A 55,624-nucleotide genomic window follows, 5' to 3' on the forward strand; every position below is an offset into this window, starting at 1 on the left:
TCTGGTCGATGCCGTCGCGGATCACCAACGACTCGCCCGCCTTGAACGGCGGCTCCAGCGTGTTGAAGCGGAACATCGCGTACTCGCCGGACCATTTCTCGATGGTCGCGTCCTCGTAGTACGGCGGGTACTGGAAGGCGATCTCGTTGCGCGTGGCCAGGGTGTGCGAACCGTCGGCGTTGCCGACGATGTTCTTGAAGCGGTATTCGATCGACGGCGCCTCGACGCGCAGCAGGAAGTTCCACATCACCTCGACGCCTTCCTTCGGGATCGGGAAGGGGATGCCGCCGATGCAGCCTTCGAGCGAGTAGCCGCCATCCCTGGTGCTGCAGCGCGTCGCGTTCAGCGCGGTGTTGTCATAGACGCGCTGCGGCGCCGCCGCTGTGCGGTGCGTGGGGTAAACGTCCAGCCGGAAGCTGTCGGGGTACTTCTGCAGCAGCGCCTTCGTCCCTTCCGACAGCAGGGCGTCGTACTGCCCCATGTTCTGGGCCGTGACCTGGTGCAGGGGCTTTTCGCCGGCGAAGATCTCACCCGGAATGTCGCCCACCTTCCGGCCTTGCAGCGGCTTGGTGATGCCGCCGTCCCAGGCCGGGATGCTGCCGTCGGCGTTGCCCGCCTTTTCGGCGCCCAGCGGGGTCAGCGCGCTCTTCAGCCTGGCGGCCTCGTCGGCCGTGACCGCCGCGTCGGCGGCCTGCGCCATCAGCGCGGCGGCGATCGCGGCCAGCGGCAGAATCTTGTGCTTCATCATTGTCGTCTCCTGAAATTGTCGTGCCCGAGGGATCAGAACGTGCGCTGGATCGACAGCGAGACGAAATCCCGGTCGCGGTGGAAGTTGTCGTACGAAAGCTCGGGCACCGCAGTGTCGTAGCGGATCACGGAGCCGCCCGAACCGAAATAGCGCGTGTAGTTCAGGCCCGCCTGCCAGGTCCGCTGGTAGTCGGCCTTGACGCCGATGCTGAAGTTGCCGCCGCCTTCGGACGGGAACAGCACGCCATTCACCGAGGAGCGGCCGCTGAGGCCGTAGCTGAGGCCGATCGGCACCTGCAGGTCGAGCCCGGGCGCCACCTGGAAGTACTCGGGCGTGAACACGAACTGGATCGCACTCGCGCTGCGCGTGGCGAGGCGGTCGAGCTGGTGCGCGTTGTCGGTGACCTTCAGCCGCCGGTTGTAGGCGAACTCGCCGACGAAGGTCGCGCCGTCCCACAGCGCGCTGCCGCCCAGCACGCTGATGGCCGAGAGGTTGAGGTGCATCGTCCGGCCCTTGGGGAAGGCCGCGTCGTCGCCGCCATCGGCGGCGGTGTCGCCCGGCAGGATCATGGTGATGCCGCTGCCAACCAGGGGCATGTTGTCGCGGAAGGACAATTCGCCGGCGACGTTGGTCTCGCCCACCAGGGTACTGAAGCTGGCACCCACTGTGCGGATGTCTTCCGCATAGACCATGACGTAGTCGCCGATGCTGCCGGGCTGGACGTTGACGCCCGGCCGCACGTAGAACTGCGGCATCTTGTCGTGGAACCGGGCGGCATAGAGGCCGTACTCGGAATCCCCGGCCTTGAAGCGGATCTGCACCCCGCCCTGGCCGGAGTCCTTCGCCTCGATGTCCTTGCCCCGGAACACCTCCTGCCCCGGCCCGAGGATGAGGCGCTCGCCGCCCGCATCGACGAAGTCGGCGAAGCTGAAATAGCTGCCCGCCGCCGGCAGGCGCGACTTGCGCCACTCGGCCTGGTAATAGGCGCCGAGCGTCACCTCGGGGTTGATCTGCAGCGTCACCGACACCTGCCCGACCGGACGCGCGACCTCCTTGAACTGCGAGTTGGGCACCGACAGCGCGCGCGCGAGGTCGAGCGGCGTCTGCGCCCCCGCGATGCCGTTCGAGCCGAAGAACAGGCTCTCGCCGTAAAGCTGGGTGAAGCGCCCCGCCTTGAGGTTGAGGTTCATGCCGGCCGGCTCGAAGCTGCCATAGACGAAGGCATCCAGGAACTCGGCCTTGCGCCCGTGCAGCTTCTTGGTCGCGCGGGTGAATTCGTTGTAGCGCGCCGAGCGCTGGTTCAGCAGCGCGCCGCCGAGGGCGCCCGGATTGTCGTTCGACTCGTTGTAGACCTGGTCGTACCAGGCCGCCCCGCTGACGCGGAAGCCGTACTTGCGCATGTAGCGGAAATCGAGCTCGGACAGCAGGTCGAGCCGGTTCGAGACCAGCCCCCTGCCGAAGTTCTGGTCGCCGTCGTTGGTGTTCGCCTGCGGTCCGATGGAGTCGTCCGCCACCTTCCGGTCCACGCCGCTCACGCGCCAGCTCGCGCTGTACTTGACGGTGTTGTCCCAGCTCATCCTGATGTCCGGGTTGCCGGTATCGATCTGAAAAGCGAGCGCGGCGCCGGAGGCCGCAAGCCCTGCAAACGCACCGGCAACGGCACGACAGACGGATCTGATGCGAAAACGGCTGCGGCCGTGCGGATGTGCCCTCTTGTCCATGCCTTCCTCCTCCAATCGTTATCTGGATCCCGGATCCGTATCCGACCTACCGGGATGGCACGAACCTTATAGAGCGGGCGAAATGCCGTCCAATACCGATTTATGGACTCATCAATACCTTTAAAGTATGATCACCCCGGATCGATACCGGAGAAAGCGCATGGACCTGCGCCACCTGAGATATTTCATCGCCGTCGCCGAGGAACAGAACATCGGCCGCGCCGCCACCCGGCTCCACATCTCGCAACCGCCGCTCACCCGGCAGATCCAGCAGCTCGAAGAAGAACTGGGCGTCCGCCTGCTGAAGCGCACGCCGCGCGGCGTCGAGCTGACCCAGGCCGGGGCGCTCTTCCTCGACGAAGCGCGCAACATCCGCGCCGTCGTCGAGCAGGCCACCGAGCGCACCCAGCGCGCGGGGCAAGGCAAGCTCGGGCGGCTGGACGTCGGCATCTTCGGCACCGCGATCCTCGACGCGATCCCCAAGCTGCTGCTGGCCTTCCGCCGCTCCTACCCGGAGGTGAAGATCGTCCTCCACACCATGAACAAGGGCGAACAGATCGAAGCCCTGCGCCAGCGCCGCATCACGGTCGGCTTCAACCGCATGCTCGCGCCGCTGCCCGACATCACCACCCGGCTGGTGGCCAACGAGAGGCTGCTGCTGGCCATGAGCCACACCAGCCCGCTGGCCGCGCAAGAATCGGTGGCATTCCCGGCGCTGCGCGATCACCCGCTCGTGCTCTTCCCCACCGGCGCGCGCCCGAACTTCATCGACAAGGTGATGACGCTGTGCCACGAAGCGGGCTTCGAACCCATCGTCTCGCAGGAAGTGAGCGACGCCATCACCGGCGTAGCACTGGCTGCCGGCGGCTTCGGCGTCTGCCTGGTCCCGGAATCGACCACCTCGCTGGCCCTGCCCGGCGTGATCTACAAGCCCCTCACCGACCTACCCCACCATGCCCAGGTCGATCTGAGCTGCATCTATCGCAGCGACGACCAGTCGCCGATCCTCGAAGCCTTTCTCGGCACCATCGAGCAAATGCGTTCCACGCTTCCGTCAGGAGCGGCCTTGACGGAATGAGCCTGGCAATCAGCATACGGGAGCACAAAACGAAAACCCCAGCCGGGGCGGGCTGGGGTTGGATTCTGGTGGGCGGTACTGGGATCGAACCAGTGACCCCTGCCGTGTGAAGGCAGTGCTCTACCGCTGAGCTAACCGCCCGATCCGGCGAAAGATTCGCGCGGTCGGCTTGCGAAAGGAGGCATTCGAGGCCTGGTGGGCGGTACTGGGATCGAACCAGTGACCCCTGCCGTGTGAAGGCAGTGCTCTACCGCTGAGCTAACCGCCCTTCCGCAAAGAGGCCGCATTGTAGAAGCGGCACCCTGGCCCGTCAAGCCGGCTTTTTGTCGGTCGCTTGACTGCCGGGCAAATCCTGTCTTGACAGCGGCTCCACTTGCCGCCGGCACCGCCCTTCATCCGCGCCTTCTCCACATCAGTTCGGCGACCATCCACCAGCCCAGGGCCCAGGCCGCACCGGCCGCCCAGCCGGCCAGTACATCGGTCGGCCAGTGGACACCGAGATAGACCCGGCTCAAGCCCACGATACCCGACAGAAAAAGCGCAGCCCCCATGATATAGAGCTTCTGCGCCTGTGCATTCACCAGGCGGGCGAGCAGGACACCGAGCGTCAGATATACGACGGCCGACATCATCGCGTGCCCGCTCGGAAAGCTCGCACTCGTCACGAAGTCGCCGTGCGGGATCACGTCCGGCCGCGGCCGGGAAAAGGCGCCTTTGAGCAGCGTGCTGAGCAGGGTCCCGCCCAGGGTCGACGCCAGCACGAACAGCGCCATGCCCCTTCGGCCGGACAGCAGCAGGAACAGCACGGCCATGCACACCAGCAGGCTGAGCACCGTGGTGCTGCCCAGCGCGGTGGCGTCGCGCGCCGCCGACTGCAGCCACATCGGCCCGCCGGTGTCGGGCCGAGGATGCAGCGCCAGCATGATGGCGCGATCCAGGGTCACGGTATCGCCATCCGCCACTTCGTCCGCAACCGCGATGAAAATCCAGGCCGCCGAAGCCAGCAACAGCACCACCGCGAGAATGCGCGGTTCAAGCCATGTGCGCAGAAACTTCATCTCGCCTCCCTCGTTTCGCGTTTCTCTCGTCGCTGTGGCGATCCGTTTCCCCATATGGCAGCAGTCTGCCGCTGTGCCGCTAAAATGGTCAATCGCCGGACGGCAGCTCCGGGCAGCACCACGCCACAGGCCACACCATGCACGATCCGAATGCCGGCTTCATCCGCTGCGCCCGACTCATCGCCCAGGCCGACGGGCTTCTCATCACGGCCGGCGCCGGACTGGGCGTCGATTCCGGCCTGCCGGATTTCCGTGGCGACGAGGGCATGTGGCAGGCTTATCCTGCCCTCGGCAAGGCCCGCATGCACTTCCAGGAAATCGCCAATCCGGCCGCATTTCGTGCCCGCCCCCGGCTGGCCTGGGGTTTCTATGGCCACCGGCTGGCACTGTACCGGCAGACTCGCCCCGGCCCCGCGTTCGGCATGCTGCGGGACATTGCGCGGCATCTGCGGCGAGGCGCGTTCGTGTTCACCAGCAACGTGGACGGGCAGTTCCAGAAGGCAGGTTTCGACGCGGACCGCATCGTCGAATGCCACGGCTCGATTCATCACCTGCAATGCATGGAGCCTTGCAGCGCCGCGATCTGGCCTGCCGGGGACTTCAGCCCGGAGATCGACGCCGACGCCTGCGAACTGCTCAACGCCCCGCCCCTGTGCCCCCGCTGCAGCGCGCTGGCGCGCCCGAACATCCTGATGTTCGGCGACTGGGGCTGGCTCGAAGACCGCTCGGAGGCGCAGCAGGCGCGGCTGGATGCATGGCGGCACACGGTCGAACGCCTGGTCGTGATCGAGATCGGCGCAGGCACGGCCATTCCTTCCGTCCGCCTGTTCGGCGAACACCAAGGCGCGCCGATCATCCGCATCAATCTGCGCGAAGCCGGCACCACGTCGGGGAAGGGGGTTTGCCTGCCGCTCAGGGCTGGCGAGGCCATGAACGGCATCGTGGACGCCTTGCGCGAAGAAGGATTTCCCGGCGCCTGAAAGAACCCGCGCCTGCCGCACCGTGCAATGACTTCCTGCCAGATCTTCGATCTCCCACTTCACACAGACATCCCCATGCCATCAGCACCTTAGACGATCGAGTTCGAAGGCCTTGAAAGGGATGGGTCTTACGGGGTGGCCATGATCTAGAATTTGGATTGTGCAATCCATTGAATGATGTCATTTTAATTAATATGATGTCACCGTCTATCTGAGCTTGGAGAGTTCGATGCCAACCTTGAACCTGCGAAACATCTCGATGGAGACTCATCGTGCCTTGAAGGCCTTGGCCGCGCAGCATGGCCGCAGTGTCGAGGCCGAAGTTCGGAAGATCGTGGAAGATGCTGTTCAACCCCCCTTGCGCATTGGTTCTGAATTGGCTGATTTCTGGAAGAAGCACGGCACCGATGAGGACTTGGTGGTCACGCGCTCGGATGAACCTGTCAGGAAGGTGAGTTTCGAGTGATCATCCTGGACACCAACGTCATCTCGGAGCCGTTCAAGAAGCAGCCCAATCCGGACGTGCTTGGCTGGATTGACCGGCAAAACCCACTCACGCTCTACTTGGCTACCGTCAGCCTTGCTGAGGTTCTGACTGGAATCGCCAGGATGCCGGAGGGCAAGAACAAGCATGGGCTGCAGGACGGGGTACGCCAGTTGTTCCATCGCCTGTTTCAGGGGCGAGTTCTGCCCTTCGACGAAGCTGCCGCGCATGCTTTCGCCAACATCCAAGGTCAAGCGCATAGCACGGGGCGGCACATTGGCGTCGCTGACGGGCAAATCGCTGCTATCGCCCTGAACCGAGGATTCATGGTTGTGACGCGAGACACCAAACCGTACTTGGTAGCCGGCCTTGAGGTGCTTAATCCGTGGGATGCGGCGTCGTGACTTCACTATCCAAATAGGCGGCCACGTCGTTCAGTGGCATGTCAGCACCCCGTAAAACGGCCGCGAAAGCGGTATACCGTTAAGGGTACCGTGTACCGTCAGGTGTACCGCCATTTTTGACGGTATGAGGTGCTACGGAGTAGCACTGCATGACACAACAAAAAACCCGCAAAGCCTTGAGCCATGCGGGTTTCTGGTACTTCTTGCCACCGTGTGACAGTTGTTCTTGGTGGGTGCTGACGGGGTCGAACCGCCGACATTCGCCTTGTAAGGGCGACGCTCTACCAACTGAGCTAAGCACCCGCGCTGAAACCACCTTTGGCAGGCGGCCCAGTAAAGCCCGTTAGTTTACTGCATCTTTCAGGCCTTTGCCAGCACGGAATTTCGGGACTTTCGCTGCCTGGATCTTGATGTTCTTCCCTGTACGCGGATTGCGGCCGGTGCGTGCCGCCCGCTCGCCGACATAAAACGATCCGAAGCCCACCAGCGTGACACTGTCGCCACTCTTGAGGGCATCCACGACCCCTGCGACGACTGCATCCAGGGCGCGGCCTGCCGTGGCCTTGGAGATTTCGGCCTGTGTTGCGATGACGTCGATCAGCTCTGATTTATTCACTTGAATCCCTCCGAAAGTGCACTGCGATGGGATGACACTCACTGCCTGTCCGCTTTGGCGCGGATGTCGGGTACTGCCTGCTGTTTTGCAGATTTCCGGTTTTTATAGCGCGCGCACTTCGGCGGGTCAACGCGTGATACACCACATGACAAAGCCGCAGCGTGCATAACACACGCTGCGGCTTTGTCGGGGTGGATGCCAGGAATTGCGCCCGGCGGATCCGCCCGAACTCAGTGCGGCCGCTGAGCCGCGCCGACCGCGTCCGGATCCGCAGGCGCCACCGGCGCCGCCACCTCTTCGGGCGAGGGCTCCGGGCGACGCTCCAACGCGCGTTCGAGCACCTGGTCGATCCACTTGACGGGCACGATCTCCAGCGCGTTCTTGATGTTCTCCGGAATTTCCGCCAGATCCTTGACGTTCTCTTCCGGAATCAACGCCGTGCGGATGCCGCCGCGCACCGCTGCCAGCAGCTTCTCCTTGAGGCCGCCGATCGGCAGCACTTCGCCGCGCAGGGTGATCTCGCCGGTCATCGCCACATCGCAGCGCACCGGGATGCCGGTCAATACAGACACCAGCGCGGTGCTGATCGCGATGCCAGCGGACGGACCGTCTTTCGGGATCGCGCCTTCCGGCAGGTGGATGTGCATGTCGCTCTTCTGGTGGAAGTCCTCCTCGATGCCGAGCGAGCGGGCGCGCTTGCGCACCACCGACAGCGCGGCCTGGATGGATTCCTGCATCACTTCGCCGAGCTTGCCGGTAGTCAGCACCTTGCCCTTGCCGGGCAGTTGCACCGCCTCGACGGTCAGCAGTTCGCCGCCAACCTCGGTCCACGCCAGGCCGGTGACCTGGCCGATCTGGTTCTGCTTCTCGGCGATGCCGAAGCTGTACTTGCGCACGCCGAGGAACTTGTCGAGATTCTTGGCGTTGACGACGATCTTGCTGCTGCGGCTCTTGAGCACGAGCTGCTTGACCACCTTGCGGCAGATCTTGGAGATTTCGCGCTCCAGGCTGCGCACGCCGGCTTCGCGGGTGTAGTAGCGCACGACGTCGCGCAAAGCGTCCTCGGTGAGCGAGATTTCTTCCTGCTTGAGGCCGTTGTTCTTGATCTGCTTGGGCAGCAGGTAACGTTGGGCGATGTTGACCTTCTCGTCCTCGGTGTAGCCGGACAGGCGGATCACTTCCATGCGGTCGAGCAGTGCCGGCGGCAGGTTCAGCGTATTGGCGGTGGCCACGAACATCACGTCGGAGAGGTCGAAATCGACTTCGATGTAATGATCCTGGAAAGTGTGGTTCTGCTCCGGGTCGAGCACTTCGAGCAATGCCGAACTCGGGTCGCCGCGGAAGTCCATGCCGAGCTTGTCGACTTCGTCGAGCAGGAACAGCGGGTTCTTGACGCCGACCTTGCTCATGTTCTGCAGGATCTTGCCCGGCATCGAGCCGATGTAGGTGCGGCGATGGCCGCGGATCTCGGCTTCGTCGCGCACGCCGCCGAGCGCCATGCGGATGAACTTGCGGTTGGTGGCTTTGGCGATCGACTGGCCGAGCGAGGTCTTGCCCACGCCCGGGGGGCCGACCAGGCACAGGATCGGCGCCTTGACCTTGTCCACGCGCTGCTGCACGGCGAGATATTCGAGGATGCGTTCCTTGACCCGCTCCAGGCCGTAGTGGTCCTTGTCGAGCACCTTCTCGGCCTCGGCCAGATCCTTGCTGACGCGCGACTTCTTTTTCCACGGCAGGCCGATCAGGGTGTCGATGTAGTTGCGCACGACCGTGGCTTCGGCCGACATCGGCGACATCAGGCGCAGCTTCTTGAATTCGGACTGGGCCTTGGCGAGTGCCTCCTTGGGCATGCCGGCGGCCTTGATCTTCTTGTCCATCTCCTCGAGGTCGGCGCCATCCTCGCCTTCGCCGAGTTCCTTCTGGATGGCCTTGACCTGCTCGTTCAGATAGTACTCGCGCTGGCTCTTCTCCATCTGGCGCTTGACGCGGCCGCGGATGCGCTTTTCGACCTGCAGGATGTCGAGTTCGGCTTCGAGCTGGTTCAGCAGCTTTTCGAGGCGCTCGCCGGTGTCGAACATCTCGAGCACTTCCTGCTTCTGTTCGAGCTTGAGCGGCAGATGCGCGGCGATGGTGTCGGCCAGGCGGCCTGCTTCCTCGATGCCGGCCAGCGAGGTCAGGATCTCGGGCGGGATCTTCTTGTTCAGTTTGACGTACTGGTCGAACTGGGCAACGATCGCGCGGCGCATGGCCTCGACTTCGTTGGTGTCGACCTCGGTCACCTTCACCGGCGTCACCTTGGCGACGAACAGGTGGCGCAGATCCTCGACCGAATCCACCCGCGCGCGGCGCACGCCCTCGACCAGCACCTTGATGGTGCCGTCGGGCAGCTTCAGCATCTGCAGGATGTTGGCGATGCAGCCGATGGAATAGAGGTCTTCGATCGAGGGCTCGTCCTTGGCCGCCGATTTCTGCGCGACGAGCAGGATGCTCTTGCCGGCTTCCATCGCGCTTTCGAGCGCCTTGATCGACTTGGGCCGTCCGACGAACAGCGGAATGACCATGTGCGGAAACACCACCACGTCGCGCAGCGGCAACAGCGGCATTTCCAGTTGTCCGTTGGGGAGTTCAGCGGAACCCGACATTTTAATTTTCCCTGTGAGAAAGGTCATACCCATGTATGGGCATGACCTGGAAATTCAAGCGACGGGTACGACCCACGGCTGGACGACGATCACACGAGTCCGCTTCGCCGGTCTCAGTTGGCACCCGACACTTTCGGCTGCTCGGCGTAGATCAGCAGCGGCTTGCCGCCTTCCTCGATGGTCGCCTCATCGACGACGACCTTCTCGACGCCGTTCAGCGTCGGCAGGTCGTACATGATGTCGAGCAAGGACGCTTCGAGGATGGAGCGCAGGCCACGTGCCCCCGTCTTGCGCTTGATCGCCTTGCGGGCCACCGCATGCAGCGCCGCAGGACGAATCTCGAGTTCGACGCCTTCCATCGAAAACAGTTTCTGGTACTGCTTGACCAGCGCGTTCTTGGGCTCGACCAGAATCTGGATCAGCGCGGCCTCGTCGAGTTCCTGCAGCGTGGCGACGACCGGCAGGCGGCCGATCAGCTCGGGGATCAGGCCGAACTTGATCAGATCCTCGGGTTCGACCTGGCGGAAGGTGTCGGTGAGGTTCTTGCCTTCCTTGCTCTTGACCTCGGCGCCGAAGCCGATGCCGACCTTCTCGGTACGGTTGCGGATGACCTTTTCCAGGCCGTCGAAGGCGCCGCCGCAGATGAACAGCACGTTGGTGGTGTCGATCTGGATGAAGTCCTGGTTCGGATGCTTGCGCCCGCCCTGCGGCGGAATCGAGGCCACCGTGCCTTCGACCAGCTTCAGCAGCGCCTGCTGCACGCCCTCGCCCGAGACGTCGCGGGTGATCGAGGGGTTGTCGGCCTTGCGCGAGATCTTGTCGATCTCGTCGATGTAGATGATGCCCTGCTGCGCCTTGTCGACGTCGTAGTCGCACTTCTGCAGCAGCTTCTGGATGATGTTCTCGACGTCTTCGCCGACGTAGCCGGCTTCGGTCAGCGTCGTCGCGTCGGCCATCACGAAGGGCACGTCGAGCAGGCGCGCCAGCGTCTGCGCCAGCAGCGTCTTGCCCGAGCCGGTGGGCCCGATCAGCAGGATGTTGCTCTTGGCCAGTTCGACGTCGTCTTCCCGTGCCTCGACGTGGCGCAGGCGCTTGTAGTGGTTATACACCGCCACCGCGAGATTGCGCTTGGCCCGTGCCTGGCCGATCACGTACTGGTCGAGGATCTCGCAGATTTCGCGCGGCGTGGGCAGCGCACCCTTGGTGCCTTCCGGGTCTGCGGCGCCGACGACCTCGTCACGGATGATGTCGTTGCACAGTTCGATGCATTCGTCGCAGATGAAGACCGAAGGGCCGGCGATCAGCTTGCGCACCTCGTGCTGGCTCTTGCCGCAGAAGGAGCAGTACAGCAGCTTGTCGCCGCCAGCCTTCTTGTCCGTCATGTCGGGGGTTCTCCTGGATCAGGTGTCGTCGCGGCTGGTCAGGATCTTGTCGACCAGGCCGTACTCGACCGCCGCCGCGGCTGACATGAAGTTGTCGCGGTCGGTGTCCTTCTCGATGCGCTCGAGCGGCTGGCCGGTGTGCTTGGACAGCATCTCGTTCAGGCGCGAACGCAGGTAGAGGATTTCGCGGGCGTGGATCTCGATGTCCGAGGCCTGGCCCTGGAAGCCGCCCAGCGGCTGGTGGATCATGACGCGCGAGTTGGGCAGGATGAAGCGCTTGCCCTTCTCGCCCGCCGCCAGCAGAAAGGCGCCCATGCTTGCCGCCTGGCCGATGCACAGCGTGCTGACGTTCGGCTTGATGAACTGCATGGTGTCGTAGATCGCCATGCCGGCAGTGACCGAACCGCCGGGCGAGTTGATGTAGAACGAGATGTCCTTGTCCGGATTCTCGGATTCGAGGAATAGCAACTGCGCGACGATCAGGTTGGCGGTCACGTCATTGACGGGCCCGACCAGGAACACCACCCGCTCCTTCAGAAGGCGCGAATAGATGTCGTAGGCGCGCTCGCCGCGACCGCTCTGTTCGACCACCATCGGAACCAGGCCGAGACCGACCGGATTCCAGTCGCTGCTGTGCTGGGGTGTTCCTTGCATCATTGGTCAGACCCTTTGCGGACTCAGGCCGCGTTGCCCATCAGTTCGTCGAAAGTCACGTCCTTGTCGGTGGTCTGGGCCTTCTCGCTGACCCAGGCGACGACATTGTCCTCGATCACCACGGCCTCGGCCTGGGCCAGGCGCTCGGGTTGGGCGTAGTACCAGCGTACCAGCTCGGACGGATCCTCGTAGCTCTGCGCCATTTCCTCGACCAGCGCGCGGACCTGCTCGGGCTTGGCGTGCAGTTCGTTGGCCTTGACCAGTTCGGCCATGATCAGGCCCAGGCGGACGCGGCGCTCGGCCTGCTCGGTGAACCACGACGGATCGACCGGGATGTCCTTGGTCTTCATGCCGCGCATTTCCAGGTCGCGGCGGGCATTCTCGGCCAGTTGCTGCGACTCGCCCTGCACCAGCGCCTTCGGCACTTCGATCGGGGTCACGGCGATCAGCGCGTTCATCACCTGTTCCTTGACCTTGGCCTGGATGCGGCGCTTGACCTCGCGCTCCAGATTGCCCTTGACCTCTTCGCGCAGCTTGGCGACGTCACCGTCGGCCACGCCCAGCGAGCGGGCGAAGTCGGCATCGATCTCCGGCAGCACCGGGCCTTCGACCTGCTTGACCTTGATCTCGAACTGGACGGTCTTGCCGGCCAGTTCGGCAGCATGGTAGTCGTCCGGGAAGCTCATGTCGAAAGTCTTGCTCTCGCCCGCCTTCAGACCGGTCACGGCGGTCTCGAAGTCCTTCAGCATCGCACCGGCGCCGATCACGAAGGGGAAGTCCTCGGCCTGGCCGCCCTGGAACACTTCGCCGTCCTTGCGGCCGGTGAAGTCGATCACGACGCGGTCGCCCTCGGCGGCGGCACGATCGGCCGCGGTGAAGGAGGTACGCTGCTTGCGCAGCACGTCGAGCGTCTTGTCGACCTCGGCATCGCCGACCACCAGGGCCGGACGTTCGATCTGCTGGCTGGCGAGATCACCGATGGCGACTTCCGGGTAGATCTCGAACACGGCACTGAATTCCAGCGTGCCGTCGGCGGCACCGTTCTTGGGCTCGATGTTCGGATACCCTGCCACGCGCAGGTTCTGCTCGCGCACCTTCTCGCCGAAAGCCTTCTCGACCGCCGCGCCGACCGCTTCGCCGCGGGCCTGGCCGCCGTGCGTCTGGGCGACGATCTTCATCGGCACCTTGCCCGGGCGGAACCCCGGCATCTTCACCGTACGCGCCATGCGCTTGAGGCGGGCATCCACCTCTTTTTCGATGTCTGCCAGCGAAACGGCGATGTCGATACGGCGCTCGAGTGCGCTCGGGGTTACCTGGTTCTGCTCCATTGGGTCGATCCTGAGAAGTCAAAAAAACCGTTCTCGCCGGCGTCGGCATGCGTCTTCGACAAGGACGCACGCACACGCCGCCAGCGCAAACGCGTTGAACGAAGAGCGGGATTCTAGCACAGCGCCCGCGTCACGCTTGAGGACTGGATGAGACCGTGACGCCATGCACGAAAAGCGCGCACGAACGCCGCAGACAGGTGCTCCGGGCGCGGAACTCGCACCCGCGCGGGGCCTCTGATGCTACAGAGCCGGCATCCGCGCGAGCGCGCACCCGTGCTCGCCGTCATACGACTGGATGCAGGTGTCAGGACACAGGGCGCGTATCATCGTCAGGCACGCCCCCCCTCGCATCGATCGTCAGGGAGATTGCCATGTCCATCTTCAATGCTTACCAGGCCCGCTTCGAGGCATCGCGCGAAGAGGAAATGTCGCTGCAGGAGTACCTCGAACTCTGCCGCAGCGACCGCATGGCCTACGCCTCGGCCGCGGAGCGCATGCTGGCCGCGATCGGCGAGCCCGAACTGGTCGACACCCGCCTCGACCCGCGCCGCTCGCGCATCTTCTCCAACAAGCTCATCCGCCTCTATCCGGCCTTCCGCGACTTCTACGGCATGGAAGAGGCGATCGAGCAGATCGTCTCCTACTTCCGCCACGCCGCGCAGGGGCTGGAGGAAAAGAAGCAGATCCTCTACCTGCTCGGCCCGGTCGGCGGCGGCAAGTCCTCGCTGGCGGAAAAGCTGAAGTCGCTGATCGAGAAGATCCCCTTCTACGCGGTCAAGGGTTCGCCGGTGCACGAGTCGCCGCTCGGCCTGTTCGATGCCCAGGAAGACGGCCGCATCCTCGAGGACGACTTCCACATTCCGCGCCGCTATCTCGACACCATCATGAGCCCGTGGGCGGTCAAGCGCCTGCACGAGTTCGGCGGCGACATCACCAAGTTCCGCGTCGTCAAGCTGATGCCTTCGGTGCTGCGCCAGACGGCGGTCGCCAAGACCGAGCCGGGCGACGAGAACAACCAGGACATCTCCTCGCTGGTCGGCAAGGTCGACATCCGCAAGCTCGAGCAGTACTCGCAGGACGACCCCGACGCCTACAGCTACTCCGGCGGCCTGTGCCTGGCCAACCGCGGCCTGCTCGAATTCGTCGAGATGTTCAAGGCGCCGATCAAGGTCCTGCACCCGCTGCTCACCGCGACCCAGGAAAGCAACTACAAGGGCACCGAAGGTTTCGGCGCGATCCCGTTCGACGGCATCGTGATGGCGCACTCGAACGAGTCCGAATGGGTCGCGTTCAAGAACAACCGCAACAACGAGGCCTTCCTCGACCGCATCTACACGGTCAAGGTGCCCTACTGCCTGCGGGTGTCGGACGAAATCCGCATCTACGAGAAGCTGCTGGCCCACAGCTCGCTGTCCGAAGCGCCCTGCGCGCCCGACACGCTGAAGATGATGGCCCAGTTCTCGGTGCTGTCGCGGCTGAAGGAGCCTGAAAACTCCAGCATCTTCTCCAAGATGCGCGTCTACGACGGCGAGAACCTCAAGGACACCGACCCCAAGGCCAAGAGCTATCCCGAATACCGCGACTATGCCGGCGTCGACGAAGGCATGACCGGGCTCTCCACCCGCTTCGCCTTCAAGGCCCTGTCCAAGGTGTTCAACTTCGACCACCGCGAAGTTGCCGCCAACCCGGTGCACCTGATGTACGTGCTCGAGCAGCAGATCGAGGCCGAGCAGTTCCCGCCCGAGACCGAAGCGCGCTACATGGGCTACATCAAGGAATACCTGGCGCCGCGCTACGCCGAATTCATCGGCAAGGAAATCCAGACCGCCTATCTCGAAAGCTATTCCGAGTACGGCCAGAACATCTTCGACCGCTACGTGACCTATGCCGACTTCTGGATCCAGGACCAGGAGTTCCGCGATCCGAACACCGGCGAGATCCTCGACCGCTCCGCGCTCAACGACGAACTGGAAAAGATCGAGAAGCCGGCCGGCATCAGCAACCCGAAGGACTTCCGCAACGAAGTGGTGAACTTCGTGCTGCGCGCCCGCGCCAAGAACGACGGCCGCAACCCGAGCTGGACCTCCTACGAGAAGCTGCGCGCGGTGATCGAGAAGAAGATGTTCTCCAACACCGAGGACCTGCTGCCGGTGATCAGCTTCAACACCAAGGCCAGCGCCGACGAGCAGAAGAAGCACCAGGACTTCGTCGACCGCATGATCGAGAAGGGCTACACCGAGAAGCAGGTACGCCTGCTGTGCGAATGGTATCTGCGCGTACGCAAGTCTTCGTGAATCCGTGCGGATGAGGTGCGCGCCCGACATGGCGCGCACCGTTGCCGGCTTCGGCCCGAGGAGGAGGCATGGTCCGCATCATCGATCGACGCTTCGACAGCAAGAACAAGAGCGCGGTCAACCGCCAGCGCTTCATGCGTCGCTTCAAGCAGCAGATCCGCAAGGCGGTGTCCGGCGCGATCGAGGGCCGCTCGATCCGCGACCTGGAGAACGGCGAGGAAGTCGCCATTCCCGCGCGCGATCTGTCCGAACCTTCGCTGCATCACGGCCGGGGCGGCACCTGGGAACAGGTCTTCTCCGGCAACGACCAGTTCAGCGCCGGCGACCTCATCAACCGTCCGCTCGGCGGCGGCGCGGGCGGCTCCGGCCAGGGCAAGGCGAGCAACGAAGGCGAGCACGAGGACGATTTCGTCTTCCAGCTCTCGCGCGAGGAATTCCTCGATCTGTTCTTCGAGGATCTCGAACTGCCGCGCCTGGTCCGCACCCAGCTGGCCAAGGTCACCGAATACAAGACCCAGCGCGCCGGCTTCACCGCCGACGGCGTGCCGGCGAACATCAACATCATCCGCTCGATGCGCAGCGCGCTCGGCCGCCGGCTCGCGCTCGGCTCGCCCTACGCCGGCAAGCTGCGCGAACTCCAGCAGCAGCTCGACGAACTCCTCGCCCACTGCAACGGCGACCAAGCCTGCGAGGACAGCGAGGAAGCCCGTGCGCTGCGCGAGGAAATCGAGCGGCTGCGCGAGAAGATCGAGCAGATCCCCTTCATCGAGCGCTTCGACCTGCGCTACAACAACCGCATCCGCGTGCCCTGCCCCACCACGCGGGCGGTGATGTTCTGCCTGATGGACGTCTCCGGCTCGATGAGCGAGGAACGCAAATCCACCGCCAAGCGCTTCTTCATGCTGCTCTACCTGTTCCTGACGCGCAGCTACGAACACATCGAAGTCGTCTTCATCCGCCATCACACCGTGGCCAAGGAAGTCGACGAAGACGAATTCTTCCACTCGCGCGAGTCCGGCGGCACCGTGGTGTCCAGCGCGCTGCTGCTGATGCGCGACATCCTGCGCCAGCGCTACGCCAACGGCCAGTGGAACATCTACGGCGCGCAGGCTTCGGACGGCGACAACTGGGACAACGATTCGCCGCTGTGCAGCCAGCTGCTCGGCCGCGACATCCTGCCCAGCTGCCAATACTTCGCCTACATCGAGATCACCGCCGGCGAGCCGCAGAACCTGTGGCGCGAATACGCCCGCATCGCCGACGAACAGCCCCACTTCGCCATGCAGCGAATCGAATCGCCGGCCGACATCTACCCGGTGTTCCGCGAACTGTTCAAGAAGACGATCCTATGACGACCGCCGCCACCCGCAAGCTCGACCCCCTGCCGCGCGGCTCGGAATGGTCGATCGAAAGCATCGACCGCTACCACACCGAGATCGCCCGCGTCGCCGCCCACTACCGGCTCGACACCTATCCGGTGCAGATCGAGATCATCACCGCCGAACAGATGATGGACGCCTACGCCTCGGTCGGCATGCCGGTGAACTACCACCACTGGTCTTTCGGCAAGCACTTCCTCGCCACCGAGAAAGGCTACCGCCGCGGCCAGATGGGGCTGGCCTACGAAATCGTCATCAACTCCAACCCCTGCATCGCCTACCTGATGGAGGAAAACACCCTGACGATGCAGGGCCTGGTGATCGCCCACGCCGCCTACGGCCACAACAGCTTCTTCAAGGGCAACTACCTGTTCCGCACCTGGACCAATGCCGACGCGATCATCGACTACCTGATCTTCGCGCGGAATTACATCACCGAATGCGAAGAGCGCCATGGCGAGGAAGAGGTCGAGAACCTGCTCGACGCCTGCCATGCGCTGATGAACCTCGGCGTGGACCGCTACAAGCGCCCACCCAAACTCTCGCTCGCCAAGGAAAAGCTCCGCCAGCAGGAACGCGAGAGCTACCTGCAGAGCCAGGTCAATGAACTCTGGCGCACGCTGCCGGCACACGACATCCATGCCCGCCCGGAATCGCCAGGCCGCTTCCCGCCCGAACCCGAGGAGAACCTGCTCTACTTCATCGAGAAGAACGCCCCGCTGCTCGAATCCTGGCAGCGCGAAATCGTGCGCATCGTGCGCAAGATCGCGCAGTACTTCTTCCCCCAGCGCCAGACCCAGGTCATGAACGAAGGCTGGGCCACCTTCTGGCACTACACCCTGCTCAACCACCTGTACGACGAGGGCCTGCTCGCCGACAGCTTCATGCTCGAATTCCTGCAGTCGCACACCAACGTGGTGTATCAGCCGCCGTACAACGCTGCCTGGTACAACGGCATCAACCCCTATGCGCTGGGTTTTGCGATGTGGCAGGACATCCGCCGCATCTGCGAAAACCCTGACGACGAGGACCGCCACTGGTTTCCGGAGATCGCCGGCAGCGACTGGCTCGAAACCTTCGACTTCGCGATGCGCAACTTCAAGGACGAGAGCTTCATCGCGCAATACCTGTCGCCCAAGATCATGCGCAACTTCCGCATGTTCGCAGTGCTCGACGACGATCGCGAGAACAAGCTGAAGGTATCGGCCATCCATGACGACGAAGGCTTCCGCCGTGTGCGCGACGTCCTCTCCGACCACTACAACCTCGGCGCGCGGGAACCCAACATCCAGGTCTGGAGCGTCGATCTGCGCGGCGACCGCTCGCTGACGCTGCGCCACCAGCAGCACAGCCGCCGCCCGCTGGGCGACTCCACCGGCGAAGTCATGAAGCATCTGGCCCGCCTGTGGGGCTTCACCGTCCGCCTGGAGACGGTCGGGGCAGACGGCCAGGTCGAACTGCATACCGAGATACGCAGAGACAAACGCCGCGTCGGCGACACCGGCTGAAGCGCGCCCGCTTGCGACTTTTCGCCACCGGGCTTGTCTATCTCGGCCTCATTGACAATAATGATTCTCATTAATTTGAAATGATCGCGCGACAGCCACATGCCCCCTCACCTCGACCGCAAACAGCGCTGGCTCTGGGCCGCGATCCGCATCCGCTGCGCACTGCAGCCGGACGAGCCGCGCCTGATTCCGCACTACCTCACCGAAGCCGACGCCCTGGTACGCCGCATGCGGCTGTCGCCCTGGGAAGCCGCATGGCGCGCGGCCGAACTGCTGGCCGGTGCCGCCGCGGACCGCGCCCTGCCCGGCCACTGGCGCCACCTGTGCCTGGATCATCTGCACCAACCGCTGGCTCGACTGGCCTGCTGCGCCCTCACCCCGCAGCAACAGGCGCGGCTGGCCGCGCTGCGCTGGCGCGTCGCCAACCTGGACCTGTCCCCGTCCATGCAGCTCGACGGCCCGGATTCGCCTTTTGCCTGAAAAGCCTTTCTCCAGCTCATCCACTCGAGGCGCCGCCGGCACGCGCCCGCCTTCCACCTCACCAACAGGAGCCCCCTCCATGAGCACACGCCAGGAATACGACACTTTCGGCCCGATCGACGTCCCCGCCGACCGCCTGTGGGGCGCGCAGACCCAGCGTTCGCTGATCAACTTCGCCATCTCTACCGAGCGCCAGCCCACCGAACTCATCCACGCCCTCGCGCTGGTCAAGCGCGCCGCCGCGCGGGTCAACCATGGCCTGGGCCTGCTGCCCGCCGAAAAAGCCGACGCCATCATCGCCGCCGCCGACGAAGTGCTCGCCGGCAAGCACCCGGACGAGTTCCCGCTCGCCGTCTGGCAGACCGGCTCGGGCACGCAGACCAACATGAACGTCAACGAAGTGCTCGCCAACCGCGCCAGCGAACTGCTGGGCGGCGAACGCGGCGAGAAGCGCCTCGTCCACCCCAATGACGACGTCAACCGCAGCCAGTCGAGCAACGACGTCTTTCCCACCGCGATGCACGTCGCCGCCACGCTGGCGGTGGTCCGGAAACTGCTGCCGGCGCTGGCCCGGCTGCGCGCCACGCTGGAAGAAAAATCCCGCGCCTTCGCCGACATCGTCAAGATCGGCCGCACCCACCTGCAGGACGCCACGCCGCTCACCCTGGGGCAGGAAATCTCCGGCTGGGCCGCACAACTGGCCCATGGCGAACGCCACCTGCGCGCCGCGCTGCCGCACCTGAGCGAACTGGCGCTGGGCGGCACCGCGGTCGGCACCGGGCTCAACGCCCCCAAGGGCTATGCCGAAGCCGTGGCCGCCGAAATCGCCCGCCTCAGCGGGCAGGAATTCGTCACCGCGCCCAGCAAGTTCGAGGCGCTGGCCAGCTGCGACGGGCTGGTGTACGCCCACGGTGCGCTCAAGACCCTGGCCGCCAGCCTGATGAAGATCGCCAACGACGTGCGCTGGCTCGCCAGCGGCCCGCGCAGCGGCCTGGGCGAAATCTCGATCCCGGAGAACGAACCCGGCTCCTCGATCATGCCGGGCAAGGTCAATCCGACCCAGAGCGAAGCGATGACCATGCTCGCCGCGCAGGTCATGGGCAACGACGTCGCCATCAACATCGGCGGCGCCTCGGGCAACTTCGAGCTCAACGTCTTCCGCCCGATGGTCATCCACAACTTCCTGCAGAGTGTGCGCCTGCTCGCCGACGGCATGAACAGCTTCAACGACCACTGCGCCGCCGGTATCGAGCCCAACCGCGCCCGCATCACCGAACTGGTCGAGCGTTCGCTGATGCTGGTCACCGCGCTGAATCCGCACATCGGCTACGACAAGGCCGCGCAGATCGCCAAGAAGGCGCACAAGGAAGGCAGCAGTCTGCGCGAAGCCGCGCTGGCGCTGGGCCATGTCTCGGCGGAAGACTTCGACCGCTGGATCGACCCGGCGAAGATGGTCGGCTGAGCCCGGAGACCCGCACGGCCGGCCGCAAATGCGCGCCGGCCGCCGACACCTTCGGACACCGACTACCGCTTCATCCGCGCCTGCCGCCCCAGCCCGGGAGCGACTTCGCAGCCAGCTCCAACCATCGTTTCTGGCCCGCTGCGGGGGCAAAACTGCAGCAAAGCCGGAAAAAGAAACCTGATGATGCGCGGCCGTGGCATCTACACAAAATCGATAATGATTCTTGTTTATAATCATCAGCTTCCCGCTTCCCCCCGGCCCAGACCATGAAACCCGCTCCCGCCGAGTTCGACTCGCCGTTCGAACAGCTCTATGCCGCGCACCATGGCTGGCTGAGGGCTTGGCTGCGCCGGCGGCTGGAATGCACGGACCAGGCATGCGATCTGGTGCAAGACGTTTTCATCCGCGTCCTCTCCCAGCGCCACGTCGAGGACCTGCGGGAACCGCGAGCCTACCTATCATCTGCACGGCGATTTCGGCGGTCCCATCGACCGCGACGGCCGCTTCGGCTACCGCGTCAATGCCGCCTGGCAGGACGGCGACACCGCCATCAAGGGCATGAAGCTGCGCACCCGATTCCTCAGCGCCGCCTTCGACTGGCGCATCACTGACGACCTGCTGTTGCAGGTCAATGTTACCGACCGCGACTACAAGAAACTTGGCAACCCATCTTCCTGGTCGTTTGCTCCCGGTGCTGTTCGGCCATCGGCCAAGGAGATCGACAACACCCGTATCTGGGGCCAGCACTGGGAACGGAACCATTATCAGAACACCCGCTATGGCGCCAACCTGCGCTGGGAGGCGGCGCCGTGGCTGACCCTGCGCGCCGGCTGGATGCAAAGTGACAGCGAAAGAGGCTATGCCGATGGAGTATCCAATACTTTCCAGGCGGATGGCAGCTTCACTCGGTCCGGCCGGTTTTTCGGGCCGGGCGTAGACACGATGAACCAGATCAGCAAGGACACCCGCGCCCAGTTGTTCGGTGACTTCCGCTTCGAGACCGGCACGATCTCCCACCAAGTCACCGCAGGAGTGCAGTATCACAAAGATTGGTCAGTGCGCTATAGCAATGGCTGGGCACCGTACGTTACCGTTTTTTCGGACGGACACCTGGAAGATGGCCCTCGTTACGTCGATCGTCCGGTGGTGGCACCGTTCGATCGCGGGGCGCGCAATGCCACCTGGACGGATACCCGTACCACCTTCACGGTCGGCGACGATATTCGGCTCGATGAGCGCTGGTCACTGCTCGCGGGGCTGTCCCACAGCACGATCGAGGTGCGCTCGCAAGGGTGGTCGACACCGCCCTACGAGGAGTCCGCGGTAACGCCGACCCTGTCACTGATCTACAAGCCGTTACCGGCGGTCACCACTTATGTCACCTACATGGAGTCACTGGAACAGGGCGGCACGGCGGCAGAGCAGTTCGGCGGCGCGCCGGTGGTCAATGCCGGCGAGTCCATGAAACCGATGGTCAGCGACCAGATCGAGATCGGCGCCAAATGGTCGGTTGGCGGCATGCTGCTGAGCACGGCACTGTTCCAGATCGACAAGTCCTTGCAGTACTACGACATCAGCGACCCCGCCGCGCCGGTCTACGTGCAGGACGGCCGGCAGGTGCATCGCGGCATCGAGTTCACCGCCTTCGGCCGCATGGCCGAGCGCTGGAGCCTGATCGGCGGCTTGACCCTGCCCGACGCCAAGGTCAAGAAGCAGGAGCAGAACCCCGCGCTGGAGGGCAAACACCCCACGGGAACGGCCGAACGGCTGGCGAAGCTGCGCGTCGAGTACGACACGCGCTGGCTGCCGGGGCTGACACTGGTGGGCGGCGTCCAGTACACACGCCACCGATACGCCGATCAAATGAACACCGACCGGCTGCCCGCCTTCACGCTGTTCGACGTCGGCGCACGCTACGCCACCACGCTGGCGGGCCGGCCGCTGACCGCACGCCTGGAAGTCCAGAACGCGGGCGACAGGCGCTACTGGAACAATGGCAGCGAGGTCGGCGAACCGCGCACCCTCACCTTCTCCCTGAGCACGGATTTCTGATGCGGGCTCGGGGCCGGGTTGCGCGCGCCCGGCCCCGTGGGATCAAACCGCTTCGCCACCGGGCGACTCGTCGCCGGGCATGGACGGAGCATCGGGCACCTTCGTGCAGGGAGTCGGGCAGGCGCAGTTGGAAATGCCGGGTATCCGCGAACCGATCATTCGGCGTGCCAGTTTTCCACCTGCAAGCCCGGCACACGGGCGAACTCCCGCTCATTGCGCGTCACCAGCCTCGCCCGATGGCGCAATGCCGTGGCCGCGATGAGCACGTCATGGGCGCCGATCGGCGTGCCTTGCCTCTCCAGCGCACAGCGGATGGCGGCGGCCTGTTCTGCGCAGACGGCATCGAAAGCCAGCACCTGCAATGGCAGCAGCAACTTGTCCAGTGCCTCGATGCGCGGCCGTGCAGCTTCGACGGGCAGGCGCATCAGGCCATAGCGCAGCTCGTAGACCACGATGGCGGGCACACCCACCTCGGATGGCGGTAACGCCTGCAGGCGCGGCACCACCTGAGCATCGCCCCGAAAGTAGTAACTGATGGTGTTGCTGTCCAGAACCAGCATCGGGTCAAAACCTGATTCGGGCCAGGTCTTCACCCGGTGGCGGCAATTCCTCGCGTAGCGGGAAATCGGGAAACGCCCCGGCCAGCGCAACGCATTCGGCCGGCCAGGTGTCGTGTGCGTGCTGGCGGATGAGTTCCGCCACCCAACGGCTCTTGGACATGCCGCTCGCCTGCGCGGCCTGGACGAGCAGCGCCTCCGTAGCGTCATCGATATATAGAGTGATCTGGGACATGGCGATCTCCACGGTCTGCATATATGTGGAATTGTATGTGCTCAAGCAGGGAAGGCAAGCCATTCAGCCGGCAAGGCTGCCGACAGGATCGAATCCCATATAATGATAGGAATTATCATTAACATGTCGCCTGTCCAGCGGCCCTCACGTGCCGTCCCCAGCCCCCTCCATTGCCGACGTCCTCACGCATTACCGCGAACTGCGCTGCTTTCTGGCTCGCAAGCTGGGCAATGGCGCAGACGCCGACGACATTGCCCAGAGCACCTACGAACAGCTCCTGCTCACCTTGCAGCGCAAGCTCGATGTCGCCATCGAGTCGCCCCGCGCCCTGCTTTTCCGCATCGCCCACAATCTGTGCATCGACCATCACCGCCGCCAGCAGACCGCCAGCAGCTGGGCTTTGCAGCACGGCGCGACGCATGCGCACCGGGCCGCACCCGCATCCGACCATCTGGTCGCCCAGCGCCAGATCATCGAGCGGGTCGTCGCCCAGTTGATGAGCCTGCCGCGCGCCCGGCGCGAGGTGTTCATCCTGTTCCGCGCCTACGGCATGAGCCGGGCCGAAATCGCCGCCCGGCTGGGTATCCAGGAAAGCACGGTGGCCAAGCACGTGGTCCGCGCCACGCTCGATTGCAGCCGTATCTTCGCGGAACTGCCCGAGTACGTCGAGCCGGCCGGCGGCTACGTAGACTTCGATCAGCTGAGCAGACCGTGCATTTCGCACGGCAGTACCACAACGACGGTTTCGACACCCTGCTTGCCGAATTGCCGGACGGCCCTGGCGGCGCCCCCGGCAGCCGCCTCCAGCTCGCTCCCGGCACCGTGCTCCAGGCCAGCCTCAGCCGCGCTGCGCGTCACGTCGAACTGGCTGGAGGCGAAGCGTATTTCGCCGTCGCCCGCGACATCGGCCGCCCCTTCCGCGTGGACACGCGCGCGGGGCGCATCGAAGTGCTCGGCACCGCCTTCAACATCGCCGACCGGAGCGGCGCGCTGGACATCGCCGTCGAGCACGGCCAGGTCCGCTTCACCCCGCGTGGCGAAGGCCTCGCCCGTCTGCCGGTGTTCGCCCCACCTGCCATCGACCTGCGCGGCGGCGAAGCGCTGAGCGTGCGCGATGCCCGCCCCGAAGCAGTCCGCCCCATCCCTCCCGGACAGGTCGCCGCCTGGCGCGACGGCTGGCTGCTCTTCGACGACACGCCGCTGGCCGACGCCTTGCCCGCCATCAACGCCTATCGTCGACAGCCCATCGTCCTCGCCGATGACCGCACCGGCGCGCTGCGGCTGACCGGCCGCTTCCGCGCCCAGGATCAGCGCAGCCTCGTCCAGGCTCTGCCCGCCATCCTGCCGTTGCGCGTGGAAGTGCTCGACGATGGCAGCATCCGCCTGGCAGCGCGGTGAGCCCGAAACCCGGCGGCGAATTGGAAACCACCTGTCTCCTGTCTCCGTTTTTCTCTCCCGAACGTCTCCTGCCCTGAAGCGTGCTTTTTGGTCGAAGCGCGCATGTCCATGAACAGGAGCCGACATGTCCCACCGCAAGCCGAGCAGCTTCCGCCTGCTGCCCATCATCGCCGCCCTGTGCGGCGCCTTCGCCCTGCTTGCCGGCCCACCCGCGCCGGCCCATGCGCAGACCAGCGCGCAACAGGCGGAACGCAGCTTCGAGATCGATCTGCCCGCCCAGCCGCTGGGCAGCGCGCTGAACGAACTGTCGCGCCAGACCGGCGCGCAGATCTTCGCCGCCGGCGCACAGATCGGCGGTCACCAGGCTCCCGCCGTGTCCGGCCGGATGAGCGTCGAACAGGCCCTGAGCCGCCTGCTCGCCGGCAGCGGCCTGAGCGCCCGGGCCAGCGGCGGCAACGGCTTCAGCATCGCGCCAAGCCCCGAAGCGCAGGCACCGGAAGCGATGCTGCCAGCCGTCACTGTTTCCGGCAAGGCGCCGGGCTCCATACACCACCTGGTCCACCAGCAGCTCCACACGCCTGAACCTGACGCCACAGGAGACGCCGCAGGCGGTCACGGTGATGACGCGCCAGCGCATGGAGGACCAAAGGCTCAACAGCCTGAGCGACGTGCTGGAGGCCGCCGTGGGCATCACCATCAAACCGTTCAACCATGGCGCGGATGGCCCGCAGCTTTGGTCACGCGGCTCCAGCATCACCAACTTCCAGATCGACGGCGTGCCCGTTTCCGCGTCGATGAGCAACTACCTGCAAAACACCGCGATGTACGACCGCGTGGAAATCGTCAAGGGCGCCACCGGCATCATGAGCGGTCTGGGCTATCCGTCGGCCACCATCAACATGATTCGCAAGCGCCCGACGAAGGCACCGCAGACCAGCATCAGCGCCGAAGCGGGCAACTGGTCGCGCTACGGCGTGGGGCTGGACGTTTCGCGCGCGCTCAACGAGGATGCCTCCGTGCGCGGCCGGCTGGTGGCCGATGTGCTCGGTGATCGGGATGTTGCCGGGCAGGAAGCGCCTCGTAGCCCAGGAGGTCGGCCCTGGCCAGATCCACTATCGGCTGGAAAACGAACTTCAGCTCGTGCCTTTCCAGCATCTGGCGCAGCCGAACCGTGAGCCGTGTGTCACCCAACATCAAGCAACCCCCGGGATTGCAAAAAATAAGATCGATGACCGTATCGCGCCCCACAAGGCGCCCCCGCAAAATGTACGTCCTGCAAGTGAAGCTTCGATGAACGTTCACGCTGCACCGCAGCGCGCCTTACAATTTCGCCTTTACCTGACGGCGCACCCATCATGTTCCTGTCCGCCCTACCCATCTACCCCGTTGCCGGCATCCGTGAAATCGAAGGCAAGCTCATCCCCAGCGCGCGGCCGCCGCTGATGGAACGCGCCGGCCGCGCCGCCGCCGAAGACGCGGTCCGCCTGGTCATGGACCGCCCGGGGCCGATCCTGATCGCCTGCGGGCCGGGCAACAACGGCGGCGACGGCTTCGTCATGGCCCGCCAGCTGGCCCAGGCCGGACGCGAAGTGCAGGTCGCCTTCGCCGCCGACGTCCAGAATCTGCCCGCCGAAGCCGCCAAGGCCTACACGGACTACCTCGCGGCGGGCGGCCAGACGATTTCCGACCTGCCGGCGGCGCCCGCACAGGGCTGGGCGCTGGTGGTGGATGCCATCTTCGGCATCGGCCTGAAGCGCCAGATCGAAGGCCGCTACGCGGGCTGGCTCCAGACCCTCAACGCCCAGCCTTCGCCACGCATGGCGCTCGACGTCCCCAGCGGCCTCGACGCCGACACCGGCCAGCCGCTCGGCACGACTTTCCGCGCCACCCACACGACCACCTTCATTTCGCTCAAGCCCGGCCTGCTGACCAACGACGGCCCGGACTACTGCGGCGACATCAGCGTGCAGCGGCTGGACATCGACGCGCCGGCTTGGCTGCCCGCTGTCGGCCATGCGATCACGCCCGCGCTGTTCCGCAACCAGCTGGTGCGCCGGCCGCGCAACAGCCACAAGGGTCTGTACGGCGATGCCGGCATCCTCGGCGGCAATGCCGGCATGGTCGGCGCGGCGCTGCTGGCCGGGCGTGCGGCGCAATGGCTGGGTACCGGCCGGGTCTATGTCGGCCTGCTCGACCCCAACGGCCCGGCGGTCGACTTCTCGCACCCCGAACTCATGCTGCGCCGCGCCGCACAACTGCCCGAGCGCTTGAGCGCACTGGCCGTCGGGCCGGGCCTGGGCACCGATGCAACTGCCGCCGCGCAGCTCGCCGCCGCCCTCGCCCGCGACATTCCGCTGGTGCTGGACGCCGACGCACTGAACCTGATCGGCACCGACGCCGCGCTGCAGAGCCAGCTTGCCGCACGCAGGATGCCGACCGTGCTGACGCCGCATCCGGCCGAAGCCGGCCGCATGCTGGGCATCGGCACTGCGGCCGTCCAGTCCGACCGCCTGCGGGCCGCGCTCGACATCGCCCGCCGCTACCACGCGCTGGCCGTGCTGAAAGGCTGCGGCTCGATCATCGCCGCGCCCGACGGGCGCTGGTTCATCAACACCAGCGGCCACCCCGGCATGGCCAGCGCCGGCATGGGCGACGTGCTCACCGGCCTCGTCGCCGGCCTGCTCGCCCAGGGCTGGCCCGCCGAATCGGCACTGATCACGGCCGTCCACCTGCATGGCGCCGCAGCGGATCGCCTGGCGCGCGAAGGCATCGGCCCGGCCGGCCTGAGCGCCAGCGAAACCATCGTCGCCGCCCGCGGCGTCTTCAACGGCTGGCTCGTCGAGGCCCAGCAGGATGCGAACCGCGACGTTCAACGCGACTCGCGCCCGCTGATCACGCTGGGCAAGCACTGATCCCGGGGCCGCCACCCCGACCTGTCCGCGCCGGGCGCGATGCTAGAATCGCGCCTCCTGCCACCTGCCCGCTCACCCGCCATGCTCTCTGAACAGCTTCGCGTCGAAATCCAGCGCAACATCGCCGCCTCCCTGGCCGAAGACATCGGTACCGGCGACCTGACGGCGCGCCTGATCGCCCCCGACACCGAGGCCCGCGGCCGCGTCATCACCCGCGAGGACGCGGTGATCTGCGGCACCGCCTGGTTCGACGCCGCCTTCGCCGCGCTCAGCCCGGCGGCGGTGGTCGACTGGCACGTCCGCGACGGCGACGTGGTCAAGGCCGGCGACGTGCTGTGCGACATCATCGCCCGCGCGCGGGTGCTGCTGACCGCGGAGCGCACGGCGCTGAATTTCCTGCAACTGCTGTCCGGCACGGCCACGGTGACGCGCCGCTTCGTCGATGCCGTCGCCGGCACCAAGGCCAGGATCGTCGACACCCGCAAGACGCTGCCCGGCCTGCGCCTGGCGCAGAAGTACGCGGTCGCGATCGGCGGCGGCACCAATCATCGCGTCGGCCTCTACGACGGCATCCTGATCAAGGAAAACCACATCATCGCTGCCGGCGGCATCCGTGAAGTGGTCGAGCAGGCGCGCCTCATCGCGCCGTCGAACGTCTTCATCGAAGTCGAGGTCGAGAGTCTCGACGAACTGGAGGAAGCGCTGGATGCGGGCGTGAAGATGGTGCTGCTCGACAACATGAGCCTGGACGACATGCGCGAAGCCGTGACGATCAACGCCGGCCGCGCCGAGCTCGAAGCGTCCGGCGGCGTCAGCCTGGAGCGGGTGCGCGCCATCGCCGAAACCGGCGTCGACCGCATCTCGATCGGCACCCTGACCAAGGACGTGCGCGCGCTCGACCTCTCGCTGCGCCACGTCGAGGCCCAGGCCTGAGCGCCGCCCGATGGCCGACGGCGCCAGCGCTTCCCTGCCGCCCTGGCCGATGGTGCCGGCCTGCTACGGCTGGCTGTCGCTCGACGCCCGCGGCCGCTGGCGGCTGAAAGGCGAAACGATCTCCCATCCCGGGCTGATCGCTTTCCTGAACGCCCATTACACCCATGACGCCGAAGGCCGCTGGCTGGTGAACAACGGCCCGCAGCGGGTGTACGTCGCACTGGAAAGCGCGCCCTGGGTGCTGCGCCTGCAGCCTGACGGCAGCTTCGTCACCCACACCGGGCGCAGCGTCACGGCGATCGGCCCGCTGCTGCTCGACGCCGAAGGACGGTTGTTCCTCGCCACCGACGCCGGCCCTGCTGCACTGGACGATCGCGATCTGGCGATGCTGCTGGCCGATTTGAGCGACCCTGCGGGCAAGGCCGCGGACGACGATACGCTGCTGGCGCTGGTGGCGGGTGAAAGCCGGGCGAAGCTGCAGTGGCACGGAATGCCGCTCCAGGCGCTGGACGGTGGCCGCAGCGGCGAAACAGCCGCCTCCCGGCTCGGCTTCACTTCAGACCCGCAGCCTGAAGCAGCCTGAAACCCGTCTCGCCTCCTTACGCCCCGGCAATGCTCTCCACCTCGAAACCCACCACGCGGCGCTGCTCGCGGCTGAATTCGACGCCGATCAGGTGAATGGGCTGGCCGGCCAGGCGATACTTGTCGGCGTAGCCCCTGTCCTTGATCTGCTCCAGCGCACGGCCTTCGGGTTCGATCTCGACGACCTTGAACTCGAACAGATACACCTGCCCGTTGAAGCGCACCGCCATGTCCAGTCGCCCGGCATGGCTGGCCTCTTCGGGCACCACATCCAGGCCGAGCGCGGCGAAATAGGCGTAGAACACGCTGGCACAGTAGCCCTCGTAGTTGGCGATGGGGTTCCTGCGGTGCCAGTCGGCCGGGATGCCGGCAAAGAAGGCAGTGAACAGGCTCTTGCCGAAACGGCGCGGGGGGAGAGAAAGTAGTGCTTGCCCTCGTCGATCAGGCGCAGCGCGAACGTGGTCTTGTCGACGTAATAATGGCCCTCCTCCCGGATTTCGCGGAAGGTCTGGAGCCGATCGGCAGTTTCTTGCGGTTCATGGGCTGCGCTCGCGGATTCCGTCTCGGCCGCCATTGTACGGCCTTGCCGGTCACACCCCATCCGGCAAGGCACGCCGCCTCAGACGCGCTCGGCGATGAAGCGCTTCACCGCATCCACGTCCGGCGCCATCACCTCGACGCGCTGCGGCAGCTTCTCGATGCCTTCGAGGTCGGACGGACACTCGGGCTCGCGGCCCAGCGCCTCTACGATGGTTTCGGCGAACTTGACCGGCAGCGCGGTTTCCAGCACCAGCACCGGCACGCCGGCCGGCACTTCGGCGGCGCGCGCCCAGGCCACCTTGACGGCGTCGGCGGTGTGGGTGTCGATCATCACGCCGTACTGCTCGAACACCTTGCGGATGGTCGCCAGCCGGTCGGCGTGGCTGCTGGCGCCCGACACGAAGCCGAAGCCGGCGATGCGGGCGAATTCCGGCGATGCGGACAGATCGAAAGCGCGGCCGACATCGACTTCCGCCCACAGCGCGGCGACCTTCTGCGGCTCGCGCCCGACCAGGTCGAAGACGAAGCGCTCGAAGTTGGACGCCTTGGAGATGTCCATCGACGGGCTGGAGGTGACGTGGGTCTCGGCGGCCTTGCGCGGACGGTAGACGCCGGTGCGGAAGAATTCGTCGAGCACGTCGTTCTCGTTGGTGGCGAGGATCAGCTTCGCCACCGGCAGGCCCATCTGGCGGGCGATGTGGCCGGCGCAGATGTTGCCGAAGTTGCCCGAGGGCACGCAGAACGCGACCTGCTCGTCATTGCTCCCGGTCGCGGCGAAATAGCCCTTGAAGTAATAGACGATCTGCGCCGCGACACGCGCCCAGTTGATCGAGTTGACCGCACCGATCTTGTGCTCGGCCTTGAAGGCATGGTCGTTCGACACCGCCTTCACGATGTCCTGGGCGTCGTCGAACATGCCGGTGACGGCGATGTTGAAGATGTTGTCGTCCTGCAGCGAATACATCTGCGCGCGCTGGAAGGCGCTCATCTTGCCGTGCGGCGACAGCATGAACACGCGCACGCCGCGCTTGCCGCGCATCGCGTATTCCGCCGCCGAGCCGGTGTCGCCCGAGGTGGCGCCGAGGATGTTGATCGTCTCGCCGCGCTTGGCCAGCACGTACTCGAACAGGTTGCCGAGCAGTTGCATCGCCATGTCCTTGAAGGCCAGCGTCGGGCCGTTGGACAGCTCCAGCAGGCCAAGCTTGCCTTCTTCCAGCCAGTGCACCGGCGTGATGTCACTCGCCTGGTCGCCCTCGCGCACGTGGCGGTACACCTCGGCGGTATAGGTCTTGTCGCAGATCGCCTTCAGGTCCGCCGGCGGAATGTCGGTGATGAATTTCGACAGGATGGCGAAGGCCAGCTCGGCGTAGGACAGGCTGCGCCAGGCATCGAGTTCGGCGCGCGTCACCTGAGGATAGGTTTCGGGCAGGTACAGCCCGCCATCGGGTGCGAGGCCGCCGAGCAGGATGTCGCAGAACTCGGGATTGGCGGGCTGGCCGGCATGGCCTCGGGTGGAGATGTATTTCACGGAGGAAGTCCTCGGAGACTGGGCTGGAATCGGGCCGGACGAAGTGTCCGGGTGCTAATGCGCGATTTTAACGAATGGCGCGGCAGCCGACATACCGTTCCAGGGCCGGCAGGCGGCTACAATTCCTCCGCCCCACGACAAAAACCGGAGAACACCATGAGTTTCGGCAACATCATCGGCCAGATCCTGCAGCAAGGCATGGCCAGCCAGAGCCGTTCGCGGCTGGATCACACGCTCGGCTCTTCGGGGCTGGGCGGCGTCGGCGGCCTGGGCGACCTGCTCGGCACGGTTCTGGGCGCGGGCGGCGGTGGCCGCGGCAGCGCAGGTGGCGGCCTGGCGGACGTACTGGGCAGCGTTCTCGGCGGCCAGGGCTCGGCCAGGAGCGGTGCCGGCAACTTGGGTGATCTGCTCGGCGGCCTGCTGGGCGGTGGCGCCAGCGGCCGCAGTGCGGGAGGCGGCCTCGGTGACGTGCTCGGCGGCATGCTGGGCGGCGGAAGCAGCGGCGCCAGCCGCGCCGGTTCGGGCAATCCGCTCGGCGGCACCGGCATGGCCATCCTCGCCACGCTGGCGATGGCGGCGCTGAAGAACTGGCAGGGTTCGCGCACTGCTGCGGCCGGCTTCAGCGGTGCCCAGGCGGCGATAGCGCCCGGCCAGATCGAGCCGGCCCAACTGGCGGCGATGACTTCGCCCGAGACCGAGCAGCTCGTGCTGCGCGCGATGATTGCGGCGGCCAAGGCCGATGGCGAGGTGGACGAAAGCGAAATCCAGCGCATCGTCGGCAAGATCGGCGAAGACGGCGTCACGGCGGAAGAAAAGCAGTTCGTCGTCGCCGAGCTGCGCCGCCCGCTGGATCTGGAGTCGCTGATCGCCGCCGTGCCCAGCCAGGCGGTCGCGGCACAGGTCTACGGTGCTTCGCTGCTGGCGATCGACCTCGACACCGAAGCCGAACTGGCCTACCTGCGCCAGCTCGCGCGCGGACTGGGACTGGATGCCGACACCGTCGCCCGCCTGCACCAGCTCACTGGCGTGGCCTGAGCAAGACGCCCGACGCCATCACGAGCGCGATGCCCTGCCGATGAGCGCACAAGGGCATCGCGCCCGGTTGTTCCTACCTTTTTGCCGGGACGACTCTCCATGTCCGCACTGATCGAAGCTCTCCGCCGCCGGCTGCCCGCCGAGCGCGTCATCACCGACGAACTGCGTCGCCTTGCCTACGGCACGGACGGCAGCTTCTACCGCCTGATTCCGGAGGTCGTCGCCGTCGTCGACAGCGAGGACGACGTCCGCGACGTGATCGCGCTCGCTCGCAGCCACCAGCGCCCGGTGACCTTCCGCGCGGCCGGCACCAGCCTGTGCGGCCAGGCGGTGACCGATGGCGTGCTGGTGCTGCTCGGCGAAGGGCTGGCGAGCTGCCGTATCGCCGCCGACGGCGCCACGGTGGAAGTGGGGCCGGCCATCATCGGTGCCGAGGTCAACCGCCGGCTGGCGCCGCTGGGGCTCAAGATCGGCCCCGACCCGGCATCGATCAACGCCGCCAAGATCGGCGGCATCGCCGCCAACAACAGCAGCGGCATGTGCTGCGGCACGGCGCAGAACAGCTACAACACGCTGGCGGCGATCCGCGTGCTGCTGGCCGACGGCAGCCTGCTCGACACCGCCGACGCCGCCAGCGTGGCCGCCTTCCGCGCCAGCCACGCCGCCCTGCTCGACCGCCTGGCCGGGCTGTCCGCCGGCATCAAGGCCGACGAGGCGCTGTACGCGCGCATCCGCAGCAAGTACAAGATCAAGAACACCACCGGCTACAGCCTCAACGCCCTGGTCGATTTCGACGACCCGGTGGACATCCTCGCCCACCTGATGATCGGCTCGGAAGGCACGCTCGGCTTCATCTCCCGCGTCACCTACCGCACCGTGCCGGAATACGCCAACAAGGCCAGCGCGCTGGTGTTCTTCCCCGACATGGAAAGCGCCTGCCGCGCGGTGGCCGGGCTGAAGTCCGCGCCGGTGGATGCGGTCGAACTGCTCGACCGCGCATCCTTGCGCTCGGTGGCCGACAAACCGGGCATGCCGCCGCTGCTGCGCGAACTGGCCGATGGCGCCACCGCGCTGCTGATCGAGACGCGCGCTCCGTCGGCCGCCGCGCTGTCCGAGCGGATGGCAGCGGTGCTCGCCGAGCTGGCCCGCCACCCGCTGCTCGAAGCGCCGGCCTTCACCACCGACGCCGCCGAGATCGAGCGCCTGTGGAACGTGCGCAAGGGCACTTTCCCGGCGGTGGGCGCGGTGCGCAAGCCGGGCACCACGGTCATCATCGAGGACGTCGCGGTGGCAGTACCCGACCTGGCCGCCTGTTGCCTCGACCTGCAGCATCTGTTCGCCAAGCATGGCTACCACGAGGCGATCATCTTCGGCCATGCGCTGGAAGGCAACGTCCATTTCGTGTTCACGCAGGATTTCGGCATCGAGTCGGAAGTCGCCCGCTACGCCGCCTTCATGGACGAACTGTGCACCGTGCTGGTGGAGAAGTACGATGCCTCGCTGAAGGCCGAGCACGGCACCGGGCGCAACATGGCGCCCTTCGTCGAGCTGGAATGGGGCGCACAGGCCTATGCGCTGATGAAGGAAATCAAGCGCCTGTTCGATCCGGAAGAACTACTCAACCCCGGCGTCATCATCAACGACGATGCCGAGGCCCACCTGAAGCACCTCAAGCCGATGCCCGCCGCCGGCGAGCTGTACGCGCCGGTGGACCGCTGCATCGAATGCGGCTTCTGCGAACCGCAATGCCCGTCGCACGGCCTCACGCTGTCGCCCCGCCAGCGCATCGTCGGCTGGCGCGAACTGTCGCGGCGCAAGGCGGCGGGCGAAGCGCCCGGCGAACTCGGCCACGACTATCTCTACATGGGTCTGGACACCTGTGCCACCTGCGGCCTGTGCGCCACCGCCTGTCCGGTCGGCATCGAAACCGGCGCGCTGACGCGCGCAGTGCGCGGCGAAAACCTGTCGTCGGTCGCACGCACGCTCGGCCGCGTCGCCGCCAACAACTTCGGCGCCACCCAGGCACTGGCCCGCAGCGCATTGAAAGCCGGCCACGTCGCCGAATCGGTGCTCGGCACGCCGCTGCTCGCCCGCCTCACCGGCGGCGCGTGGAAGGCCGGCATGCCGCGCCCCCAGCCGGCGGGCCGCGTCAACCCCGCCGCCAGCGGCGACAAGGTGGTCTATTTCCCGACCTGCGCCGGCCGCATGTTCGGTGCCGACACGCCCGAGAATGCGCTGTCGGCCACGGTCATCCGCGTGCTCGAACGCGCCGGCTACGCCCCCGTCGTGCCCGAAGGCGTCGATGCGCTGTGCTGCGGCCAGTCCTTCGCCAGCAAGGGCATGCCCGCTGATGCCGACCGCAAGTCCGCCGAACTCGAAGCCGTGCTGCGCCACGCCAGCGAAGACGGCCGCCACCCCATCGTGCTCGACGCCAGCGCCTGCTCGCTGCGCATGAAAACCTTCCTCGCCGAACGCCTGCCGATCTACGACCTGGTCGAATTCGCCCACGACGCCTTGCTGCCGCGCCTGATGCTGGCGAAGAAGGCCGAGCCGGTGCTGGTCCACCTGAACTGCAGCGCGCGCCGCATGGGTTTCGAACGCAAGCTCACCCAGCTCGCGCGCGCCTGTGCCGAACAGGTGACGCTGCCGGCGGAAGTCAAATGCTGCGGCTTCGGCGGCGACCGCGGCTTCGTCGTGCCCGAACTCAACGCCCACGCACTGCGCAAGCTGGCCGCCGACATCCCGGCCGGCTGCTGCGGCGGCTATTCCAGCAACCAGACCTGCGAAATCGGCCTCACCGCCGCCACCGGCCTGCCCTACCGCTCCATCGTCCATCTGCTGGACGAATGCAGCCGCGAGGCGATGCGGCAGGCATCTTGCTGAACGCCTCTCCCGCCATGCTGCGAACCATCGAATCCATCGTCCGCTTCGTACCGGACATCGAAGTCGCGATCGGTCATCTGGCGCACAAGGGCACCGTCCTGTACCACGGTCCCATCACCACGGGCGTTGCCCTGGTTCAGGCCAGAGCCTGCTGCACTTCTTCCCTGATCCATTCCGCAAACGCCTGGACTTCCGGGCGCTGCATGGCATCCGGCAGCGTGACCAGGTAATACGCGAAGCGCGCCGGCCAAGGCTTGTCCAGCACTTGTACCAGACGCCCGGCAGCGATTTCATCGCAGGCGTATTCCTGCGGCACCAGGGCGAGCCCTTGACCGGCCACGGCCGCCCGGATCAGCAGGTAGTCGTCCTCGAATGCCGTGCCGCGTTCGGCGCGCGGGTCGTCGGGCACGCCATGCGCCGCCAGCCACAGCGGCCAGTCCGCACGGTCAGCGTCCTGGAGCAACGGCCACCTCAGGCAATCGGCCGGTTCACGAATAACGGTGTTGTTTGCCTGCTGGGCCGGACCGGCAACCGGCGCATGAGGGAGGCCGATGCGATGAGCAGCACAGCCGATTGTTGCCGCTCCTGATGGCGGGCGCACCGCTCTTCATGAAACCTCATCGCTTTTCCATGCTGTCGGCAGCGCTTCTGCTCAGCGCCAATGCCCTGGCCAATCCCGCACTTTCCGCACAGGAGGAATCCGCCATGCCCTCCGCAAGCACCATGCTTCGGCCCGTCAATCCTGCGGGCGCCGTTATCCCCGGCATTTCCTCTGCCGTCGTCGTTGAGAGCGGCAGGATGATGTTCCTGTCCGGGCACGTGCCAATGGATGCGGGCGGCGCAGTTCTTCCGCCAGACCTTGAAAGCCAACTGGACCAGGTATTCAAGAACCTGAGCGCAACGCTGGAAGCGGCAGGCGCAACACCTCGCCAACTGGCGCGTATCACGATTTATGTGCGCGATTTCCAGGCGGATCAACTGCCCGCCATCCGCCGCGCACGAGACCGCTTCATCGACCAGGAACGGCCTCCCGCCAGTACATTGATCGGCGCGGCAGAGCTGTTCCATCCCAATGTACTGGTCGAGATGGATGCGATTGCTGTGCTGCCGCCGGATGCCTGATTTCCCTCGGTACACCGGAATCCATTGAAAGGAGATTCACCCATGGATCGACCCGCACGATGAGCCGATCCATGTGCAGCGCGATGGCCGCAGCGAAACCGTCACCCTGACCGGCATGAAAGTCAAAGCTCGCAATCTGGCCGACGGGCGCTGGTTCTGGGTCATCCTCGGCAGCGACGAAAAACCGATGGTGTTCGAGCGCGACATCGTATGGATCACCTTCCCAGGCCATCGCAAGACCGAGAAGTGGCTGCATGACGGCTGGCTCAGGGAGCAAGGCCGGTAGATCGGGACGATCCCCTGGCAGTGCGGTGCCAGACCCTTTCAGCCCGTCAGATTTCCGGGCCAGCATGGATACATGACTGACTCATGGATTCGCATCCAATGCGGCATGCCACTGGTGCAACTGCTGGGCGGTGGCGGTTACGCCGCCGCACACTACCACCAGCACATCAGCGGCATCGGCCAATGCGCCAGCCTGCCCGTAGGCCACCGCCAGGCTGGCACCGCAGGCGGGCTCCACCAGCATCCGATGGTCGTCGAGGAAGCGCTCGCACGCCTGCACGGCAGCCTGGTCGCTGACCACCGCGGGCCGTACCGGATGCTGCTGCGCCAGGGTGAATGCATGCTTGCATACCTGTCGCGCGCCCAGCGACGTGGCGATGCTGGTGATGGCATCCAGCGCGATGCGCTCGTTTGCCGCGAGCGAACGCGCCAGCGCATCGGCGCCAGCCGTTTCTGCGGCGACGATGGGCACGTCCTGCCAGCCATTGCGGCGCAAGCCTTCCACCACACCGCAGAACAGGCCGCCGCCGCCCACCGACAGCACGATGGCATCGGGCTTGGTGCCGGCCGCCGCCACCTCGTCGATCAGGGTGGCATGGCCTTGCCAAAGCAGCGGGTCATCGAACGGGTGAAGGAAGGCGTCTTCCTCGCCCAGCAGGGATTGCGCCAGCGCATGGGCTTCATGCCAAGCCGCTCCATGTACGACCAATTCCGCGCCTTGTGCGCGGATCAAGGCCCGGGCTCGCTCAGTGGTGGTTTCCGGCACCACCACGACGACCGGCACGGACAGGCAGCGGCCGGCATAGGCCACGGCGATACCGGCATTGCCGCCGGAAGAGGACACGAAACGGCGCTTGCCCGTTCGTGCGTGCGCTTTGCAGGCCGCGCCGATACCACGAATCTTGAAGGAGCCCGAAGGCTGCAAGTTGTCGAGCTTGAGCCTGATGCGCCGGCCTGCGGCCTGGCTCAGGGAATCGGATGCGATCAGCGGGGTTTCGATGTGCAAAGGCATGGGCAAGCAGAAAATCAGAAAAGCGGATAATAAATGACTCCGGGCCAGGCAAGATCCCGGCGGGAAAACGCTCAGCCCTCGGCCTCGCTTGCGTAGCGCGCGCGTAGCTCGCGCTTGAGCAGCTTGCCCGAAGCATTGCGCGGCATGTCCTCGACAAAGAACACGCGCTTGGGCACCTTGAACGAAGCGAGCCTGGTGGGCACGTAGGCAATCAAGTCCTCCGCCGCCCGCCCACAGACCTCAATCGGCTTCGAGCCGGAAGCCGATCTTCAGCGTGACCTGGAAGTGCGCCACCTTGCCATCGACGACGTGGCCGCGGGTTTCCACCACTTCGAACCAGTCGATGTGGCGGATGGACTGCGCCGCAGCCTCGATGGCGTTGCGAATGGCGGCATCGCTGCCCTCGTGGGACGAGCCGACGACCTCGACGAGCTTATAGACGTGATCGGACATGTGAGCCTCCTCTTGGTGGTGAGGCCGGGGAATCGGCCTTCTCAGTTCGAATCGCCATCGCAATGGCTGGAAGACACTTGCCGCACTTCGAAATTCCGCACCGAAGAACGGTAGGCACGTACGCCGAGCACTGCCACCGCGATGAGGATGCCGATGAAAACGATGAGTTTGAATGCCATGTCAGTCGGTCCCGTTCGCTCCTGAAACGCCCCTTTCGCCTCAGGCGCGGCCAATGCCTTCAGTGTAGCCGCACATCTCCGCTCGCGCCTGCCGCAGCGCGTCGCTCTCAGCCGGCATTCGCCTCCAGCCAGGCCGCCCTCTCCAGCCAGCGCCCGGCCTTGTCCGCCGCAAGTCCCGGTGCCGCTGCGATGCGGCGCAGCGCCGCAGGATCGGGCCGGTGCGCCGTCACCGTGTCCCAGTATTCGGCCAGCGTCAGCCAGGGATTCGGCCGTTCGAGCAGTTCGATGCCATCCCCGGCACACAGGCAGCCTTCCCGCAGTACCCGGTAATACCAACCGGTGACGCCCGCGGCCTCGACGAAGCGCGAGGCGTCCTTCACCTTCAGCCGCAGGTCGATCTTCCAGCATGGCGAGCGCGGCTGGCTGACCTGCACGTGCGCCTCGCCGATGCGCAGCACGTCGCCGATGCAGATGTCGTGCTCGCTCAGGCCGCGCGTGCTGATGTTTTCGCCCAATACCCCCGGCCCGACGATCGGCGCGCACTGCGGCCACTCCTCGGCCAGCAGCGCGTAGTGCTCGGCCGGATAGTGATGCAGCGCCTTGTCCGGCCCGCCGTGGTGGCGCAGGTCGGCCTGCTCGTCTCCCGCCAGCCCGGTCGTGCCCAGTTGGACCGGGCCGTCGACCGCCGACTTGAAGATTCCGCTGGCCTCGCCTTCGGGCAGCATCAGCCGCACGCGTCCGACGAAGACCTGATCGACCGTGCTTTTCATCGCTTCTCCATGGATCGGAACAGGGGAAATCAGCTTACCTGAACCCGCCCCGCCCGGGCCATCGAAGACGCGCTTGCGTGCCGATGGCGGCGCCACAGCGCGATCGCCCGACCGCGCATAGTGGATGTAGAGCGATGCATTCCAAGCCACGCGATTTAACCATCGGCAGGCTTCCTGGTGTACGCGCCAGAAATTCTTGGAATGATCCTCACTGCCCTGATCATCGCCTACGCACAACCCGGCCAAAGCCGGGTTGTGCGTGCAATCGAAGCTGAGATCAGTGCTTGCGGCGGCGAGCAGCAGCCAAACCAACCAGGCCCAGGCAGGCCAGGGCCAGCGAGCCGGGCTCGGGCACCTTGCCGGGCTCAACCGGGATATCGATCGTGTCGAGCGAGCCGCCCATCACGTATGCGTAGTTCCACACAACGGTATCGCCGCTCAACAGATCACCCAGGTTGAATGCCAGGCCGATGCCATGGTCGCCAGAACTGGAGTTGCCCTGGTTGCCGCCAGCCAGATAGGCATCCGGATCGGTCACCGAGCAGCAGACGCCGACGATGCCCGTGTTGTGCGCGATCGGGCCCGAATAGAACAGGCCCAGCGGGTAGCCGGAGATCGCGCCGAGCGAGCCGACGAAGTCCTCCAGCGAAACGCCCTGATCCGCAATGCCACGCTGGTTGTTCGTGGCCGCGCTACCGCCCGAGTAGTTGTCCGGATCGGGATCGACGGCGCGCGAGATGCGCACGTTGTCCAGGTTCGCGTTCGCAGTGAACGTGGTCTGGATGTTCACGCGCTGGTCGCCTTCGTTGAAGTAGAACAGGTGCGTCAGCGAGAACAGGTTGGTCGTCGTGCTCCAGGTGGCGCCGAAGTCGAACGAGCCGCTTGCCACCGACGTGGTACCGGAAAGCGACAAGCCGCCAGAGTTGGAATTCGAGTACGAGCGCGCGGAACCAGTGGAATCCGTCAACCTGATGCCGAAGCCTTCAAAGGGAATCCCGGGCGACACGTAATCCTTGTCAGCAGGGAAGTTGCCGGTGCCGGTGGGGTCAAAGCGCAAAGAATTGAACACCCCCCCATCGGTAATATTCACCCGCACAGATTGGGATTCGAGCAGGACCGGCGCAGCCAGGGTCGTGCCGGACGTCAGCGCGGCAGCAAGGGCCGCAATACTCAAGGTAAAAATTTTCATGAGCGCCTCTTTGTGAATCGAAGTACGTGACAAATTGACTGACCAGGATGGAGGACAGGCCGCACACCGACTAGCAAACGGCATGCCATCTTATAAAAATCAATAAAATCAAAATCTTGTGATTTTATTGATGATTTCAATACTATAACTGTAATAAATTTCGACATCACCGCGGTCTGGTTGAATACCCCGCGCTGAGCCCGCGCGTAGAAAGTTCAAACGCCATTCTGTCCGTGGCGAAAACCCATCGGCATCCCGCCTTCGTGTAGCCATGGCCAGCAAGCTGCCGGGCCCAAGCCCGACAGGCCGCTAGGGAGATTTTCTTATATTTCTTCCCTGAACAAGGAAATAAGCTCCCGGCAAGTCAAATCGTCATGAGCCAAAGGGAGCTTTCCATGAATACGCGAGCGATCCTGCGAACGGTCGGCATCGGCTGTTCGCTGTTGCTGGCCTCCTCTGCCGCATCGGCCGGCACGGCGCAGGCCGATGCGGTCAAGCGCGGCGAATACATTGCCCGCATGGGCGACTGCGTCGCCTGTCACACCGCGCCCGGCGGCAAGCCGATGGCCGGCGGGCTGGCGCTGGAGACGCCGTTCGGCACCCTGTATTCCACCAACATCACGCCCGACGGCAAGACCGGCATCGGCCGATACACCTTCGAGCAGTTCGACCGCGCGATGCGCAAGGGCGTGGCCGCCGACGGCCACAACCTGTACCCGGCCATGCCCTACCCGTCCTACGCCAGGATGACCGCGCAGGACATGCGCGACCTGTACGCCTACATGCTGAACGGCGTCGAGCCGGTCGAACAGGCGAACAAGGAGAACGACATGGACTGGCCCTTCAGCATGCGCTGGGGCCTGTCGCTGTGGAATGCCGTCTTCCTCGACGACGAGGCATTCGAGCCGGTCGCGAACGAATCGAAACAATGGAACCGCGGCGCCTACATCGTGCAGAGCCTGGGCCACTGCGGCGCCTGCCACACGCCGCGCGGCTTCGCTTTCCAGGAAAAGACGATGAGCGACCAGGGCGGCAAGGGCGCCATGTTCCTGGCCGGAGAGACCGTCGAAGGCTGGCGCGCGCTGAGCCTGCGCAACCTGTGGACGCCGGAGGACACCGCCGAGATGCTCAAGACCGGCCGCAACAAGCACGGCACCGTCTCGGGCAACATGGTGGACGTCGTGCAGCACAGCACCCAGTACATGACGGACGAGGATCTGCTGGCCATGGGCGTGTATCTGAAGTCGCTGCCGGCGGGCAAGGACGACCTGCCGATGCAGGTGGCCCGAGGTCCGGCGCCGGACATCGTCCCGCTGCCGGCGGGCATGGGCGCAGCCCCGGACGACGACGTGCCGACCAACATCTTCACCACCCGCGGCGGCCTGGGCTACCTGCAGTTCTGCGCCGACTGCCACCGTGCCAACGGCGACGGCGTACCCAATGTGTTTCCGCCGCTGACCGGCAACCACACGCTGCAGTCGCAGGACCCGGCCACGCTGGTCCGCATCATGCTCACCGGCTGGCGTGCACCGGTGACCGAAAGCCATCCGCGGCCGCTGACGATGCCGGCGTTCGCGCAGCTGGGCGACGCGGAAATCGCCGACATCCTGAACTTCACCCGCCGCAGCTGGGGCCGCCCCGACGCGCGTGAAATCACCGTCGATGATGTCGGCAACACACGCAAGCACCTCGATGCCAAGGGCACCAGCGACCGGCCGTTCGAAACGCCGCGGCTGGCCGACATGCTGAAGGAAGCGAACGCCGAACAGCTCGTGCTCGGCGCACGCCTGAACATCGACACCGCCCGCATGCTGCCCGACCACGTCGGCGCAGCGATGAACTGCGCCAGCTGCCACCTGAACGCCGGCACCGTGGCAGATGGCTCACCCTACGTCGGCGTGTCGGCCTTCTTCCCCAGCTATGGCGCCCGCGCGGGCCGCGAAATCACGCTGGAAGAGCGCATCAACGGCTGCTTCCTGCGCTCGATGAACGGCAAGGCTCTGCCCAAGGAGTCGGACGAGATGAAGGCGATGGTCGCCTACTTCGACTGGATGAAGCGCGAGACCAAGCCCGAAGACCGCGTCGAAGGCCGGGGCATCGGCAGGATCGACCGCAGCATCGTGCCCGACCCCGACAACGGCAAGCTGATCTACGCCGCCCAGTGCGCCGTCTGCCACGGCGACGAAGGCGGAGGCATCAAGGACGCCAAGGGCCGCTGGGTCTATCCGCCGCTGGGAGGCGAACACTCCTTCAACATCGGCGCCGGCATGGCCCGCATCTACACTGCCGCGGCCTTCGTCAAGCGCAACATGCCGATCGCCTTCCACGGCAGCTTCCCGCTCGGCCAGGGCGGGCTGTCCGATCAGGAAGCGGTGGACGTGGCGGCCTGGTTCAGCCACCTGCCGCGCCCGGACTTCGCACCCAAGATCAATGACTGGCCCAAGGGCGGCAAGCCGAGCGACGCGCGCTATTGACGGACGAGCGAATATCGTGAGGTAAGAGTAAAACCAAGCCGGCAGAAATGCCGGCCTTTTTCCTGCCCACTCAATCCAGCGCCCCCGGATCGGCCCGCAGGAACAGCCGCGCCAGTTCCGCCGCGGAGGACACCCCCGCCTTTTCCATCACGTGCTGGCGGTGGATATGCACGGTCTTTTCGCTGATGCCCAGTTCGGCGGCGATCAGTTTGTTGGGCTGGCCGCGTGCGACCAGGTAGGCGACTTCCTGTTCGCGCGGCGACAGATGGCTCAGCGCGCTGCGGGCGGCTTCACGGCGGGCGATCTCGTCGAGCATGTCGGCGCAGCGGCGCACCGCGGCGGCGACGGCGTCGAGCACCGCCTGGTCGTTGAACGGCTTCTCGATGAAATCGCAGGCACCGCTTTTCATCGCCTGCACCGCCATCGACACCTCGGCGTGCCCGGTCATGAACAGGATGGGTGCGTCGAAGCCGCGCTCGCGCAATACCTGCTGCAGTTCCAGGCCGCTCATCGCCGGCATGCGGATGTCGAGCAGCAGGCAGCAAGGCCGTGCCGGACGGGAGCGGTCGCCGATTTCGCCGAGGAAGGATTCGGCCGATTCGAACAAGCGCACCGGCCAGCCTTCGGCTTCGAGCAGGAAACGCAGCGAGCGGCACAGCGCGGGATCGTCGTCCACCACGTAGACGAGCGCGTCTTCAGTCGGAAACGGCATGGCAAGGCAAGGAGAAGGAAAAGCACATGCCCGACGGTACATTGCTTTGCGCCCACAGGCGCCCCCCGTGGGCTTCGATGATGGTCTTGCAGATCGGCAGCCCGAGGCCGAGACCGTCCGGCTTGGTGGTGAAGAAGGGCTCGAACAGGTGGGCCTGCTGTTCCGCCGACAGCCCACCGCCCTGGTCGATGACCTGCACCACCAGGCGCTTGTCGACGATCTCCAGGCGGATGGCGATGGTCTGGCGCTCGGGCGGCAGATCGCGGCCGGCGTCGATGGCGTTCTTCATCAGGTTCAGCAGCACCTGCTGGAGTTGCGGCGCATCGGCCAGCACTTCGCAGCCGGGCGGCAGGCTGCTTTCGCAGACGATGGGCGGCGCCTGCAGCAGCATGCCTTCGATCAGCTTGCGGGCGCTATCGACCAGTGCGGGCATGTCCACCGGCTCGCGCACCGCGCTGCGCTTGCGGGCGAAGTCGCGGATACGGCGCATGATGCCGCCGGCGCGCTCGGCCTCGCTGCCGATCTCGCTGCAGGCTTCGACCACCGCCGCCTCGGTCAGGCGGCCGTCGGCGTGGCGCCGCAGCAGGCTGCGGGCGTAGTTGCCGATGGAGGTCAGCGGCTGGTTGATCTCGTGCGCCAGGCTGCCCGACAGCTCGCCGAGGATGGACAGGCGGGACAGATGCTCCATCTGTTCCTGGTGGCTGCGAACCCGCGCCTCCGCCTCGTCGCGGGCGCGCAGCGAGGCACGCAGTTCGGCGGTGCGGCGCTGCACCAGGTGCTCGACCCGCAGCGTATGCACGCCCCAGGCGGTCAGCACCAGGGCCAACGCCAGCAGCGCGGGCCAGAAACGGCGCAGCAGGCCCGCCAACGTGACGTCGCGCAGGTGGGCATAGGGGCCGGTGCGCAGCTCGCGGTACAGCGCGTGCACCGACTGGTAATCGGCCGGCACCGTCCACGCCATGCCGGTATCGCCGGGCATCGCCAGCAAGGCCTGCGCCACCTGCTTGGACAGGCCATGGCCGATGGTGCGCGTCACCGCGATCGGCCAGTCCGGATACAGCGGCGTCGTCAGCCCGCAGGGAAAGGCCTCGACGCCGGAATCCCTGCTGCGACGGTCGCCCAGCACGCGGAAGTCTTCCAGGCGCAGCACGCCGCGCGCTGCTGCCTGCTCGATGAAGCAGCTTCGCACCACGCCGGCGTCGGCTTCGCCGCGTTGTACGGCGGCGACGGTGCGCATCATCGGCACGCCGAGAAAATGGATTTCCTTCAGGCTCGATTCCGCGTCGATGCCTTGGGCCAGCATTTCCCGCACGACCAGCAGATAGCCGCCGAAAGCGTCCGGCGCCATCGCCGCCAGACTTTTGCCGCGCAGGTCGCCGAGCGTTTGCAGATCGCCGCGATCGCTGCGCACGATCAGTGCGGAGCCGGTTCCCCTGTCCGGCGACAAGGCCTGCGGCGAATCCAGCGTGGCGATCCGGCTCAGGCCGAATTCGTTCTCCAGCGCCACGTAGTGGCCGGGGTTGGTGACGACCAGGTCGACAGCCTGCGCACGGATCGCCTCGCGCAAGCTGTCGGCGTCGAAATGTTCGAGATGGAAACGGTAGCCGGGTACGTACTCGTCGAGGAAACGGGTCAACGGCGCCCAATCGAGCGCCGCGGCCAGTTCACCCTGATAGGCGAGGACGCCGATGGTGACGTCCCGGGTGCCGGTTTCGGCCTGCGCCGTACCGGACAGCAGGCCGAAACCGGACAGGCCCAACAGACAGAGCCGGATGGTTCGGCGCAGCAAGGCCAGCCCGCGGCGTCCGGCTGGCACGTGGCACCGGGACAGGAACATCCCGCCGTCGCCCAGCATCGGCTAGAGATCCGGCGCCGAGCGCTCGGACACGCCGAAAGCCACGCCTCCGCCGCCTGCACCCATCCCCATGCCACCTCCACCGCCTCCGCCACCTCGGCCCGTGCCGCCACGACCGCCCGATGCCGACGGCCGTGCAGGACCCTGGGCCGGAATCTCCGCATCGGCCGGAACGGGCGCCAGATCCAGCGCCTGGCGGATGAAGTCGCGCAGCGAGACGACCAGTTCGTCGGTATGGACGTGCTCGCCGGCGACCAGTTGGCGGCTCGCTGCCGCGGCCAGGCGCACCTGTTCCGCGGTGCCGAGCAGGATGATGTCGGACAGCGCCGCTTCCACCGCGTCGCGAATCCGCCGCGCGCGCTCCGAATTGGACACCTGCTGCGCGGCGTCCTCGCCGCCGGCCTGGGTGTCGGCCTCGCGGCGAAGATCGCGCATGTGGGTCGGGTCGACGGTGAGCGTGCCGGTGAAGGAACCACCCAGCGTCTTGTAGGCGGCGATCAGCGTCTTCAGGCGTTCGTTGATCTGCCGGTTCACCCGCTCGCGGCGCTGCTGGATCGAGAACATCATGATCAGCCGGATGCCCATGCTGATCAGCGTGAACAGGGCCAGGCCGATGATGGTCAGCAGCAGGTCCGGCCAGGAAGTGAAATCGAAGAGGCGCACGCTTACTGCAGCGCTTCCATCCTCAGGCGCGTGACCTGCCCCCGCACCACCGGCAGCGCCTCGATACGGCCGATGGCAGAGTTGGCGTTGCGCTCGACGGTCCGGTGCGTGAGCATGATGATGTCGGTCTGCGATTCGCCTTCGGCGGCTTCCCGCTGCAGCAGGGCCTCGATCGAGATGCCGCTGTCGGCCAGGATGCGGGTGATGTCGGCCAGCACGCCGGGCTTGTCGTCGACCCGCATGCGCAGGTAGTAGGAGGTGACGACGTCCTCAATCGGCAGCACCGGCACGTCGCGCACCTGGTCGGGCTGGAAGGCCAGGTGAGGCACGCGGTGCTCGGGGTCGGAAGTGTGCAGGCGGGTGACGTCGACCAGGTCGGCGATGACCGCCGAGGCGGTCGGCTCGGCACCCGCGCCCTTGCCGTAGTACAGCGTGGCACCGACGGCGTCGCCCTGCACCAGCACCGCGTTCATCGCGCCTTCGACGTTGGCGATCAGGCGCTTGGCCGGGATCAGCGTCGGATGCACGCGCAGTTCGACGCCCTGCTCGCGGCGGCGGGCGATGCCGAGCAGCTTGATGCGGTAACCGAGCTGTTCGGCATAGGCGATGTCGACCGCGTCGAGCTTGCTGATGCCTTCGACGTAGGCCTTGTCGAACTGCATCGGGATGCCGAAGGCGATCGCGCTCATGATCGTCGCCTTGTGCGCGGCGTCCACGCCTTCGATGTCGAAGGTCGGATCGGCTTCGGCGTAGCCCAGCGCCTGTGCTTCCTTCAGCACCTCGGCGAAGGGCAGGCCCTTGTCGCGCATTTCGGACAGGATGAAGTTGGTGGTGCCGTTGATGATGCCGGCCAGCCATTCGATGCGGTTGGCGGTGAGGCCTTCGCGCAGCGCCTTGATGATCGGGATGCCGCCGGCCACCGCGGCCTCGAAAGCCACCATCACGCCCTTCTTCTGCGCGGCGGCGAAGATTTCGTTGCCATGCACCGCAAGCAGCGCCTTGTTGGCGGTGACGACGTGCTTGCCGTTCTCGATCGCCTGCAGCACCAGGTCCCTGGCCACACCGTAGCCGCCGATCAGTTCGACGACGATGTCGATGTCGGGGTCGGCCACGACGGCGAAGGCGTCATCGGTCAGTTTGGCCTCGCCGCCGGTGACCTTGCGGGCAAGCTCCAGGTTCTTGTCGGCCACGGTGGTGATGCAGATCGGGCGGCCCGCGCGGCGGGAAATTTCCTCGGCGTTGCGTTTCAGAACGGTGAAGGTGCCGCCGCCGACGGTACCGATGCCCAGCAGGCCAACATTGATCGGTTTCATGCAGTGTGTTCCGTGGTGTGTGAAGTAAATGTCAGGCGCCGTGGCGCTTGCGGTAGTTCTCGAGGAAGCGGGCCAGGCGGCCGATGGCCTCGCGCAGGTCGTCCTCGTGCGGCAGGAAGACCATGCGGAAATGCTGGTTGTCCGGGAAGTTGAAGCCCGAGCCCTGCACCAGCATCACGCGGGTGGCGCGTAGCACTTCCATGAAGAACTGGCGGTCGTCCTCGATCGGATAGACCTTGGGATCGAGCCGCGGGAACATGTAGAGCGCCGCCTGCGGCTTGACGCAGCTCACGCCCGGGATCGCGGTGATCAGTTCGTAGGCGATGTCGCGCTGGCGGCACAGCCGCCCGCCGGGCTTCACCAGGTCGTTGATGCTCTGGTAGCCGCCCAGCGCGGTCTGGATGGCCCACTGGCCCGGCACGTTGGAGCCGAGCTTGAGGTTGGCCAGCATGTTCAGGCCTTCGATGTAGTCCTTGGCGTCGTCCTTCGGCCCGGAAATCACCATCCAGCCGGCGCGGTAGCCGCAGGAGCGGTAGGCCTTGGACAGCGAATTGAAGGTCAGCGTCAGCACGTCGGTGGACAGGCTGGCCATCGACGTGAACTTGACGCCGTCGTACAGCACCTTGTCGTAGACCTCATCGACCATCAGCACCAGGCCGTGCTCGCGCGCGATCTGGACGATGCCTCGCAGCACGTCGTCGGGATAGATCACGCCGGTGGGATTGTTGGGGTTGATGACCACGATGCCGCGGGTACGCGGCGTGATGCGCGCGCGCATGTCGTCGAGGTCGGGCAGCCAGCCCTTGTCCTCGTCGCAGCGGTAATGCACCGGTATGCCGCCGGCGAGGCTGGCCGAGGCCGTCCACAACGGGTAGTCCGGCGTCGGTACCAGCAGTTCGTCGCCATCGTTGAGCAGCGCGTTGGTCGCCATCACGATTAGTTCGCTGGCGCCGTTGCCCAGATAGATGTCCTCGAGGGTCACGCCCTCGATGCACAGCTGCTGGGTGTAGTGCATCACTGCCTTGCGCGCGGCGAAGATGCCCTTGCTGTCGGAATAGCCTGCCGAATCCGGCAGGTTGCGGATCATGTCCTGCTGGATTTCCTCGGGCGCATCGAAGCCGAACGGCGCCATGTTGCCGATGTTGAGCTTGATGATCTTCTGGCCTTCGTCCTCCATCTGCTTGGCCGCATCCACGATGGGGCCGCGCACGTCGTAGAGCACGTTGTTCAGCTTGACGGACTTGCGGATCGGACGCGCGACGGCCGCGCCCGCCTCGGCCCTGGCAGCCGGTTCCGGGTTGGGCATTGCGAGTTCGAGTGTCTTCTCCGCTTTCATGACTGACCTTTTCGTGCAGGGAGGGATGGAACGGCAGGGAAGAATCCCGGGGACTTACCCCTTGCCGCAAAAGGTTGTTATCTTATCCGCGCTGCCGCACTGCGGCAATTTCCCGGCGCGCACCGAAGGCCGCACCAAGACAATCGCAAGCGACGAACGATGAAGCTCTACCAGGACAGCAACGACAAGTTCAACGTCGTCACCGGCTATGGCGACGAACACGTGATGGTCAACAAGGTGCGCCACGACGGCAACCTGATCGTGACCGCGGACGGCATCCACACCGGCTGGGCGCCCGCTGCCCGCGGCGACTTGGCCGCGCTGACGGCCAACGACCTGGCGGCGGTGGCCGAACTGCGGCCCGAGATCGTCATCGTCGGCACCGGCCGGCGCCAGCGCTTTCCCTCTCCCGCCCTGCTCCGCCCGCTGATCGAGGCTGGCATCGGCTTCGAGTTCATGGACCTGCCCGCGGCCTGCCGCACCTACAACATTCTGGTCGGCGAAGGCCGCTCGGTCGCGGTCGCGCTGCTGTTCGAGGCCGCGAACTGAAACGGCCTACGGATCGATCCAGTTTTCCAGCCGAAGCCCGGGAACACGCTGGAACTCACGCAGGTTATTGCTCACCAGCGTCAGCCCCCGGCTCCGGGCATGCCCGGCGATGTGAAGGTCATTGACGCCGATGGGCTGGCCCTGTCGCTCCAATACGGCGCGGATCTGCCCGTAGTGAGCCGCGGCAGCTTCGTCATAGGCCAGAACCTGAAGGCGGCTGCTGAAATCCTGCACAGCGAGGAAATTGCGTGCCGGATCGCTGCTTTTTTCCACCCCATGCATCAGTTCGGCCAGCGTGATGCTGGAAATGGCCATGCGGCCGTGGTGGCGGTTGAAACTGGCGAGCGCGGCGATCGGCCGGCGTTTGATGACGTAGATCGCAATGTTGGTGTCGAGCAGATGGCTGAGCAGCGCGGGCGCATTCATAGCCCTTCGCGCTCCGGCTGCGATTGATCCGCTCGCTCGCTCATGAAATCGTCGCTGACCGTATGGCTACCGAGAAAGAAGCTGTCCCAGGCCGACTCGGCTGGCGCGATGATGCGTTCGTTGCCGACCACGCGCACGCTCACTTTCTTGACCTCGGCCGGGAAGCGGGCTTCGGCAGGCAGGCGCACGGCCTGTGTGCGGTTGTTGGTAAAAACGGTCGTGATGGTCATGATCGCTCCTCCTTCACCTGCAATATACATCGACTATATACACTGACCACGAGACGGACAAGGATCGCATCGCACTCGGCCAGCGGCCCGCATGGCCGAACGACCGGCTGCCGACGGACGATTGCGGGCGAAACCTTGCTCCGCTACCCTGCGTCGAAACGTATGCGCGCATGGCGGGGCCACTCCGGCCTGCCGCCATGTACGGAATGCCCCGCTTTCCGCCGCCCCCGACGCTCGAAGAACATACGGAGAACCGCATGAGTCTTGCCCCCGATTTCACCCTGCCCGCCACCGGCGGCCGCAACGTCACGCTGTCCGAACTGCGCGGCCGCAAGCTGGTGATCTATTTCTACCCCAAGGACAACACGCCCGGCTGCACCAACGAAACCAGGGACTTCGGCGCTCTGTACGCGGAGTACGCCGCCGCCGGCTGCGAGGTGTTCGGCATCAGCCGCGACAGCATCAGGAGCCACGAGAACTTCAAGGCCAAGCTGGAACTGCCGTTCGAACTGATTTCCGACCCCGAGGAAGCGGCCTGCGAAGCCTTCGGCGTGATGAAGCTGAAGAACATGTACGGCAAGCAGGTGCGCGGCATCGAGCGCAGCACTTTCGTGATCGACGCCGACGGCCGCATCGCCCGCGAATGGCGCGGCGTCAAGGTGCCGGGCCACGCTGCGGACGTGCTTGCCGTGGTGCAGTCGCTCTGATCCACCCCTTTCGGCGCACCGCTTCGCTGCGCGCCTCCCCTCTTCCATCCGAGCCAGACCATGCCCTCGACCACCAAGACCAAGACGCCGAAGGCGCAAGCCAAGACACCGAAAACTGTCGCGACCGCTTCCGCCAAGCGCGGCAAGGCGGTGAAGCAGAGCGCCTGCAAGCACGACTGCAAGCTCTTCGTGCTGGACACCAACGTGCTGATGCACGACCCCACCAGCCTGTATCGCTTCGAGGAGCACGACCTCTACGTGCCGATCATGACGCTGGAGGAACTGGACAACAACAAGAAGGGCACGACCGAAGTCGCGCGCAACACCCGCCAGGCCAGCCGCATGCTGGACGAGATCGTCACCACCTCTCCCGACGGCATCGACGAAGGCATCGCGCTCGACCTGCCGTCGCACGGCCTCGCCACCGGCCGGCTCTTCCTGCAGACCGAGGCGATCGACGCCGCGCTGCCCGCCGCGCTGCCCACCGCGCGCGGCGACAATCAGATCCTGGCCGTCGTCACCTACCTGGCCGAGCGCCACCCCGAGCGTGAAGTCATCCTGGTGTCGAAGGACATCAACATGCGCATCAAGGCCCGCGCGCTCGGGCTTGCGGCGCAGGATTACTTCAATGACAAGGTGCTCGAGGACACCGACCTGCTCTACTCCGGCGCGCGCGAACTGCCGGCCGACTTCTGGGACACCCACGGCCGCGGCATGGAGTCGTGGAAGGAAGAGGGCCACACCTATTACCGTGTGAGCGGACCACTGGCGCCGGACCTGCTGGTCAACGAGTTCGTCTTCGAGACCAGCGGCGACAATCCGCTGCAGGCCTGGGTCAAGGAACGCGACGGCGGCAAGGTGCTGCTCGAGACCGTGGTGGACTACAGCCACCAGAAGAACAACGTATGGGGCATCACCGCGCGCAACCGCGAGCAGAACTTCGCGCTGAACCTGCTGATGAACCCGGACATCGACTTCGTCACCCTGCTCGGCCAGGCCGGCACCGGCAAGACCCTGCTGACGCTGGCCGCCGGCCTGACCCAGGTGCTCGAATCCAAGCGCTACTCCGAGATCATCATGACCCGCGTGACGGTGTCGGTGGGCGAGGACATCGGCTTCCTGCCCGGTACCGAGGAAGAGAAGATGGCGCCGTGGATGGGCGCACTGGAGGACAACCTCGACGTGCTCAACGGCACCGCCGGCGAAGGCGGCGACTGGGGCCGCGCCGCCACGCGCGACCTGATCCGCAGCCGGATCAAGATCAAGAGCCTGAACTTCATGCGCGGGCGCACCTTCCTGAACAAGTTCCTGATCATCGACGAGGCACAGAACCTGACGCCCAAGCAGATGAAGACCCTGATCACCCGCGCCGGCCCCGGTACCAAGGTGGTCTGCATGGGCAACATCGCCCAGATCGACACGCCCTACCTGACCGAAGGCTCGTCGGGCCTGACCTTCGTCGTCGATCGCTTCAAGGGCTGGGCGCATTCGGGCCACATCACGCTGCAGCGCGGCGAGCGCTCGCGCCTGGCCGACTACGCTGCCGACGTGCTGTAAGTTTCCTTTCCGCCGGCACGCTTTTCGTCCCCGCTCTCCGCGCAAACCGCTGCCGGCGGGTAGCCGCTTGCGCGCGGACAAGCCATTGTCCCGGCAGCCCCCTATAATCGGCGCATCCGACCGACGACAGAACCGTCATGACCGCCATCGCCGCCGACCTGCTGGTGGGAGCCAGCACGGACTTCCTGCGCCGCTTCTCGCCCTTCGACCGCATGGAAGCCGAGGCTCTCGCCTTCCTCGCCGAGCGCGCCGCACTTGCCTTCCACCCGCGCGGCAGTGAGATCCTGACGCCCGAGATGGGCGTGCCGCGCCATTTCCACATCATCCAGCGCGGCAAGATCCAGGCGCGCCAGGTGGTCGCTTCCGCCCTGAGCGAATACGCCAGCCTGCCGCTCGGCCCGGGCGAGTGCTTCCCGATCGGTGCGATTTCCGCCCGGCGTCCGTCGACCAACGCCTATGTGGCGGTCGAAGACAGCTTCTGCTTCCAGATCGATGCGGACGACTTCCTGCAGTTGATGGAAACGAGCCCGGCCCTCCATTTGTTCTGCACACAGTACATCGCCAGCCTGCTCAACCAGTCGCGCGAGCAGTTGCAGGCCGCGTTCGCACAGCGCGCGGCCGAGCAGCAGACGATGACGACCACGCTGGGCCAGCTCATCAAGCGCGAACCCGTCTGCTTCTCTCCCGACACGCCGGCACGCGAAGTGCTCGAGCAGATGGACGCACAGCACATCGGCTGCGCAGTGATGACCGACCAGGAACGCCACCCCGTCGGCATCCTGACCCAGAGCGATCTGCTGCCGCGCGTGATCCTCGCCGCCTTCGATCTCGGCAACCCGGTCGGCGAACTGATGACGGCCAACCCCCACCAGCTCGCCACCACCGCTTCGGCCTACGATGCCGCGCTGGCGATGGCCACGCACGGCGTGCGCCACATCCTGGTGGTGGACGCCGAAGGCCGGCTCAAGGGCGTCGTCTCCGAGCGCGACCTGTTCTCGCTGCAGCGCATCGGCCTGCGGCAGATTCGTGCGGGCATCGACAACGCTGCGGACATCGAATCGCTGCAGCGCGCCAGCAAGGACATCCGCCAGCTCGCCCTCAACCTCATCGCCCAGGGCATCGCAGCGGAGCAGCTCACCCAGTTCATCTCGACGCTCAACGATGCGCTGACGCGCCGCATCATCCAGCTCGCGCTCGAAAACCACGACCTGACCGGCATCAACTTCGGCTGGATGGCTTTCGGTTCCGAGGGCCGGCACGAACAGACGCTATCCACCGACCAGGACAACGGCATCATCTGGCAATGCGCCGAGTGGGAAAACCCGGTATCGATCCGCAGCAGGCTGATCGCCTTCGCCAAGGAGGTCAATGCCAGCCTCGCCCTCTGCGGCTTCCCGCTGTGCAAGGGCAACATCATGGCGAGCAACCCCGAGCTGTGCCTGACGCTGGACGAATGGAAGTCGCGCTTCGGCGCCTGGATCCGCGAACCCGACCCCGAAGCCCTGCTCAACGCCTCGATCTTCTTCGACTTCCGCGTGCTGTACGGCAACGAACGCCTCGGCGACCAGCTCCGCAGCTGGCTCAACAGGACGGTGCGCGGCAACGCCGCCTTCCTGCGCATGATGGCGGCCAACGCGCTCTCGGTGACGCCGCCGCTCGGCCGCCTGCGCGACTTCGTGGTCGAGGAGAATGGCTGCATCGACCTGAAGAAATCGGGCGCGCGGCTGTTCGTCGATGTCGCCCGCATCATCGCCCTGCGCATCGGCATCGATTCCAGCAGCACCGCCCAGCGTCTGCGCCAGGCCAGCGGCAAGATGGGCGTGTCCGCCGACGAAGTGTCGGCCATCATCGACGGCTTCCACTTCATCCAGTTGCTGCGCCTGCGCTCCCAGCACCTCGAGACCGAACATGGCGCGCCGGACGACAACCAGGTCGATCCCGACACCCTCAACGAACTCGATCGCCGCATCCTGAAGGAAGCTTTCCGCCAGGCGCGCAAGCTGCAGATCCGGATCAAGCTCGACTACCAGCTATGAGCAAATGGCTGAGCCGCTTTCTCGCCCCGTCGCAGGCCGGGGCCCCGCTCTCGGACGAGGGCGCCCAGGCCCTGCAGCGCTGGACCGAACTGGCCCCGGCCGACACCAGCACGGCGCATTTCGAAACCCGCTACGTGGTGCTCAACACCGAGGCCACCGGCCTGGATCTCGACAAGGACCGGCTGATCGCCGTCGCGGCACTGGCCGTGGATGGCGGCCTGCTCGCCCCGCGCGACAGCTACTACGGCACCCTGGCCCCCAACCCCGCCTCCACCCTCGCCGAACTGCTCGGCGTGGCCGGCAAGGCGCCACGGGTCGTGTTCAACGCCGCACTCAACCGCAGCCTGCTCGAACACGCCTTCGACGAACACCTGGGCATCGAACCCGACGACCAGTGGATCGATCTCTATTTCCTGCTGCCCGCGCTGTTTCCCGAACGCATCGAGCGCCCGGCGAAGCTCGCCGCCTGGATGGAGAGCTTCGGCATCGAGACCTTCCAGCGCCACCACGCGCTGGGCGACGCCTGGGCCATCGCCCAGCTGCTCCTCGTCGCGCAGGCCCGGGCTGCCGAACAGGGAGTGCATACGCCACGCGCACTCGCAGACCTCGAACGCAGCCAGCGGCAGTATCGCAACCGGCTGTAAACAGAGGCCGTGGGCAGCCTATGCAGGCTGACCACGGCCTTGCCCGGCGTCCATGCCAGCCGCTTGTTTACAAGCCTGTTACATTTGCGTATATTCCGCCGAATGCAAATTCGCCGCCTCCTCCTCGTGCTGACGCTCGCCCTCTCGGGAATCCAGGCCACGCACGCGGACGAACCCATGCAGCAGATGGCAATGGGCATGGCGAACAGCGAATCCCCGAGCAGTGGCGACACGGGCAGCGACTACGTTTCGGCCGCCGAACAGCTCGTCGATCAGGCGCTTGCCTATCTCGGCGTACGCTACCGCTTCGGCGGCACCTCGCCTGAAACAGGCCTCGACTGCAGCGGCCTGGTGCTGAACGTGTTCCGCAACGCCATCGGCTTCGATCTGCCGCGCACTGCCGCCGAGATGTCCCGGCTGGGCGACAAGATCGGCCGCCAGGAACTGAAACCGGGCGACCTCGTCTTCTTCAACACGATGCGCCGCGCCTTTTCCCACGTCGGCATCTACCTGGGCGACGGCAAGTTCGTACACGCGCCGTCCACCGGCGGCAAGGTACGTGTCGAGGCGCTTTCGAGCAGCTACTGGTCCAAGCGCTTCAACGGCGCCCGCCGCCTGATCGACGAAGACAGCGGCTCCACTGCCGACAGCTTCGCCGCCATCCGCTGATCCGGCTTCACATCCGCTCGACACCTGCGCCCACGCTCCGTCGCCGGCAGTGCATCAACGTGAAAGGCGTTCGATTGCCGCTCGTTCGCAGCAATCGAACGCCTTCTTCGTCTGCGGCGGCCGGCTACCGACCCGGTGCCGTTCCCGCGGCAACTCTCAATGCTTCTGCCGACACTTCTTTGCCACGGTGCACGTCGAACACTTCTCCGCCATGCGCTGGCCCAGCGCCTGCTGCAGCGCGCAGGTCGAGCGCCTGCAGCACACGAACATCACGCCTTCGCGGTTGGCCGCCTCACGGAATCGCTGCATGACGTTGTGGCCGATGAAATCGGTGAACAGGATCACCATGCCGATTCCCGCGGGCAGAGAGCTGCTGCGGCGCTGGTGGGTGGTGTCCCGGCCGCTGACGTGGCCGGCGATGCGAATGCCGAAGTTCGACAGGATGTCGGGAATGTTGCCAAGACGATCTGCGCCAACGAGGAGTGCGTCCATGTCCGTATCCGATAGTTGCGAATGATTATCACTATTAAGACATGAAATGAACGCCTTTGCAACTGCGAACTCTTCTCG

General features: G+C 65.7%; 54 protein-coding genes, 3 tRNA genes and 3 pseudogenes (1 of these 60 only partly in view). 28 read left to right on the forward strand and 32 right to left on the reverse strand.

Annotated elements, in window-relative coordinates:
* Both TBU01S_RS02770 and TBU01S_RS02775 read right to left on the reverse strand, forming a co-directional pair.
* Positions 1 to 748, reverse strand: partial view of a DUF1329 domain-containing protein gene (locus TBU01S_RS02770; protein WP_088178825.1) — the 5' portion only. It extends 605 nt beyond the left edge of the window; the window shows 748 of its 1,353 coding nt (coding positions 1-748); it begins with the start codon at positions 746 to 748; its stop codon lies beyond the left edge, outside the window.
* A 32-nt stretch (positions 749 to 780) separates the two neighbouring features.
* Positions 781 to 2,469, reverse strand: coding sequence for a DUF1302 domain-containing protein (locus TBU01S_RS02775; RefSeq protein ID WP_068635112.1), 1,689 nt, complete (start codon positions 2,467 to 2,469; stop codon positions 781 to 783).
* A 160-nt stretch (positions 2,470 to 2,629) separates the two neighbouring features.
* On the opposite strand from TBU01S_RS02775, the gene TBU01S_RS02780 reads away from it, so the two are divergent.
* Positions 2,630 to 3,547 carry a LysR family transcriptional regulator gene (locus tag TBU01S_RS02780; protein ID WP_068635113.1) on the forward strand — a complete coding sequence of 306 codons (918 nt, stop codon included), beginning with the start codon at positions 2,630 to 2,632 and terminating at the stop codon, positions 3,545 to 3,547.
* 66 nt (positions 3,548 to 3,613) lie between these two features.
* Here the strand turns inward: TBU01S_RS02780 and TBU01S_RS02785 are convergent.
* From TBU01S_RS02785 to TBU01S_RS02795, 3 genes are all read right to left on the reverse strand, one after another.
* Positions 3,614 to 3,688 (reverse strand) — tRNA-Val (locus TBU01S_RS02785).
* A 52-nt stretch (positions 3,689 to 3,740) separates the two neighbouring features.
* Positions 3,741 to 3,815, reverse strand: a tRNA-Val gene (locus tag TBU01S_RS02790).
* A 124-nt stretch (positions 3,816 to 3,939) separates the two neighbouring features.
* Positions 3,940 to 4,605, reverse strand: a complete 666-nt coding sequence (locus TBU01S_RS02795) for a phosphatase PAP2 family protein (RefSeq protein ID WP_068635114.1) — start codon at positions 4,603 to 4,605, stop codon at positions 3,940 to 3,942.
* A gap of 137 nt (positions 4,606 to 4,742) precedes the next feature.
* Between TBU01S_RS02795 and TBU01S_RS02800 the strand changes: the two genes are divergently transcribed.
* From TBU01S_RS02800 to TBU01S_RS02810, 3 genes are all read left to right on the forward strand, one after another.
* Complete coding sequence (locus TBU01S_RS02800) at positions 4,743 to 5,585, forward strand: SIR2 family NAD-dependent protein deacylase (protein WP_068635115.1); 843 nt, start codon at positions 4,743 to 4,745, stop codon at positions 5,583 to 5,585.
* Positions 5,586 to 5,814: 229 nt separating this feature from the next.
* A complete protein-coding gene (locus TBU01S_RS02805) occupies positions 5,815 to 6,051 on the forward strand; it encodes a FitA-like ribbon-helix-helix domain-containing protein (RefSeq protein ID WP_068635116.1) in 237 nt (78 codons plus the stop codon).
* Entirely contained in the window at positions 6,048 to 6,473 is a 426-nt protein-coding gene (locus TBU01S_RS02810) for a type II toxin-antitoxin system VapC family toxin (RefSeq protein WP_068635117.1), read from the forward strand. Before TBU01S_RS02805 ends, TBU01S_RS02810 begins: the two co-directional genes overlap by 4 nt.
* 227 nt (positions 6,474 to 6,700) lie before the next feature.
* Here TBU01S_RS02810 and TBU01S_RS02815 read toward each other — a convergent pair.
* The 6 genes from TBU01S_RS02815 to tig form a co-directional block, all read right to left on the reverse strand.
* Positions 6,701 to 6,776, reverse strand: a tRNA-Val gene (locus tag TBU01S_RS02815).
* Between the two features lie 40 nt (positions 6,777 to 6,816).
* Positions 6,817 to 7,089: an HU family DNA-binding protein gene (locus tag TBU01S_RS02820; protein ID WP_068635118.1), complete on the reverse strand. Its 273-nt coding sequence runs from the start codon at positions 7,087 to 7,089 to the stop codon at positions 6,817 to 6,819.
* Between the two features lie 230 nt (positions 7,090 to 7,319).
* Positions 7,320 to 9,731: an endopeptidase La gene (lon, locus tag TBU01S_RS02825; RefSeq protein ID WP_068635119.1), complete on the reverse strand. Its 2,412-nt coding sequence runs from the start codon at positions 9,729 to 9,731 to the stop codon at positions 7,320 to 7,322.
* A 113-nt stretch (positions 9,732 to 9,844) separates the two neighbouring features.
* Entirely contained in the window at positions 9,845 to 11,113 is a 1,269-nt protein-coding gene (clpX, locus tag TBU01S_RS02830; protein ID WP_068635120.1) for an ATP-dependent Clp protease ATP-binding subunit ClpX, read from the reverse strand.
* A gap of 18 nt (positions 11,114 to 11,131) precedes the next feature.
* Complete coding sequence (gene clpP, locus TBU01S_RS02835) at positions 11,132 to 11,770, reverse strand: ATP-dependent Clp endopeptidase proteolytic subunit ClpP (RefSeq protein ID WP_068635121.1); 639 nt, start codon at positions 11,768 to 11,770, stop codon at positions 11,132 to 11,134.
* 20 nt (positions 11,771 to 11,790) lie between these two features.
* Positions 11,791 to 13,095, reverse strand: a complete 1,305-nt coding sequence (gene tig / locus TBU01S_RS02840; RefSeq protein WP_068635122.1) for a trigger factor — start codon at positions 13,093 to 13,095, stop codon at positions 11,791 to 11,793.
* A 371-nt stretch (positions 13,096 to 13,466) separates the two neighbouring features.
* Here tig and TBU01S_RS02845 point away from each other — a divergent pair, with 371 nt between their 5' ends.
* From TBU01S_RS02845 to TBU01S_RS02870, 7 genes are all read left to right on the forward strand, one after another.
* A complete protein-coding gene (locus tag TBU01S_RS02845) occupies positions 13,467 to 15,389 on the forward strand; it encodes a PrkA family serine protein kinase (RefSeq protein WP_068635123.1) in 1,923 nt (640 codons plus the stop codon).
* Positions 15,390 to 15,457: 68 nt separating this feature from the next.
* The gene (locus TBU01S_RS02850) at positions 15,458 to 16,741 is read left to right on the forward strand and encodes a YeaH/YhbH family protein (protein ID WP_068635124.1); all 1,284 of its coding nucleotides are present in this window, start codon (positions 15,458 to 15,460) and stop codon (positions 16,739 to 16,741) included.
* A complete protein-coding gene (locus TBU01S_RS02855) occupies positions 16,738 to 18,276 on the forward strand; it encodes a SpoVR family protein (protein WP_068635125.1) in 1,539 nt (512 codons plus the stop codon). The genes TBU01S_RS02850 and TBU01S_RS02855 overlap by 4 nt, the downstream gene beginning before the upstream one ends.
* A 99-nt stretch (positions 18,277 to 18,375) precedes the next feature.
* Positions 18,376 to 18,756, forward strand: coding sequence for a hypothetical protein (locus TBU01S_RS02860; protein WP_068635126.1), 381 nt, complete (start codon positions 18,376 to 18,378; stop codon positions 18,754 to 18,756).
* Positions 18,757 to 18,835: 79 nt separating this feature from the next.
* On the forward strand, positions 18,836 to 20,218 hold the full coding sequence (gene fumC, locus TBU01S_RS02865; protein WP_068635127.1) for a class II fumarate hydratase: 1,383 nt from the start codon (positions 18,836 to 18,838) through the stop codon (positions 20,216 to 20,218).
* Between the two features lie 266 nt (positions 20,219 to 20,484).
* Positions 20,485 to 20,829 carry a sigma factor gene (locus TBU01S_RS22885; RefSeq protein WP_083953426.1) on the forward strand — a complete coding sequence of 115 codons (345 nt, stop codon included), beginning with the start codon at positions 20,485 to 20,487 and terminating at the stop codon, positions 20,827 to 20,829.
* Positions 20,777 to 22,270, forward strand: a complete 1,494-nt coding sequence (locus TBU01S_RS02870) for a TonB-dependent receptor (RefSeq protein WP_068635128.1) — start codon at positions 20,777 to 20,779, stop codon at positions 22,268 to 22,270. The genes TBU01S_RS22885 and TBU01S_RS02870 overlap by 53 nt, the downstream gene beginning before the upstream one ends.
* Before the next feature lie 155 nt (positions 22,271 to 22,425).
* Here TBU01S_RS02870 and TBU01S_RS02875 read toward each other — a convergent pair whose 3' ends face one another.
* Positions 22,426 to 22,863 carry a type II toxin-antitoxin system VapC family toxin gene (locus tag TBU01S_RS02875; RefSeq protein ID WP_217999544.1) on the reverse strand — a complete coding sequence of 146 codons (438 nt, stop codon included), beginning with the start codon at positions 22,861 to 22,863 and terminating at the stop codon, positions 22,426 to 22,428.
* Positions 22,835 to 23,062: a ribbon-helix-helix domain-containing protein gene (locus TBU01S_RS02880; protein WP_068635191.1), complete on the reverse strand. Its 228-nt coding sequence runs from the start codon at positions 23,060 to 23,062 to the stop codon at positions 22,835 to 22,837. Before TBU01S_RS02880 ends, TBU01S_RS02875 begins: the two co-directional genes overlap by 29 nt.
* 148 nt (positions 23,063 to 23,210) lie before the next feature.
* On the opposite strand from TBU01S_RS02880, the pseudogene TBU01S_RS25065 reads away from it, so the two are divergent.
* The 3 genes and pseudogenes from TBU01S_RS25065 to TBU01S_RS24690 form a co-directional block, all read left to right on the forward strand.
* Positions 23,211 to 23,624 (forward strand): annotated as a pseudogene (locus tag TBU01S_RS25065) (sigma factor); the annotation flags it as partial.
* 149 nt (positions 23,625 to 23,773) lie between these two features.
* Positions 23,774 to 24,460 (forward strand): FecR family protein, encoded by a 687-nt coding sequence (locus tag TBU01S_RS02890; RefSeq protein WP_068635131.1) that lies wholly within the window; start codon positions 23,774 to 23,776, stop codon positions 24,458 to 24,460.
* 635 nt (positions 24,461 to 25,095) lie between these two features.
* Positions 25,096 to 25,278, forward strand: a pseudogene (locus TBU01S_RS24690) (TonB-dependent receptor plug domain-containing protein); the annotation flags it as partial.
* A 181-nt stretch (positions 25,279 to 25,459) separates the two neighbouring features.
* Here TBU01S_RS24690 and TBU01S_RS24695 read toward each other — a convergent pair.
* Positions 25,460 to 25,654 carry an EAL domain-containing protein gene (locus TBU01S_RS24695; RefSeq protein WP_369404192.1) on the reverse strand — a complete coding sequence of 65 codons (195 nt, stop codon included), beginning with the start codon at positions 25,652 to 25,654 and terminating at the stop codon, positions 25,460 to 25,462.
* Between the two features lie 161 nt (positions 25,655 to 25,815).
* On the opposite strand from TBU01S_RS24695, the gene TBU01S_RS02905 reads away from it, so the two are divergent.
* The 3 genes from TBU01S_RS02905 (at position 25,816) to TBU01S_RS02915 (ending at position 28,888) form a co-directional block, all read left to right on the forward strand.
* On the forward strand, positions 25,816 to 27,372 hold the full coding sequence (locus TBU01S_RS02905) for a bifunctional ADP-dependent NAD(P)H-hydrate dehydratase/NAD(P)H-hydrate epimerase (RefSeq protein ID WP_068635134.1): 1,557 nt from the start codon (positions 25,816 to 25,818) through the stop codon (positions 27,370 to 27,372).
* 81 nt (positions 27,373 to 27,453) lie between these two features.
* Positions 27,454 to 28,305, forward strand: a complete 852-nt coding sequence (nadC, locus tag TBU01S_RS02910) for a carboxylating nicotinate-nucleotide diphosphorylase (protein WP_068635135.1) — start codon at positions 27,454 to 27,456, stop codon at positions 28,303 to 28,305.
* A gap of 10 nt (positions 28,306 to 28,315) precedes the next feature.
* Entirely contained in the window at positions 28,316 to 28,888 is a 573-nt protein-coding gene (locus TBU01S_RS02915; protein ID WP_068635136.1) for a DUF2946 family protein, read from the forward strand.
* 16 nt (positions 28,889 to 28,904) lie between these two features.
* On the opposite strand, the gene TBU01S_RS24270 is transcribed toward TBU01S_RS02915, so the two are convergent.
* The 3 genes and pseudogenes from TBU01S_RS24270 to thrC form a co-directional block, all read right to left on the reverse strand.
* The gene (locus TBU01S_RS24270; RefSeq protein ID WP_083953430.1) at positions 28,905 to 29,276 is read right to left on the reverse strand and encodes a PD-(D/E)XK nuclease domain-containing protein; all 372 of its coding nucleotides are present in this window, start codon (positions 29,274 to 29,276) and stop codon (positions 28,905 to 28,907) included.
* A 71-nt stretch (positions 29,277 to 29,347) separates the two neighbouring features.
* Positions 29,348 to 29,488: pseudogene (locus tag TBU01S_RS25070) on the reverse strand (hypothetical protein); the annotation flags it as partial.
* An 18-nt stretch (positions 29,489 to 29,506) separates the two neighbouring features.
* Positions 29,507 to 30,955 (reverse strand): threonine synthase, encoded by a 1,449-nt coding sequence (gene thrC, locus TBU01S_RS02925; protein ID WP_068635137.1) that lies wholly within the window; start codon positions 30,953 to 30,955, stop codon positions 29,507 to 29,509.
* Positions 30,956 to 31,111: 156 nt separating this feature from the next.
* Between thrC and TBU01S_RS02930 the strand changes: the two genes are divergently transcribed.
* Positions 31,112 to 31,990 carry a tellurite resistance TerB family protein gene (locus TBU01S_RS02930; protein WP_068635138.1) on the forward strand — a complete coding sequence of 293 codons (879 nt, stop codon included), beginning with the start codon at positions 31,112 to 31,114 and terminating at the stop codon, positions 31,988 to 31,990.
* Positions 31,991 to 32,089: 99 nt separating this feature from the next.
* Positions 32,090 to 34,873 carry an FAD-binding and (Fe-S)-binding domain-containing protein gene (locus TBU01S_RS02935; RefSeq protein ID WP_068635139.1) on the forward strand — a complete coding sequence of 928 codons (2,784 nt, stop codon included), beginning with the start codon at positions 32,090 to 32,092 and terminating at the stop codon, positions 34,871 to 34,873.
* 136 nt (positions 34,874 to 35,009) lie between these two features.
* Here TBU01S_RS02935 and TBU01S_RS02940 read toward each other — a convergent pair whose 3' ends face one another.
* Positions 35,010 to 35,474, reverse strand: coding sequence for a LysR substrate-binding domain-containing protein (locus TBU01S_RS02940; protein WP_217999545.1), 465 nt, complete (start codon positions 35,472 to 35,474; stop codon positions 35,010 to 35,012).
* Here TBU01S_RS02940 and TBU01S_RS02945 point away from each other — a divergent pair.
* Together TBU01S_RS02945 and TBU01S_RS02950 are read left to right on the forward strand one after the other, a co-directional pair.
* Positions 35,447 to 35,995: a RidA family protein gene (locus TBU01S_RS02945; protein WP_245650828.1), complete on the forward strand. Its 549-nt coding sequence runs from the start codon at positions 35,447 to 35,449 to the stop codon at positions 35,993 to 35,995. The genes TBU01S_RS02940 and TBU01S_RS02945 overlap by 28 nt on opposite strands.
* A 115-nt stretch (positions 35,996 to 36,110) precedes the next feature.
* Positions 36,111 to 36,281 (forward strand): hypothetical protein, encoded by a 171-nt coding sequence (locus tag TBU01S_RS02950; RefSeq protein ID WP_217999547.1) that lies wholly within the window; start codon positions 36,111 to 36,113, stop codon positions 36,279 to 36,281.
* A gap of 81 nt (positions 36,282 to 36,362) precedes the next feature.
* On the opposite strand, the gene TBU01S_RS02955 is transcribed toward TBU01S_RS02950, so the two are convergent.
* The 6 genes from TBU01S_RS02955 to TBU01S_RS24700 all read right to left on the reverse strand — a co-directional run bounded on the left by TBU01S_RS02955 (position 36,363) and on the right by TBU01S_RS24700 (position 39,883).
* Positions 36,363 to 37,292, reverse strand: coding sequence for a pyridoxal-phosphate dependent enzyme (locus TBU01S_RS02955; protein ID WP_068635193.1), 930 nt, complete (start codon positions 37,290 to 37,292; stop codon positions 36,363 to 36,365).
* Positions 37,293 to 37,363: 71 nt separating this feature from the next.
* Complete coding sequence (locus TBU01S_RS22910; RefSeq protein WP_245650829.1) at positions 37,364 to 37,507, reverse strand: AMP-binding enzyme; 144 nt, start codon at positions 37,505 to 37,507, stop codon at positions 37,364 to 37,366.
* 25 nt (positions 37,508 to 37,532) lie between these two features.
* Positions 37,533 to 37,745, reverse strand: coding sequence for a dodecin (locus tag TBU01S_RS02960; protein ID WP_068635140.1), 213 nt, complete (start codon positions 37,743 to 37,745; stop codon positions 37,533 to 37,535).
* Positions 37,746 to 37,786: 41 nt separating this feature from the next.
* Positions 37,787 to 37,924 carry a hypothetical protein gene (locus tag TBU01S_RS24275; protein ID WP_169802947.1) on the reverse strand — a complete coding sequence of 46 codons (138 nt, stop codon included), beginning with the start codon at positions 37,922 to 37,924 and terminating at the stop codon, positions 37,787 to 37,789.
* A gap of 107 nt (positions 37,925 to 38,031) precedes the next feature.
* Positions 38,032 to 38,694, reverse strand: a complete 663-nt coding sequence (locus TBU01S_RS02965) for an MOSC domain-containing protein (protein WP_068635141.1) — start codon at positions 38,692 to 38,694, stop codon at positions 38,032 to 38,034.
* A gap of 277 nt (positions 38,695 to 38,971) precedes the next feature.
* Positions 38,972 to 39,883, reverse strand: coding sequence for a PEP-CTERM sorting domain-containing protein (locus TBU01S_RS24700; protein WP_245650830.1), 912 nt, complete (start codon positions 39,881 to 39,883; stop codon positions 38,972 to 38,974).
* A 395-nt stretch (positions 39,884 to 40,278) separates the two neighbouring features.
* On the opposite strand from TBU01S_RS24700, the gene TBU01S_RS02975 reads away from it, so the two are divergent.
* On the forward strand, positions 40,279 to 42,357 hold the full coding sequence (locus tag TBU01S_RS02975) for a c-type cytochrome (protein ID WP_068635143.1): 2,079 nt from the start codon (positions 40,279 to 40,281) through the stop codon (positions 42,355 to 42,357).
* Positions 42,358 to 42,427: 70 nt separating this feature from the next.
* On the opposite strand, the gene TBU01S_RS02980 is transcribed toward TBU01S_RS02975, so the two are convergent.
* Genes TBU01S_RS02980 through TBU01S_RS03000 form a run of 5 tightly spaced genes read right to left on the reverse strand, consistent with a single transcriptional unit; the run spans position 42,428 to position 48,236 of the window.
* Positions 42,428 to 43,069, reverse strand: coding sequence for a response regulator transcription factor (locus TBU01S_RS02980; protein ID WP_068635144.1), 642 nt, complete (start codon positions 43,067 to 43,069; stop codon positions 42,428 to 42,430).
* Positions 43,053 to 44,906 (reverse strand): sensor histidine kinase, encoded by a 1,854-nt coding sequence (locus TBU01S_RS02985; RefSeq protein ID WP_245650831.1) that lies wholly within the window; start codon positions 44,904 to 44,906, stop codon positions 43,053 to 43,055. The genes TBU01S_RS02980 and TBU01S_RS02985 overlap by 17 nt, the downstream gene beginning before the upstream one ends.
* A 21-nt stretch (positions 44,907 to 44,927) precedes the next feature.
* Positions 44,928 to 45,587 (reverse strand): hypothetical protein, encoded by a 660-nt coding sequence (locus TBU01S_RS02990; protein ID WP_068635145.1) that lies wholly within the window; start codon positions 45,585 to 45,587, stop codon positions 44,928 to 44,930.
* 2 nt (positions 45,588 to 45,589) lie between these two features.
* Positions 45,590 to 46,900: a homoserine dehydrogenase gene (locus TBU01S_RS02995; protein ID WP_068635146.1), complete on the reverse strand. Its 1,311-nt coding sequence runs from the start codon at positions 46,898 to 46,900 to the stop codon at positions 45,590 to 45,592.
* Between the two features lie 31 nt (positions 46,901 to 46,931).
* Positions 46,932 to 48,236: a pyridoxal phosphate-dependent aminotransferase gene (locus tag TBU01S_RS03000; protein ID WP_169802948.1), complete on the reverse strand. Its 1,305-nt coding sequence runs from the start codon at positions 48,234 to 48,236 to the stop codon at positions 46,932 to 46,934.
* 159 nt (positions 48,237 to 48,395) lie between these two features.
* Between TBU01S_RS03000 and TBU01S_RS03005 the strand changes: the two genes are divergently transcribed.
* Positions 48,396 to 48,785, forward strand: coding sequence for an Mth938-like domain-containing protein (locus tag TBU01S_RS03005; protein ID WP_068635147.1), 390 nt, complete (start codon positions 48,396 to 48,398; stop codon positions 48,783 to 48,785).
* A 6-nt stretch (positions 48,786 to 48,791) separates the two neighbouring features.
* On the opposite strand, the gene vapC is transcribed toward TBU01S_RS03005, so the two are convergent.
* Entirely contained in the window at positions 48,792 to 49,211 is a 420-nt protein-coding gene (gene vapC, locus TBU01S_RS03010) for a type II toxin-antitoxin system tRNA(fMet)-specific endonuclease VapC (protein ID WP_281178399.1), read from the reverse strand.
* The gene (gene vapB, locus TBU01S_RS03015; protein WP_068635148.1) at positions 49,208 to 49,441 is read right to left on the reverse strand and encodes a type II toxin-antitoxin system VapB family antitoxin; all 234 of its coding nucleotides are present in this window, start codon (positions 49,439 to 49,441) and stop codon (positions 49,208 to 49,210) included. Before vapB ends, vapC begins: the two co-directional genes overlap by 4 nt.
* Before the next feature lie 257 nt (positions 49,442 to 49,698).
* Between vapB and TBU01S_RS03020 the strand changes: the two genes are divergently transcribed.
* From TBU01S_RS03020 to TBU01S_RS03040, 5 genes are all read left to right on the forward strand, one after another.
* Complete coding sequence (locus TBU01S_RS03020; protein WP_068635149.1) at positions 49,699 to 50,148, forward strand: peroxiredoxin; 450 nt, start codon at positions 49,699 to 49,701, stop codon at positions 50,146 to 50,148.
* 60 nt (positions 50,149 to 50,208) lie between these two features.
* Positions 50,209 to 51,705 carry a PhoH family protein gene (locus TBU01S_RS03025; protein ID WP_174524494.1) on the forward strand — a complete coding sequence of 499 codons (1,497 nt, stop codon included), beginning with the start codon at positions 50,209 to 50,211 and terminating at the stop codon, positions 51,703 to 51,705.
* A gap of 137 nt (positions 51,706 to 51,842) precedes the next feature.
* On the forward strand, positions 51,843 to 53,741 hold the full coding sequence (locus TBU01S_RS03030) for a DUF294 nucleotidyltransferase-like domain-containing protein (protein ID WP_068635150.1): 1,899 nt from the start codon (positions 51,843 to 51,845) through the stop codon (positions 53,739 to 53,741).
* A complete protein-coding gene (locus tag TBU01S_RS03035) occupies positions 53,738 to 54,385 on the forward strand; it encodes a 3'-5' exonuclease (protein WP_068635151.1) in 648 nt (215 codons plus the stop codon). Before TBU01S_RS03030 ends, TBU01S_RS03035 begins: the two co-directional genes overlap by 4 nt.
* 102 nt (positions 54,386 to 54,487) lie before the next feature.
* Entirely contained in the window at positions 54,488 to 55,054 is a 567-nt protein-coding gene (locus tag TBU01S_RS03040; protein ID WP_068635152.1) for a C40 family peptidase, read from the forward strand.
* A 156-nt stretch (positions 55,055 to 55,210) separates the two neighbouring features.
* Here the strand turns inward: TBU01S_RS03040 and TBU01S_RS03045 are convergent, their stop codons facing one another.
* On the reverse strand, positions 55,211 to 55,546 hold the full coding sequence (locus TBU01S_RS03045) for a DUF2325 domain-containing protein (protein WP_068635153.1): 336 nt from the start codon (positions 55,544 to 55,546) through the stop codon (positions 55,211 to 55,213).
* Positions 55,547 to 55,624: the final 78 nt, after the last annotated feature.

The sequence above is a fragment of the Thauera butanivorans NBRC 103042 genome (assembly GCF_001591165.1).
Lineage (GTDB): Bacteria > Pseudomonadota > Gammaproteobacteria > Burkholderiales > Rhodocyclaceae > Thauera > Thauera butanivorans.

Coding starts and splice junctions, on each gene's coding strand:
- clpP (WP_068635121.1), bottom strand. CDS start 11,770: ATGATGCAAGGAACACCCCAGCACAGCAGCGACTGGAATCCGGTCGGT.
- TBU01S_RS02870 (WP_068635128.1), top strand. CDS start 20,777: ATGAAGCTGCGCACCCGATTCCTCAGCGCCGCCTTCGACTGGCGCATC.
- TBU01S_RS02860 (WP_068635126.1), top strand. CDS start 18,376: ATGCCCCCTCACCTCGACCGCAAACAGCGCTGGCTCTGGGCCGCGATC.
- TBU01S_RS03025 (WP_174524494.1), top strand. CDS start 50,209: ATGCCCTCGACCACCAAGACCAAGACGCCGAAGGCGCAAGCCAAGACA.
- vapC (WP_281178399.1), bottom strand. CDS start 49,211: ATGAATGCGCCCGCGCTGCTCAGCCATCTGCTCGACACCAACATTGCG.
- TBU01S_RS02775 (WP_068635112.1), bottom strand. CDS start 2,469: ATGGACAAGAGGGCACATCCGCACGGCCGCAGCCGTTTTCGCATCAGA.
- TBU01S_RS02960 (WP_068635140.1), bottom strand. CDS start 37,745: ATGTCCGATCACGTCTATAAGCTCGTCGAGGTCGTCGGCTCGTCCCAC.
- TBU01S_RS24700 (WP_245650830.1), bottom strand. CDS start 39,883: ATGAAAATTTTTACCTTGAGTATTGCGGCCCTTGCTGCCGCGCTGACG.
- TBU01S_RS02980 (WP_068635144.1), bottom strand. CDS start 43,069: ATGCCGTTTCCGACTGAAGACGCGCTCGTCTACGTGGTGGACGACGAT.
- TBU01S_RS02795 (WP_068635114.1), bottom strand. CDS start 4,605: ATGAAGTTTCTGCGCACATGGCTTGAACCGCGCATTCTCGCGGTGGTG.
- TBU01S_RS03030 (WP_068635150.1), top strand. CDS start 51,843: ATGACCGCCATCGCCGCCGACCTGCTGGTGGGAGCCAGCACGGACTTC.
- clpX (WP_068635120.1), bottom strand. CDS start 11,113: ATGACGGACAAGAAGGCTGGCGGCGACAAGCTGCTGTACTGCTCCTTC.
- TBU01S_RS03045 (WP_068635153.1), bottom strand. CDS start 55,546: ATGGACGCACTCCTCGTTGGCGCAGATCGTCTTGGCAACATTCCCGAC.
- lon (WP_068635119.1), bottom strand. CDS start 9,731: ATGTCGGGTTCCGCTGAACTCCCCAACGGACAACTGGAAATGCCGCTG.
- TBU01S_RS02845 (WP_068635123.1), top strand. CDS start 13,467: ATGTCCATCTTCAATGCTTACCAGGCCCGCTTCGAGGCATCGCGCGAA.
- TBU01S_RS24275 (WP_169802947.1), bottom strand. CDS start 37,924: ATGGCATTCAAACTCATCGTTTTCATCGGCATCCTCATCGCGGTGGCA.
- TBU01S_RS02935 (WP_068635139.1), top strand. CDS start 32,090: ATGTCCGCACTGATCGAAGCTCTCCGCCGCCGGCTGCCCGCCGAGCGC.
- TBU01S_RS03035 (WP_068635151.1), top strand. CDS start 53,738: ATGAGCAAATGGCTGAGCCGCTTTCTCGCCCCGTCGCAGGCCGGGGCC.
- TBU01S_RS02780 (WP_068635113.1), top strand. CDS start 2,630: ATGGACCTGCGCCACCTGAGATATTTCATCGCCGTCGCCGAGGAACAG.
- TBU01S_RS03040 (WP_068635152.1), top strand. CDS start 54,488: ATGCAAATTCGCCGCCTCCTCCTCGTGCTGACGCTCGCCCTCTCGGGA.
- tig (WP_068635122.1), bottom strand. CDS start 13,095: ATGGAGCAGAACCAGGTAACCCCGAGCGCACTCGAGCGCCGTATCGAC.
- TBU01S_RS02880 (WP_068635191.1), bottom strand. CDS start 23,062: ATGTCCCAGATCACTCTATATATCGATGACGCTACGGAGGCGCTGCTC.
- TBU01S_RS02950 (WP_217999547.1), top strand. CDS start 36,111: ATGAAAGTCAAAGCTCGCAATCTGGCCGACGGGCGCTGGTTCTGGGTC.
- TBU01S_RS22885 (WP_083953426.1), top strand. CDS start 20,485: ATGAAACCCGCTCCCGCCGAGTTCGACTCGCCGTTCGAACAGCTCTAT.
- TBU01S_RS02850 (WP_068635124.1), top strand. CDS start 15,458: ATGGTCCGCATCATCGATCGACGCTTCGACAGCAAGAACAAGAGCGCG.
- vapB (WP_068635148.1), bottom strand. CDS start 49,441: ATGACCATCACGACCGTTTTTACCAACAACCGCACACAGGCCGTGCGC.
- TBU01S_RS03005 (WP_068635147.1), top strand. CDS start 48,396: ATGAAGCTCTACCAGGACAGCAACGACAAGTTCAACGTCGTCACCGGC.
- TBU01S_RS02855 (WP_068635125.1), top strand. CDS start 16,738: ATGACGACCGCCGCCACCCGCAAGCTCGACCCCCTGCCGCGCGGCTCG.
- TBU01S_RS03020 (WP_068635149.1), top strand. CDS start 49,699: ATGAGTCTTGCCCCCGATTTCACCCTGCCCGCCACCGGCGGCCGCAAC.
- TBU01S_RS02955 (WP_068635193.1), bottom strand. CDS start 37,292: ATGCCTTTGCACATCGAAACCCCGCTGATCGCATCCGATTCCCTGAGC.
- TBU01S_RS02930 (WP_068635138.1), top strand. CDS start 31,112: ATGAGTTTCGGCAACATCATCGGCCAGATCCTGCAGCAAGGCATGGCC.
- TBU01S_RS24695 (WP_369404192.1), bottom strand. CDS start 25,654: ATGTTGGGTGACACACGGCTCACGGTTCGGCTGCGCCAGATGCTGGAA.
- TBU01S_RS02800 (WP_068635115.1), top strand. CDS start 4,743: ATGCACGATCCGAATGCCGGCTTCATCCGCTGCGCCCGACTCATCGCC.
- TBU01S_RS02805 (WP_068635116.1), top strand. CDS start 5,815: ATGCCAACCTTGAACCTGCGAAACATCTCGATGGAGACTCATCGTGCC.
- TBU01S_RS02965 (WP_068635141.1), bottom strand. CDS start 38,694: ATGAAAAGCACGGTCGATCAGGTCTTCGTCGGACGCGTGCGGCTGATG.
- TBU01S_RS02905 (WP_068635134.1), top strand. CDS start 25,816: ATGTTCCTGTCCGCCCTACCCATCTACCCCGTTGCCGGCATCCGTGAA.
- TBU01S_RS02995 (WP_068635146.1), bottom strand. CDS start 46,900: ATGAAACCGATCAATGTTGGCCTGCTGGGCATCGGTACCGTCGGCGGC.
- TBU01S_RS02975 (WP_068635143.1), top strand. CDS start 40,279: ATGAATACGCGAGCGATCCTGCGAACGGTCGGCATCGGCTGTTCGCTG.
- nadC (WP_068635135.1), top strand. CDS start 27,454: ATGCTCTCTGAACAGCTTCGCGTCGAAATCCAGCGCAACATCGCCGCC.
- fumC (WP_068635127.1), top strand. CDS start 18,836: ATGAGCACACGCCAGGAATACGACACTTTCGGCCCGATCGACGTCCCC.
- TBU01S_RS02985 (WP_245650831.1), bottom strand. CDS start 44,906: ATGTTCCTGTCCCGGTGCCACGTGCCAGCCGGACGCCGCGGGCTGGCC.
- TBU01S_RS02915 (WP_068635136.1), top strand. CDS start 28,316: ATGGCCGACGGCGCCAGCGCTTCCCTGCCGCCCTGGCCGATGGTGCCG.
- TBU01S_RS03000 (WP_169802948.1), bottom strand. CDS start 48,236: ATGAAAGCGGAGAAGACACTCGAACTCGCAATGCCCAACCCGGAACCG.